49 protein-coding genes and 1 pseudogene (2 of these 50 running past the window's edge) are annotated in these 56591 nt (G+C 68.2%); 22 read left to right on the top strand and 28 right to left on the bottom strand.

Annotated elements, in window-relative coordinates; genetic code table 11:
* The 3 genes and pseudogenes from ODI_RS09215 to ODI_RS09205 form a co-directional block, all read left to right on the top strand.
* A protein-coding gene (locus ODI_RS09215; protein ID WP_098020882.1) for an ATP-binding cassette domain-containing protein crosses the window boundary here: on the top strand, positions 1-1925 show its 3' portion. It extends 10 nt beyond the left edge of the window; the window shows 1925 of its 1935 coding nt (coding positions 11-1935); the start codon falls outside the window, past its left edge; it ends in the stop codon at positions 1923-1925.
* 122 nt (positions 1926-2047) lie between these two features.
* Positions 2048-2340: pseudogene (locus ODI_RS09210) on the top strand (type II toxin-antitoxin system MqsR family toxin).
* Between the two features lie 2 nt (positions 2341-2342).
* Complete coding sequence (locus tag ODI_RS09205) at positions 2343-2744, top strand: type II toxin-antitoxin system MqsA family antitoxin (RefSeq protein ID WP_067752954.1); 402 nt, start codon at positions 2343-2345, stop codon at positions 2742-2744.
* Positions 2745-2757: 13 nt separating this feature from the next.
* Here ODI_RS09205 and ODI_RS09200 read toward each other — a convergent pair whose 3' ends face one another.
* Positions 2758-3822, bottom strand: coding sequence for a YeiH family protein (locus ODI_RS09200; protein ID WP_408635942.1), 1065 nt, complete (start codon positions 3820-3822; stop codon positions 2758-2760).
* 200 nt (positions 3823-4022) lie between these two features.
* On the opposite strand from ODI_RS09200, the gene ODI_RS09195 reads away from it, so the two are divergent.
* The gene (locus ODI_RS09195) at positions 4023-4940 is read left to right on the top strand and encodes a LysR family transcriptional regulator (RefSeq protein ID WP_067752952.1); all 918 of its coding nucleotides are present in this window, start codon (positions 4023-4025) and stop codon (positions 4938-4940) included.
* A 65-nt stretch (positions 4941-5005) separates the two neighbouring features.
* Here ODI_RS09195 and ODI_RS09190 read toward each other — a convergent pair whose 3' ends face one another.
* Positions 5006-7279, bottom strand: coding sequence for a UvrD-helicase domain-containing protein (locus ODI_RS09190; RefSeq protein ID WP_067752950.1), 2274 nt, complete (start codon positions 7277-7279; stop codon positions 5006-5008).
* Positions 7276-8499 (bottom strand): DesA family fatty acid desaturase, encoded by a 1224-nt coding sequence (locus ODI_RS09185; RefSeq protein ID WP_067753004.1) that lies wholly within the window; start codon positions 8497-8499, stop codon positions 7276-7278. Before ODI_RS09185 ends, ODI_RS09190 begins: the two co-directional genes overlap by 4 nt.
* Before the next feature lie 414 nt (positions 8500-8913).
* Between ODI_RS09185 and ODI_RS09180 the strand changes: the two genes are divergently transcribed.
* Positions 8914-9324, top strand: coding sequence for a hypothetical protein (locus ODI_RS09180; protein WP_067752947.1), 411 nt, complete (start codon positions 8914-8916; stop codon positions 9322-9324).
* A gap of 16 nt (positions 9325-9340) precedes the next feature.
* On the opposite strand, the gene ODI_RS09175 is transcribed toward ODI_RS09180, so the two are convergent.
* Both ODI_RS09175 and purN read right to left on the bottom strand, forming a co-directional pair.
* Positions 9341-10780, bottom strand: coding sequence for an RsmB/NOP family class I SAM-dependent RNA methyltransferase (locus ODI_RS09175; RefSeq protein WP_067753001.1), 1440 nt, complete (start codon positions 10778-10780; stop codon positions 9341-9343).
* Between the two features lie 710 nt (positions 10781-11490).
* Positions 11491-12153, bottom strand: coding sequence for a phosphoribosylglycinamide formyltransferase (gene purN / locus ODI_RS09170; RefSeq protein ID WP_067752945.1), 663 nt, complete (start codon positions 12151-12153; stop codon positions 11491-11493).
* A 73-nt stretch (positions 12154-12226) separates the two neighbouring features.
* On the opposite strand from purN, the gene ODI_RS09165 reads away from it, so the two are divergent.
* The 3 genes from ODI_RS09165 to lspA are packed head-to-tail and all read left to right on the top strand — an operon-like array spanning position 12227 to position 16621.
* Positions 12227-13183: a bifunctional riboflavin kinase/FAD synthetase gene (locus tag ODI_RS09165; RefSeq protein WP_408635918.1), complete on the top strand. Its 957-nt coding sequence runs from the start codon at positions 12227-12229 to the stop codon at positions 13181-13183.
* Positions 13173-16034: an isoleucine--tRNA ligase gene (ileS, locus tag ODI_RS09160; RefSeq protein WP_231968224.1), complete on the top strand. Its 2862-nt coding sequence runs from the start codon at positions 13173-13175 to the stop codon at positions 16032-16034. The genes ODI_RS09165 and ileS overlap by 11 nt, the downstream gene beginning before the upstream one ends.
* Before the next feature lie 56 nt (positions 16035-16090).
* The gene (gene lspA, locus ODI_RS09155; RefSeq protein ID WP_067752935.1) at positions 16091-16621 is read left to right on the top strand and encodes a signal peptidase II; all 531 of its coding nucleotides are present in this window, start codon (positions 16091-16093) and stop codon (positions 16619-16621) included.
* A 176-nt stretch (positions 16622-16797) separates the two neighbouring features.
* Here lspA and ODI_RS09150 read toward each other — a convergent pair whose 3' ends face one another.
* Positions 16798-17511, bottom strand: a complete 714-nt coding sequence (locus ODI_RS09150; RefSeq protein WP_231968223.1) for a GntR family transcriptional regulator — start codon at positions 17509-17511, stop codon at positions 16798-16800.
* A gap of 145 nt (positions 17512-17656) precedes the next feature.
* On the opposite strand from ODI_RS09150, the gene ODI_RS09145 reads away from it, so the two are divergent.
* The 5 genes from ODI_RS09145 to ODI_RS09125 are packed head-to-tail and all read left to right on the top strand — an operon-like array spanning position 17657 to position 22827.
* Positions 17657-18634, top strand: a complete 978-nt coding sequence (locus ODI_RS09145; RefSeq protein WP_067752932.1) for a Bug family tripartite tricarboxylate transporter substrate binding protein — start codon at positions 17657-17659, stop codon at positions 18632-18634.
* A 7-nt stretch (positions 18635-18641) separates the two neighbouring features.
* Positions 18642-19784 carry a mandelate racemase/muconate lactonizing enzyme family protein gene (locus ODI_RS09140; RefSeq protein ID WP_067752929.1) on the top strand — a complete coding sequence of 381 codons (1143 nt, stop codon included), beginning with the start codon at positions 18642-18644 and terminating at the stop codon, positions 19782-19784.
* A 2-nt stretch (positions 19785-19786) separates the two neighbouring features.
* Entirely contained in the window at positions 19787-20686 is a 900-nt protein-coding gene (locus ODI_RS09135) for a fumarylacetoacetate hydrolase family protein (RefSeq protein WP_067752926.1), read from the top strand.
* A gap of 21 nt (positions 20687-20707) precedes the next feature.
* A complete protein-coding gene (locus tag ODI_RS09130) occupies positions 20708-21664 on the top strand; it encodes a hydroxyacid dehydrogenase (RefSeq protein ID WP_067752924.1) in 957 nt (318 codons plus the stop codon).
* A gap of 20 nt (positions 21665-21684) precedes the next feature.
* On the top strand, positions 21685-22827 hold the full coding sequence (locus ODI_RS09125; RefSeq protein ID WP_067752921.1) for a mandelate racemase/muconate lactonizing enzyme family protein: 1143 nt from the start codon (positions 21685-21687) through the stop codon (positions 22825-22827).
* A 94-nt stretch (positions 22828-22921) separates the two neighbouring features.
* On the opposite strand, the gene ODI_RS09120 is transcribed toward ODI_RS09125, so the two are convergent.
* The 5 genes from ODI_RS09120 to ODI_RS09100 form a co-directional block, all read right to left on the bottom strand.
* The gene (locus tag ODI_RS09120) at positions 22922-23911 is read right to left on the bottom strand and encodes a Bug family tripartite tricarboxylate transporter substrate binding protein (RefSeq protein ID WP_067752918.1); all 990 of its coding nucleotides are present in this window, start codon (positions 23909-23911) and stop codon (positions 22922-22924) included.
* Between the two features lie 120 nt (positions 23912-24031).
* Positions 24032-24715: an AroM family protein gene (locus tag ODI_RS09115; protein WP_067752915.1), complete on the bottom strand. Its 684-nt coding sequence runs from the start codon at positions 24713-24715 to the stop codon at positions 24032-24034.
* Positions 24712-25644, bottom strand: a complete 933-nt coding sequence (locus tag ODI_RS09110) for a DUF1177 domain-containing protein (protein WP_067752913.1) — start codon at positions 25642-25644, stop codon at positions 24712-24714. Before ODI_RS09110 ends, ODI_RS09115 begins: the two co-directional genes overlap by 4 nt.
* On the bottom strand, positions 25641-26345 hold the full coding sequence (pepE, locus tag ODI_RS09105; RefSeq protein WP_067752910.1) for a dipeptidase PepE: 705 nt from the start codon (positions 26343-26345) through the stop codon (positions 25641-25643). The genes ODI_RS09110 and pepE overlap by 4 nt, the downstream gene beginning before the upstream one ends.
* 26 nt (positions 26346-26371) lie before the next feature.
* The gene (locus tag ODI_RS09100; protein WP_067752907.1) at positions 26372-27166 is read right to left on the bottom strand and encodes an IclR family transcriptional regulator; all 795 of its coding nucleotides are present in this window, start codon (positions 27164-27166) and stop codon (positions 26372-26374) included.
* A gap of 240 nt (positions 27167-27406) precedes the next feature.
* Between ODI_RS09100 and coaBC the strand changes: the two genes are divergently transcribed.
* On the top strand, positions 27407-28624 hold the full coding sequence (gene coaBC, locus ODI_RS09095) for a bifunctional phosphopantothenoylcysteine decarboxylase/phosphopantothenate--cysteine ligase CoaBC (RefSeq protein WP_067752903.1): 1218 nt from the start codon (positions 27407-27409) through the stop codon (positions 28622-28624).
* A 46-nt stretch (positions 28625-28670) separates the two neighbouring features.
* On the opposite strand, the gene ODI_RS09090 is transcribed toward coaBC, so the two are convergent.
* Entirely contained in the window at positions 28671-29741 is a 1071-nt protein-coding gene (locus tag ODI_RS09090) for a metal-dependent hydrolase (RefSeq protein WP_067752900.1), read from the bottom strand.
* Between the two features lie 143 nt (positions 29742-29884).
* On the opposite strand from ODI_RS09090, the gene ODI_RS09085 reads away from it, so the two are divergent.
* From ODI_RS09085 to dut, 3 genes are all read left to right on the top strand, one after another.
* Entirely contained in the window at positions 29885-30514 is a 630-nt protein-coding gene (locus ODI_RS09085; RefSeq protein ID WP_067752897.1) for a DedA family protein, read from the top strand.
* Between the two features lie 24 nt (positions 30515-30538).
* On the top strand, positions 30539-31135 hold the full coding sequence (locus ODI_RS09080; RefSeq protein WP_067752894.1) for a hypothetical protein: 597 nt from the start codon (positions 30539-30541) through the stop codon (positions 31133-31135).
* Between the two features lie 66 nt (positions 31136-31201).
* Positions 31202-31651 carry a dUTP diphosphatase gene (gene dut, locus ODI_RS09075; protein ID WP_067752891.1) on the top strand — a complete coding sequence of 150 codons (450 nt, stop codon included), beginning with the start codon at positions 31202-31204 and terminating at the stop codon, positions 31649-31651.
* A gap of 52 nt (positions 31652-31703) precedes the next feature.
* Here dut and ODI_RS09070 read toward each other — a convergent pair whose 3' ends face one another.
* The 7 genes from ODI_RS09070 to ODI_RS09040 all read right to left on the bottom strand — a co-directional run bounded on the left by ODI_RS09070 (position 31704) and on the right by ODI_RS09040 (position 37739).
* Complete coding sequence (locus ODI_RS09070) at positions 31704-32555, bottom strand: siderophore-interacting protein (protein WP_067752888.1); 852 nt, start codon at positions 32553-32555, stop codon at positions 31704-31706.
* A gap of 42 nt (positions 32556-32597) precedes the next feature.
* Positions 32598-33176 carry a PadR family transcriptional regulator gene (locus tag ODI_RS09065; protein WP_067752885.1) on the bottom strand — a complete coding sequence of 193 codons (579 nt, stop codon included), beginning with the start codon at positions 33174-33176 and terminating at the stop codon, positions 32598-32600.
* Positions 33177-33284: 108 nt separating this feature from the next.
* Complete coding sequence (locus ODI_RS09060) at positions 33285-34049, bottom strand: amino acid ABC transporter ATP-binding protein (protein ID WP_067752882.1); 765 nt, start codon at positions 34047-34049, stop codon at positions 33285-33287.
* A 101-nt stretch (positions 34050-34150) separates the two neighbouring features.
* Positions 34151-34825 carry an ectoine/hydroxyectoine ABC transporter permease subunit EhuD gene (ehuD, locus tag ODI_RS09055; RefSeq protein WP_067752879.1) on the bottom strand — a complete coding sequence of 225 codons (675 nt, stop codon included), beginning with the start codon at positions 34823-34825 and terminating at the stop codon, positions 34151-34153.
* On the bottom strand, positions 34822-35469 hold the full coding sequence (gene ehuC, locus ODI_RS09050; RefSeq protein ID WP_067752875.1) for an ectoine/hydroxyectoine ABC transporter permease subunit EhuC: 648 nt from the start codon (positions 35467-35469) through the stop codon (positions 34822-34824). Before ehuC ends, ehuD begins: the two co-directional genes overlap by 4 nt.
* A gap of 15 nt (positions 35470-35484) precedes the next feature.
* On the bottom strand, positions 35485-36366 hold the full coding sequence (ehuB, locus tag ODI_RS09045) for an ectoine/hydroxyectoine ABC transporter substrate-binding protein EhuB (RefSeq protein ID WP_067752872.1): 882 nt from the start codon (positions 36364-36366) through the stop codon (positions 35485-35487).
* 212 nt (positions 36367-36578) lie between these two features.
* Positions 36579-37739 (bottom strand): ABC transporter substrate-binding protein, encoded by a 1161-nt coding sequence (locus ODI_RS09040; protein WP_067752869.1) that lies wholly within the window; start codon positions 37737-37739, stop codon positions 36579-36581.
* Between the two features lie 243 nt (positions 37740-37982).
* Here ODI_RS09040 and ODI_RS09035 point away from each other — a divergent pair, with 243 nt between their 5' ends.
* Entirely contained in the window at positions 37983-38408 is a 426-nt protein-coding gene (locus ODI_RS09035; RefSeq protein ID WP_067752866.1) for an OsmC family protein, read from the top strand.
* 85 nt (positions 38409-38493) lie between these two features.
* On the opposite strand, the gene ODI_RS09030 is transcribed toward ODI_RS09035, so the two are convergent.
* Entirely contained in the window at positions 38494-40533 is a 2040-nt protein-coding gene (locus tag ODI_RS09030; RefSeq protein ID WP_067752863.1) for a DUF4139 domain-containing protein, read from the bottom strand.
* Between the two features lie 340 nt (positions 40534-40873).
* Here ODI_RS09030 and ODI_RS09025 point away from each other — a divergent pair, with 340 nt between their 5' ends.
* The 3 genes from ODI_RS09025 to ODI_RS09015 are packed head-to-tail and all read left to right on the top strand — an operon-like array spanning position 40874 to position 44187.
* The gene (locus tag ODI_RS09025) at positions 40874-41206 is read left to right on the top strand and encodes a DUF485 domain-containing protein (protein ID WP_067752860.1); all 333 of its coding nucleotides are present in this window, start codon (positions 40874-40876) and stop codon (positions 41204-41206) included.
* Between the two features lie 13 nt (positions 41207-41219).
* A complete protein-coding gene (locus ODI_RS09020) occupies positions 41220-43106 on the top strand; it encodes a solute symporter family protein (protein WP_067752857.1) in 1887 nt (628 codons plus the stop codon).
* Positions 43107-43134: 28 nt separating this feature from the next.
* Positions 43135-44187, top strand: a complete 1053-nt coding sequence (locus tag ODI_RS09015) for a carbon-nitrogen hydrolase family protein (protein WP_067752854.1) — start codon at positions 43135-43137, stop codon at positions 44185-44187.
* Here ODI_RS09015 and ODI_RS09010 read toward each other — a convergent pair.
* Positions 44174-45088: a LysR family transcriptional regulator gene (locus ODI_RS09010; protein WP_067752852.1), complete on the bottom strand. Its 915-nt coding sequence runs from the start codon at positions 45086-45088 to the stop codon at positions 44174-44176. The two genes, ODI_RS09015 and ODI_RS09010, sit on opposite strands and share 14 nt — an antisense overlap.
* A gap of 121 nt (positions 45089-45209) precedes the next feature.
* The gene (locus ODI_RS09005) at positions 45210-46745 is read right to left on the bottom strand and encodes an acetyl-CoA hydrolase/transferase family protein (RefSeq protein ID WP_067752850.1); all 1536 of its coding nucleotides are present in this window, start codon (positions 46743-46745) and stop codon (positions 45210-45212) included.
* A gap of 147 nt (positions 46746-46892) precedes the next feature.
* On the opposite strand from ODI_RS09005, the gene ODI_RS09000 reads away from it, so the two are divergent.
* A complete protein-coding gene (locus ODI_RS09000) occupies positions 46893-47840 on the top strand; it encodes a LysR family transcriptional regulator (protein ID WP_067752995.1) in 948 nt (315 codons plus the stop codon).
* A gap of 79 nt (positions 47841-47919) precedes the next feature.
* Here the strand turns inward: ODI_RS09000 and ODI_RS08995 are convergent, their stop codons facing one another.
* The 6 genes from ODI_RS08995 to putA form a co-directional block, all read right to left on the bottom strand.
* Complete coding sequence (locus tag ODI_RS08995; protein WP_067752847.1) at positions 47920-48675, bottom strand: ABC transporter ATP-binding protein; 756 nt, start codon at positions 48673-48675, stop codon at positions 47920-47922.
* Complete coding sequence (locus ODI_RS08990) at positions 48672-49475, bottom strand: ABC transporter ATP-binding protein (protein WP_067752844.1); 804 nt, start codon at positions 49473-49475, stop codon at positions 48672-48674. The genes ODI_RS08995 and ODI_RS08990 overlap by 4 nt, the downstream gene beginning before the upstream one ends.
* Positions 49472-50551 carry an ABC transporter permease subunit gene (locus tag ODI_RS08985; protein WP_067752992.1) on the bottom strand — a complete coding sequence of 360 codons (1080 nt, stop codon included), beginning with the start codon at positions 50549-50551 and terminating at the stop codon, positions 49472-49474. Before ODI_RS08985 ends, ODI_RS08990 begins: the two co-directional genes overlap by 4 nt.
* Positions 50551-51480, bottom strand: a complete 930-nt coding sequence (locus ODI_RS08980; RefSeq protein WP_067752841.1) for a branched-chain amino acid ABC transporter permease — start codon at positions 51478-51480, stop codon at positions 50551-50553. The genes ODI_RS08985 and ODI_RS08980 overlap by 1 nt, the downstream gene beginning before the upstream one ends.
* A gap of 161 nt (positions 51481-51641) precedes the next feature.
* Positions 51642-52793 carry a branched-chain amino acid ABC transporter substrate-binding protein gene (locus ODI_RS08975; protein WP_067752839.1) on the bottom strand — a complete coding sequence of 384 codons (1152 nt, stop codon included), beginning with the start codon at positions 52791-52793 and terminating at the stop codon, positions 51642-51644.
* Between the two features lie 165 nt (positions 52794-52958).
* Positions 52959-56591: the 3' portion of a trifunctional transcriptional regulator/proline dehydrogenase/L-glutamate gamma-semialdehyde dehydrogenase gene (putA, locus tag ODI_RS08970; RefSeq protein WP_067752836.1), read on the bottom strand. Its footprint extends 183 nt past the window's final position; only the last 3633 of its 3816 coding nucleotides appear in the window; its start codon lies off the right edge, out of view — the gene reads right to left on this strand; the stop codon is at positions 52959-52961.

Genomic DNA, 56591 nt, shown 5'->3' with positions numbered 1-56591 from the left:
CTTCTGGCCTGACCCTGCGGCGCGGCACGAAAGTGCTGCTGGACGCCGCGGACTTCGTGATCAATCCCGGCGAACGCGTCGGCATCGTCGGCAAGAACGGCGCGGGCAAGTCCACGCTGTTCGCCCTGCTCAAGCACGAAATGGACCAGGACGCCGGCACGCTGGACGTCCCGGCCTCCTGGCGCATCGCCAGCGTGCAGCAGGAATACGCCGCCACCGACCAGCCCGCCCGCGAGTTCGTCATCGACGGCGACACCCGCCTGCGCAGCCTGCAGGCCGAGCGCGACGCGCTGGGCGAGGACGGCGACGGCACGCGCATCGGCGAGCTGGAAGCCCTGCTGACCGAGGCCGGCGCCTGGAGCGCGGCGTCGCGCGCCGAACAACTGCTGGCCGGCCTGGGTTTCAAGCCACACGAATGGATGGCGCCCGTCACGAGCTTTTCCGGCGGCTGGCGCATGCGCATTGCCCTGGCGCGCGCGCTGATGGCGCCCTCGGAACTGCTGCTGCTGGACGAGCCGACCAACCACCTGGACCTGGACGCCATGCTCTGGCTGGAACGCTGGCTGGGCGCCTATGAAGGCACGGTGCTGCTGATCTCGCACGACACCGAGTTCCTGGACGCGGTGGCGCGCCACATCCTGCATTTCGACCAGGCCAAGCTGGTGCGCTATCGCGGCGGCTACGAAGACTTCATCACGCAGCGCGCCGAGCGCCTGCGCCAGTCGCGTGCCGCCTGGGATCGCCAGACCCGCGAAACCGCAAGGCTGCAAGGCTTCATCGACCGCTTCAAGGCCAAGGCCTCGAAGGCCAAGCAGGCCCAAAGCCGCGTCAAGGCATTGGCCCGCATGGAAAACCTGGCGCCGCTGCACGCGGAGGCCGGCATCGACATCCGCATTCCCTCGCCCGACAGCATGCCCGATCCGCTGCTGGTGCTGGAAGGCATGCAGGCCGGCTACACCCGTGCGGATGGCGAGCAGACCGCCATCCTGCGCGACGTGAAGCTGATGGTGCGCGGCGGCAGCCGCATCGGCATCCTGGGCGCCAATGGCGCCGGCAAGTCCACGCTGGTGAAGGTGCTGGCCGGCGAGATGGCGCCCCAGGCCGGCACGCGCCAAGCTTCCCGCGGACTGGAAATCGGCTATTTCGCCCAGCAGCAGCTGGACGTGCTGGACCTGCAGGCCACGCCGCTGGCGCACCTCATGCGCCTGGCGCCCGAGGCCCGCGAGCAGGACCTGCGCAACTACCTGGGCGGCTTCGGTTTCTCGGGCAATACCGTGCTGGACCCGGTGGGCCCCATGTCTGGCGGTGAAAAGGCGCGCCTGGCGCTGTCGCTCATCGTCTGGCAGAAACCCAACCTGCTGTTGCTGGACGAACCCAGCAACCACTTGGACGTGGAGACGCGCGAAGCGCTGGCGACGGCGCTGGCCGAGTTCGGCGGCAGCATGCTGATGGTGTCGCACGACCGGCACTTGCTGCGCACCACGGTGGATTCGTTCTGGATCGTGGCCGACGGCACGGTGCGCGAGTTCGACGGCGACCTGGAGGACTATCGCGACTGGCTGGCCCAGCGCACGGCGCAGGACCGCCGTGAACAGGCCGCCGAGAACCGCGCGCAGGCCGACGGACAGGGCGTCGACCGCAAGGCCCAGAAACGCCAGGAAGCGGAAGAACGCCAGCGCCTGTCGGTGCTGCGCAAGCCGCTGGAGAAACAGCTGGCCAAGGTCGAGGCGGAGATGGAAACCTGCCGCCAGCGCGTGCAGGAACTGGACGCCCGCATTGCCGACCCGGAGCTGTATACGGATGCGCGGCGCGACGAGCGCCAGAAGGTGATGGCCGAGCACGGCGAGTCGGCCAAGCGGCTGGGCGAGCTGGAGGAAAGCTGGCTGGGGCTGCAGGAGCAGATCGAGGCGTTGTCGGCGTCGTAGCGTCTGATCTCGGGAATCCCTGATAGGCCGAGACAAAGGCCGTTGCCATGATCATGGCAACGGCCTTTTTATTACCCAGCCATTAACCAACTTGCCAAATTAAACCTATCAGGTTAATTTGTATGGAAAAGGGCACTCCGCATTGCAAGTTATCGGCAATCAGGGCGATGGTCGAAAGGGGACATGTCCGCACAACGGCTTCCGCACTGGCCGGCGCTGCTGCGCTGGGCCTGGATTTCCGCGGAATGATCAATGTGGTCACCGCACTGACGCCCCAGGACTTCCACAAGAGCATGACCACACACGCCGACCAGCGCATCTGGCAAGACGTGTACCGATGACAGCTATGGGTAAGGTCTATCTGAAACTCACGGTCATTGATGACGTGCTCATCGTGTCCTTCAAGGAACTGTGACCATGCAATGCCCTCTCTGCGCACAGGCGGAACTGAACCATGACACCCGCGATCTTCCCTATACCTACAAGGGGGAAACGATCGCGATTCCGGCCGTGACGGGCGACTACTGCCCCGCTTGCGGGCAAAGCCTGCTCGGCACCGTCGAATCAGCACGTGTCAGTGCGGCGATGCTCGCGTTCAATCGGCAGGTCAACGCGGGCATCGTCGACCCGGGTTTCATCGTCAGCGTCAGAAAGAAGTTGGGCCTGGATCAGCGGGAAGCCGCCGAGATTTTTGGAGGCGGCGTCAATGCGTTCTCTCGCTACGAGAACGGCAAGACCAGACCGCCATTGGCCTTGGTCAAACTGCTGAAGGTGCTGGATCGCCACCCCGATTTGTTGAGCGAAGTGCGCGAGGCCTGATCTGCCCGGCGGATCAACCCAGCAAGGCGTGCACCGCCACGCCCATCAACGCACCGCCCGCCACCAGCCAGACCAGCAAGCCCGCCGCCAACGCCAGCGGCCTGGCACCCGCGCGGCGGATGGCGCCCACCCGCGTGCATGCGCCCAGCGCGGCCATGGCCATGGCCAGCACGAACATCCCCAGCGCCGCGCCCGCCGCACGCAGCGGTTCCGGCATCACGCCCAGGGAATTGACGCCCGCCATTGCCACGAAGGCCACGGCAAACCAGGGCACGGCCACCTTGCGGGCAGCGCCGGCATCCGGCGCATCCTTGCGCGCCAGCCACGCCGACAACAGGATCAGGAACGGCGCCAGCATCATGACGCGCACCATCTTCACGATGACGGCGCTGTCAGCTGCCTGCGGACCGGCGGCGCTGCCGGCCACGACCACTTGCGCCACTTCGTGGAGGGTGGCGCCCACGAAGAGGCCGTAGCCGCGCGCATCGACCAGGCCCGGCCAGGCCTGCTGCAGCCAGGCAAAGGCCACGGGATAGAGGAACATCGACAGCGTGCCGAAGGCGACGACCGTCGCAATGGCCACCGCGACCTGGTCGGCGCGGCCTTTCACCACGGGCTGCGTGGCGAGCACGGCCGCGGCCCCACAGATGGCGCTGCCCGCGCCGATCAGCATCGCGGTGCCGCGCTCCAGCTTGAAGAGCCGCAAGCCGGCCCAACAGGCCAGGCCGAAAGTGCTGGCCACGACCAGCGCGTCGAGCACGAGGCCGGCGGCGCCCACGGCGGCAATGTCCTGGAAGGTCAGCCGCAAGCCGTACAGGATGATGCCCAGGCGCAGCAGTTTCTGGCGCGTGAGATCCAGGCCAGGTGCTGCGCGTGCGTCCAGGCGGGCCGGCAGCAGTGCCCCGGCCGCCATGCCGAACAGGATGGCCAGCGTGAGCGCGCCCAGGCCACGCGATTGCAAGGCAGGCAGGCTGCCCAGGCTGGTGGCGGCCAGCGCGATGAGGGTGGCCAGCAGCACCCCGGGCGCGTGCCCGCCAATCCAGCCGCCCGGCCAGGCGCCCGCAACCTGGCGCGACAGGCTGGCGGCGGCGAAGGGCGAGGAATGGGCGGAGGTGGGAGGCACGACGAGGACGCTGGCGAGAGGATTCAAGACCCGACGCACGTCCAGGAAGCACACGCGCCGTTCGATATGACCCACACTTTGCCTTTCGCTCGCTTATCTGCAAAACAGGTTATATCGTTATGGCTTAACGAAATAAGCGATAAGCTGTCTGCCTCATGCACCTGACCCTGCGCCAACTCGAGATCTTCGTCGCCATTGCCGAGACCGGCAGCACCTCGGCCGCCAGCCAGCGCATCGCGCTGTCGCAGTCCGCGGTCAGCGGCGCCTTGCGCGAACTCGAGCATCTGCTGGATACCCAATTGTTCGACCGGCTGGGCAAGCGCCTGTCGCTGAACGACACCGGCCGCGCGCTGCTGCCGCGGGCGCTGGTGGCGCTGGAGGCGGCGCGCGACATCACGCGCAGTTTTGAAGCGGGCGCGGCGGCAGGCGGCGCGGCCGGCGAGCAGCCCGTGCATCTGTGCCTGGGCGCCAGCACCACCATCGGCAACTACCTGGCGCCGGCGATCATGGCGGACTTCCTGTCACGCCGGCCGCAAGCCACGCTGGACCTGTTCATCGGCAACACGCGGGAAGTGGCAGCGGCCGTGGCCCGCCTGGAAATCGACCTGGGACTCATCGAGGGCCCGTGCCACGACCCCACGCTGCGGGTCACGCCCTGGCAGGAAGACGAGCTGGTGGTCGTGTGCGCGCCGGGCCACCCCCTGGCCGCCCTGCCCCCCGCCGCGCGCACGCCGCAGGCGCTACGCGCGGCGCGCTGGCTGCTGCGGGAGGCCGGTTCGGGAACGGGTGAGGCAGCAGAGCGCATCCTGCTGCCGCAACTGGATCATTTCGAACGGCCCTTGCGGCTGGGCAGCACCGAGGCCATCAAGCAGGCGGCGGCCCAGGGCCTGGGACTGGCCTGCCTGTCGCGTTGCGCGGTGGAGGACCTGCTGGCGCTGGGGCGATTGACCGTGCTGGACACCCGCCTGGGCACGCTGTCGCGGCGCCTGTATCTGGTGCAGCATCCCGCACGCCGGCTGTCGCCGGGCATGCAGGCCTTCCTGGCCTGCTGCGGCGTCACGACGGAAACCTGAGCCTCGATGCAAAACCGGCGCCCTCAGGCGCCGGTTTCGCTGGTGCCGCACTTGCCGCGTGTGCGTCAGCTGACGATCTCGAGCTTCGCGATACCCAGGGCCAGCGTCTTCATGCCGGCGTCGCGGAACTGGATCTGCGCCTGGGCGTCCTGCGCCGAGCCCGACAGCCCCAGCACGGTGCCTTCGCCAAAGCGCGCATGCCGCACGCCCGTGCCGATGCGGAAGTGCTGGTCGCCCACGGTGACGCCCGTGGTGACGCCACGCGATTCGCGGGGTGCGATGCGGCCGGTGGCGGCGCGGCCGAACGCATCGCCCTGGCGGGAGCCGCCCCAGGCATTGTCCTGCATGCGCGGCGCGGCCACCTTGGGGCTCAGCCACTTCAGATGCTGCTCGGGAATTTCCTGCAGGAAGCGCGAGCGCATGGCGTAGCGCGTCTGGCCATGCAGCATGCGGCTCTGCGCCAGCGTGATGGTCAGGCGCTCGCGCGCCCGCGTGATGGCGACATACATGAGGCGCCGCTCTTCTTCCAGGCCCGAGGCATCCAGGATGCTGTTCTCGTGCGGGAAGAGGCCCTCTTCCATGCCGGTGATGAAGACCGAGTCGAACTCCAGGCCCTTGGCCGCGTGCACGGTCATGAGCTGGATGGCGTCCTCGCCCGCCTGCGCCTGGTTGTCGCCGGACTCCAGCGAGGCATGGGACAGGAAGGCGGACAGCGGCGACAGGCCGGCGGCGAGATTGGGCGCGGCATCGATATCGGCCGACACGCTGTCATCGACGGGCCGCGGCAGGCCCGAAGGCAGGCCGTGGCTGCTGTCCTCGCCCGAGAACACCGCGGCGGCCGTGACCAGTTCGCCCAGGTTCTCGATGCGCTCGGCACCTTCGCGCTCACCGCGATAGTGCTGCAGCAGGCCGCTGTGCTCGATGACATGCTCTACCGCTTCCGGCAGCGGAAGCTGGCGCGTGTCCTCGGCCAGCTGGGCGATGAGCCTGACGAACTGGATCAGGTTCGAGCCGCCCTTGCCGGGCACGCGCGCCACGGTGGCGTTCAGGCTGGCGCCGTCGGCGCGGGCCATGTCGACCAGCGTTTCCATGGTGCGCGCACCGATGCCGCGCGCGGGGAAGTTCACCACGCGCAGGAAGGAGGTGTCGTCGTCCGGATTGGCGATGAGGCGCAGGTAGGCCAGCGCATGCTTGATTTCCTGGCGCTCGAAGAAGCGCAGGCCGCCATAGACCTTGTAGGGAATGCCGGCGGTGAACAACGTGTGCTCGATGACCCGCGACTGCGCATTGCTGCGGTACAGGATGGCGATTTCGCGGCGCTCGCGGCCTTCGTTGATCTGGGCGCGGATCTCGTCGACCACCCACTGGGCTTCCATGCCGTCAGTGGGCTGCTCGATGACGCGCACCGGTTCGCCCGCGCCTTGGGACGTCCAGAGGTTCTTGCCCAGGCGGCCGCTGTTGTGCTCGATCAGCGCATTGGCGGCGTCCAGGATGTGGCCATAGGAACGGTAGTTCTGCTCCAGGCGGATGACCGTGCCACGCGCGTAGTCGCGCTCGAAATCGGCCATGTTGCCGACGTTCGCGCCACGGAAGGCATAGATGGACTGGTCGTCGTCGCCCACGGCGAAGAGGCTGGCGCCACCGCCCGCCAGCAGCGTCAGCCAGCGGTATTGCAGCGTGTTGGTGTCCTGGAACTCGTCGACCAGGATGTGCCGGAAGCGGCGCTGGTAGTGCTCGCGGATGGGCGCGTTGCGAGACAGCAGTTCATAGGCGCGCAGCAGCAACTCGGGGAAGTCGGCCACCCCTTCGCGCTGGCATTGCGCTTCGTACAATTCATAGATCTCGATCATGCGCCGCGTATGGTTGTCATACGCTTCCATCGCCCCCGGGCGCTCGCCCGACTCCTTGGCGTGGTTGATGAAGCGCTGCACGTCGCGCGGCGGATACTTCTCGTCGTCGATGTTCGCGCCCTTGATGAGGCGCTTGATGGCAGCGAGCTGATCGGTGGTGTCGAGGATCTGGAAGGACTGCGGCAGGCCCGCGTCGCGGTGATGCGCGCGCAGCAGCCGGTTGCACAGGCTGTGGAAGGTGCCGATCCACAGGCCGCGCGTGTCGATGGGCAGCAACGACGACACGCGCGTCACCATTTCACGCGCTGCCTTGTTCGTGAACGTGACGGCCAGCAGCCCAAATGGACTGGCCTGGCCGGTTTGAATCAGCCAGGCCATGCGGGTGGTGAGCACCCGGGTCTTTCCGCTGCCCGCCCCGGCGAGCACGAGGGCGTGTTGCGGTTTGAGTGTGACGGCGGCGCGTTGTTCCGGGTTGAGCTGCTCGATCATGCCGCGTAGCGGCGCAGTCGCAGGGCGAACTGCTCGAGGCCATCGATGCCGCTTTGCTGCGCGCGCTGGCACCAGGCCTGCAGGTCATGCAACAGCTGCTCGCTGCTGGCGCTGGAGCTTTCCCAGAGACGGCCCAGCTCGGCGCGCATCTGCACCAGCGTGGCCAGCGCGGGGCTGCGCGTGACGGCCTGGTCGATCTCGGCGCGCTGTTGCGGCTGCAGGCTGTCTTCCGAGATACGGACCCAGTTGCGGGCGCGCTTGAGCACCGACAGCGACTCGCCGTGCTTGGCGGAGGAATCGCCTTGCAGGCGGGCGATTTCCTGCGTGCAGGCACGCTTCATGAGATCGGCATAGCGCGCCATGATTTCATAGCGGTGCGTGATGACGCCCTGCAGCGTGCCCAGGTCGACGGCGGGCTTGCTGCCGGCGGCTTCCAGCTTGAGCTTGGGCGCGACCTTCTTGATCTTGGCCAGGCCGAAGAAACGCAGGATGGAGATGTACATCCAGCCGATGTCGAACTCGTACCACTTGCTCGAGAACTTGGCCGAGGTGCCATGGGCGTGGTGGTTGTTGTGCAGTTCCTCGCCGCCGATGATGATGCCCCAGGGCACGAGATTCGTGCTGGTGTCCGGGCTGGCGAAGTTGCGGTAGCCGACGAAGTGGCCGATGCCGTTGACGACGCCGGCGGCCCAGAAGGGAATCCAGGCCATCTGCACGGCCCAGACCGTCAGGCCCAGGGCGCCGAACAGGGCGACGTCGATGGCCAGCATGATCAGGATGCCGCCCATGCTGTGGCGCGTGTAGACGTTGCGCTCCATCCAGTCATCGGGCGTGCCGTGGCCGAACTTGGCCATGGTTTCAGCGTTGTTCGACTCTTCGCGATAGAGCTCGGCGCCGCGGAACAGCACCTTCCAGATACCGAAGATCATGGGCGAATGGGGATCGCCTTCGCGTTCGCACTTGGCGTGGTGCTTGCGGTGGATGGCCACCCACTCCTTGGTGACCATGCCGGTGGTCAGCCACAGCCAGAAACGGAAGAAATGCGACACCGCGGGGTGCAGGTCGAGGCCCCGGTGCGCCTGGCTGCGGTGCAGGAAGACGGTGACCGAAACGATGGTGATGTGGGTCAGCACCAGGGTGATGAGCACGACTTGCCACCAGGATGCCTGGAGCAGGCCGCCCTTGATGAAATCGAGCGCGTAGGAAAACACGGAATCCATGAATGTCATGAGGTCTCGCTGGTAGATTGGCGGGCAGTGTAGCCCACCTGACAATCCTGTGACAGGTCGTACACGAAAAAGTTTTTGCGCAAAATCAAAGCCTAACTGTTTGTTCTGGCAGGGATTTCAGCGTGCGACCATCAGGAATGTCGGTGCCCGGAATCTGCCGGGCCAGCCGGCCAGGAGAACGCCCGCGTCGCGGGTGGCTGGCCTTGCGGCATATTGGCCGGGGAGAATTCACCCGGTCCGCCGTCTTGATACCTGCTATTTTCCTACGAAATGCCTTCCGTGTCGCCCTTTCCCCCTACTGTCGGGTCTGATTTGTCCATCCCTTACGCCGCCGCCCCGGGACGCCGCCTCGCGACGTCCCCTTTTCACCACAATCGCGTCCTGTGCGGAAGGAATCGCCTGCGCATGGTGGCCCTGTCGGGCTGCCTGATGGCAGGCCTGCTGCCGGAACTGGCAGGCGCGGCGCCCGACACGCCCGGCATGGAAGGCCCGCGCCGGCATTTCGGCCAGGCCGACAGCACCGCGCCCGTCAGCCTGGCGCGTTACGCGGAAGTCCGCGCGCAGACTTGCCAACCCCTGATGGCGCCGGTCGTGACGCTGGAGGAGCGCCCGGCGGGCGGACGCCTGTGGGTGGCCCAGGGCACCACCGTGCTGCAGGTGCGGGGGTGCCCGCCGCTGAAGACGCCGATGAGCGAGGTGATGTACGACGCCGGCGCCGCGGCCGGCTTCCAGGACGTGGGTTGGCGGGTGCAGTGGCAGTGGCCCGCGCCGCGCGTGGAAACGGTGCGCGGGCGGGTGACGGCCACCGGCCGTTAGTGGGTTAGCTCAGGCGTCAGGCGTCGCGGGGCGGCGCATCCGGCTGTTCGCCGGCATCCGCCACCGGCGCGGCCTCATCCGGCGCCTCGCCGGGTTCGGCGTCCGCCGTCTCCCCACCCGGGGCTTGCTCGTCCAAGGTCTCGCTGGCTGCCGCGCTGGCAGCCTCGATCACCGCCTCGGCCTGCGCGGCCGCCGCCACGCCGGCAGCCGCCTCGGCCCCGCCCTTGCCGGATGCCGGCTTCACACGCTCCAGCACGGCGGCGAAGAAGCCATCCGTGCCATGCACGTCGGGACGCAGCTTCAGGAACGGTCCATCCAGCGTGAGATCGGGCGCGCGCGCGGCCAGGATCTCGCCGGCATCGCGCTGCACGAACTCGGGATGGCGGGCCAGGAAGGCGCGCACCTGTTCCTCGTTTTCCTCGGGCAGCAGGCTGCACGTGGCGTAGATCAGGCGTCCGCCCGGCGCCACGCAACGCGCGGCGCTTTCCAGGATGCGCTTCTGCAGCGCGCACAGCTCATGCAGGGCCTGCACGCTCTGGCGCCACTTCAGGTCGGGATTGCGGCGCAGCGTGCCCATGCCGCTGCACGGCGCGTCGACCAGCACGCGCTGGGCCTTGCCGGCCAGGCGCTTGACGCGCACGTCGTTCTCGCCGTCGATGGCCACGGGCACCACGTTGGACAGGCCGCTGCGGGCCAGCCGCGGCTTGCCGCGGGCCAGGCGCGCGGCCGACACGTCGAAGGCATAGAGCCGGCCGGTGGAGCGCATCAGCGCGCCCAGCAGCAGCGTCTTGCCGCCCGCGCCGGCGCAGAAATCGATGACCATTTCGCCGCGCTTGGGCGCGACCAGCGCGGCCAGCAGCTGGCTGCCTTCGTCCTGGACCTCGATGAGGCCATGCTCGAACTGCGGCCAGCGATTCAGCGGCGGGCGGCCCGACATGCGGATGCCCCAGGGCGAATACGGCGTGGGACGCGGATTGTGCTGCGGCATGCCCTTGACCAGCGCGGCCAGCATCTCGTCGCGCTCGGCCTTCATGGGATTGACCCGCAGGTCCAGATCGGCCTGCTGGTTCAGCGACTCGCGCAGGGGCTGGGCGTCGGGCAGCAGCGCCAGGCGCTCATCCAGCCAGTCGGGCAGGCTGTCGCGCACGGCGGGCGGCAGCGTATCGAGGTCGATGCTGGTGACGCGCGCCAGCCACTCCTGCTCGGGCGGCGTGAGCACGGCCTTGACCGCCTCGGCGTTGCCCGTATTGTAGAGACCCAGGATGGCCAGGCGGCGCACGGCGTGGCCCACGCCGCTTTCGCCGAACTGGCGGTAACGGCGCAGGTTGCGCAGGATGTCGTAGACCGCCTCGGCCAGCTCGGCGCGGTCACGCACGCCCAGCTTGGGATGCGCGCGCAGCCAGTGCGACAGCGAGGCGTCGGCCGGGTATTCCCAGGTCAGCACCGTTTCCAGCACGTCGCGCAACTGCTCCAGACGCCAGGCGGCGGGGGCCAGGCGCGGACGCTGCGGCGCGGCAGGCTTGGCGTCCTGGGGCGCGGCGGCGCGACTCGCGAAGTCGCGCTGCTCGGCGGCGTCGACGTTGCGCGGCGCGGTCCAGGCGCCGCGCGCGGGCGGCATGGCCGCGCGCGGCGACTGGGGAGGACCGCCACGGCTGGCGCCGCCGCGGTCGTTGCGGTTACGGTCATTGCCGCCGTGGCTGTTGCCACCACGGTCATTGCGGTCGCCACCGTAGCGCTCATCGCGACCACGATCGTTGCCCCGTTCCGGGCGGCCACGCGAGGCGTCCTGGCCACCACGCGGCTCCCAGTTGCCACGGCTGTCGCCGGACGCACGGTTGTCACGCGGGGGGCGGTTGTCGTACGAAGGACGGCCATCGCGTGGCGGACGGCTGTCGCCAGCGGGACGGCCATCGCGCGGCTGACGGTTTTCCCATTCGCCGCGCGCCGGCCGCTCCTGGCGGTTCTCGCGCACGGGACGGTCGCCACGCGCCTGCGCGGGCGGCGGCAGGCCGGCGCTGCGCCGGGGGGCCGGGGCGGCGGCGTCATCACGCGGCGCCGGACGGGATGGCGCGCGCGGCGAAGACTCGCGCCCGGAGGTGTCGCGGGCGGCCTTGAAGGCGGACAGACTGCCGCCGCGGCGCGGGGCGTCAGAGGGTTTACGGGTGCTCATTCAGATTCTCCTTGCTGCCACACAACCAGCCGCCGGGCCACGCCCTCGACTTCCACGCGTCCTTCCTCGCCCAGGCGGGCGCGGCCTTCGACCAGCCAGCGCACGGCCAGCGGAAAGACCTCATGTTCCACTTCCAGCACCCGGTCCGCCAGCGTTTCCGCCGTGTCACCGGCCAGCACCGGCACGACGCCCTGCGCGATGACAGGGCCATGATCCAGCACCGGCGTGACGAAATGCACCGTGCAGCCATGCGCCTGCACGCCCGTGGCCAGCGCCTGGGCGTGCGTGTGCAATCCCGGGAAGGCGGGCAGCAGCGACGGGTGGATGTTCACCAGCCGGCCTGCGTAGCGCCGCACGAAACCGGGCGTCAGCACGCGCATGAAGCCCGCCAGGATGACCACGTCGGGCGCATGGCGGTCGATTTCCTCGGCCAGCGCGGTATCGAAAGCCTCGCGGGTGGGGTAGTCACGGTGCGGCACGGCCGCCGTGGCGATGCCCTGCCCGCTTGCCCAGGCCAAGCCAGGCGCGTCGGCGCGGTTGGAAATGACGGCGGCGATGCCGGCGGGCCAATCCTGTTCGCGACAGGCCTGGACCAGGGTCTGCATGTTGCTGCCCCGCCCGGAGATCAGGATGACGATCCGGCGGTGCCGCGCTTGCATGGGGGGGGATGAGGACAAAATGGCAATCTCGTTGCGGGCAACCCGAAATTGTAAACTGTCGCCCGTGAAACCCATGCCGCGACTCCACCGTTCCCTGCCCCCGCCCGGCGCACGCCGGCCCTGCGCGCTCACCATCGGCAATTTCGACGGCGTGCACCGGGGCCACCAGGCCATCCTGGCCCATGTCCGCGAGGCCGCCCTGGCGCGCGATCTCGCGCCCTCGGTCATGACCTTCGCGCCGCATCCGCGCGAGTATTTCGCGCTGCTGGCGCACCGGCCCGAGCTTGCGCCCACCCGCATCAGCGGCCTGCGCGACAAGATGGCGGCGTTGGCCGCCAGCGGCATCGAGCAGGTGATCCTGCAGCGCTTCGACGCCCGGCTGGCCGAGATGTCGGCGCAGGACTTCATCGCGCGCCTGCTGGTGCAGGGCCTGGACGTGCGCTGGCTGCTGGTGGGCGAGGATTTCCGCTACGGCCACCGCCGCAGCGGCGACATCGCGCTGCTGCGCGACGCGGGCGCCCGCCATGGCTTCGAGGTGGCCACGCTGGCGGACGTGACCGACGCCGACGGCCACCGCGTGTCCAGCTCCGAGGTCCGCAACGCCCTGGCGGTGGGCGACCTGGAACGCGCGGCGCGCCTGCTGGGCCGCCCCTACCAGATCAGCGGCCACGTCACCCACGGCCGCAAGCTGGGCCGCGAGCTGGGCTATCCCACCCTGAACCTGCGCGTGACGCCGCGTTGCGCCGCGCGCTCCGGCATCTACGTGGTGCGCGTGCACGGCCTGGGCGAGCACGCGCTGCCCGCCGTGGCCAGCCTGGGCGTGCGTCCGACCGTCGAGGACGACGGCCGCGTGCTGCTGGAAGTGCATGTGCTCGATGCCCGCATGGATGCTTACGGTAAACTCGTGCGCATCGAATTCCTGCAGCACCTGCGGGACGAAGAAAAATTCCCCGACCTCCACGCGCTGACCGAGGCCATCGAACTCGATGCCCGGAACGCACGCGCTTATTTCGCCGTTCATGGACTATAAAGACACCCTCAATCTTCCCGACACCGCCTTCCCGATGCGGGGCGACCTGGCCCGCCGCGAGCCGGCCTGGATTGCAGAATGGGAAGCCAAGCGCGTCTACCAGGCCATCCGCGAAATCGGTCGCGGACGCCCGCGCTTCGTGCTGCACGACGGCCCGCCCTATGCCAATGGGCAGATCCACATGGGTCACGCCGTCAACAAGATCCTGAAGGACATCATCGTCAAGTCGCGCCAGCTGGGCGGCATGGATGCCGTCTACGTGCCCGGCTGGGACTGCCACGGCCTGCCCATCGAGAACCAGATCGAGAAGACCCACGGGCGCAACCTGGGCCGTGACGAGGTGCAGGCCAAGAGCCGCGCCTACGCCACCGAGCAGATCGCCCTGCAGATGAAGGACTTCAAGCGCCTGGGCGTGCTGGCGGACTGGGACCGCCCCTACCTGACGATGAACCCGCGCAACGAGGCCGACGAGATCCGGGCGCTCAAGCGCATCATGCAGCGCGGTTTCGTCTATCGCGGCCTGAAGCCCGTGTACTGGTGCTTCGACTGCCGCAGCTCGCTGGCCGAGTTCGAGATCGAATACGCCGACAAGAAGTCGCAGACGCTGGACGTCGCCTTCGAATGCGCCGAGCCGGAAAAGCTGGCCGCGGCCTTCGGCCTGGCGTCGCTGCCCCAACCCGCCTACGCCGTCATCTGGACGACCACGGCCTGGACGATTCCCGCCAACCAGGCGCTGAACCTGAATCCCGAGCTGAACTACGCGCTGGTGCAGACCGAGCGCGGCGTGCTGCTGCTGGCCGAGGCCCTGGTGGAAAAGGCCCTGGCCCGCTACCAGCTGGAAGGCACCGTGCTGGCCACCGTGGCGGGCGCGGCACTGGACCGCATCACCTTCAAGCATCCGCTGTACGACGTGGATGCGGGCTACCAGCGCGTGAGCCCCATCTTCCTGGCCGACTATGCCACCGCCGATGACGGCACGGGTATCGTGCATTCGGCCCCCGCCTATGGCGTGGACGACTTCCAGTCGTGCATGAGCAATGGCTTCTCGCACGACGACATCCTGAACCCGGTGCAGACCAACGGCGTCTATGCCGACACGCTGCCGCTCTTCGGCGGCCAGTTCATCTTCAAGGCCGCGCCTGTCGTCATCGACACGCTGCGCGACGCCGGCCGCCTGCTGGCCACGGAAACCATCACCCACAGCTATCCGCACTGCTGGCGCCACAAGTCGCCGGTCATCTACCGCGCCGCCGCGCAGTGGTTCGTGCGCATGGACGAGGGCGAAGGCGTCTTCACGTCCGACAAGGCGCCGCGCACGCTGCGCGAAATGGCGCTGGACGCCATCGAGCAGACCAGTTTCTATCCCAAGAACGGCAAGGCGCGCCTGCACGACATGATCGCCAACCGGCCCGACTGGTGTATTTCGCGCCAGCGGTCCTGGGGCGTGCCCCTGCCTTTCTTCCTGCACAACGCCACGGGCGAGCTGCATCCGCGCACCATGGAGATCATGGAGCAGGCGGCGCTGCTGGTGGAGGAAGGCGGCATCGAGGCCTGGAGCAAGGCCACGCCGGAATCGCTGATCGGCGCCGAGGATGCCCAGCAATACACCAAGAGCAACGACATCCTGGACGTGTGGTTCGACTCGGGCACGACGCACTTCCACGTGCTGCGCGGCTCGCACCTGGACGACGAACTGGCCGAAGGCGGCGAGCGCGACCTGGGCCACCACACGCACGGCATCGAGGCCGACCTGTACCTGGAAGGCCATGACCAGCATCGCGGCTGGTTCCACTCGTCGCTGCTGACCGCCTGCGCCATGTATGGCCGCGCGCCTTACCGCAGCCTGCTGACCCATGGCTTCACCGTGGACAGCCAGGGCCGCAAGATGAGCAAGTCGCTGGGCAACGGCGTGGACCCGCAGAAGACCAGCGAGAAGCTGGGCGCGGAAATCATCCGCCTGTGGGTGGCCGCCAGCGACTACTCCGGCGACATCGCCGGCGACGACAAGATCCTGGCGCGCGTGGTCGACGCCTATCGCCGCATCCGCAACACGCTGCGCTTCCTGCTGGCCAACACCAGCGATTTCGATCCTGCCGTCCATGCCGTGCCCGCCGACCAGCTGCTGGAAATCGACCGCTGGGCGCTGGCGCGCCTGGCGCAGTTCCAGGCCGAGACGCTGGCGCACTACGACGTCTACGAATTCCACCCGGTCATCGCCAAGCTGCAGGTGTTCTGCTCGGAAGACCTGGGCGCGTTCTACCTGGACATCCTGAAGGACCGCCTCTACACCACCGGCGCCGACAGCGTGTCGCGCCGTTCGGCGCAGACGGCGCTGTGGCACGTGGTGCAGACGATGCTCAAGCTCATCGCCCCCGTGCTCTCGTTCACGGCCGAGGAAGCCTGGGCGCTGGTCAAGCCGGACGCGCTCACGATCTTCACCGAGCAATATCACCAGGTGCCGGTCGAGGCCGATGCCACGGCGCTGCTGGACAAGTGGGCGCGCGTGCGCACGCTGCGCGCCGAGGTCACCCGCCAGCTGGAAGACGTCCGCACGCAGGGCAGCATCGGCGCGTCGCTGCAGGCGGAAGTGGACATCCACGCCAGCGGCGACGACCTGGCCGTGCTGCAAAGCCTGGGCGACGACCTGCGCTTCGTGCTGATCGTCTCGCGCGCGACCGTGCATGCGGGCGAAGGCGAGCTGCGCGTGGCCATCGCGCCCTCGGCGCACGCCAAGTGCGAGCGCTGCTGGCACTACCGTGCCGACGTGGGCGCCGACAGCAAGTACCTGGGCCTGTGCGGCCGTTGCGTCAGCAACCTGTTCGGCGCGGGCGAACCGCGCAGCGCGGCATGAGCGCGCCGGGCCGCCCAAAGGGCGAAGACCGGAGTGCGCAGCACGCAGGTAACCCGATGAGCGGCCCCGCTCCCACCGGCCAGGCAGACGGCGCCCCGGCGCGCCGGCCTGCCCTCTGGCCGTGGCTGGCGCTGGCGCTGGCCATCATCCTCGTCGACCAGTGGACCAAGGTCTACTTCGACAGCGCGCTGCAGTATGGCGAACGGATCAACCTGCTGCCGATCTTCGACTTCACGCTGCTCTACAACCGGGGCGCGGCCTTCAGCTTCCTCAGCACGGCGGGCGGCTGGCAGCGCTGGCTGTTCACGGCGCTGGGCGTGGGCGCGGCGGTCTTCATCCTGTGGCTGCTGCATCGCAACCGCGGCCAGTTCCGCTTCTGCCTGGCGCTCTCCATGATCCTGGGCGGCGCGCTGGGCAACGTGATCGACCGCACGCAGCACGGCCACGTCATCGACTTCCTGCTGTTCTACTGGCGCGACTGGTACTACCCGGCCTTCAACGTGGCCGACATCGGCATCGTGTGCGGCGCCATCCTGCTGGTGCTGGACGAGATCCTGCGGGCACGCTCGGCGCAGAAGAAAGGCTGACCCGGACGCCGGGACGGCCAAGGCAAAAATGAAGCCACCCGCGGGTGGCTTCATTTTTGCCTGGCTCGACTAAACGGCGCCGAGCAGCCTGCGGGTGAGCAGGCCCCCCAGGTCACGACGAACCTCGCAGATGAGGTGGACGTAGGCCAAGCGATGCTGAACCACGCGCCCCATGCCTAGACCCGCGCCCCCGCCTCCTGCTCCGCCGTCTGCAGCAGCAGGTGGATATAGGTCCCCGCCTCGGTGATGTCGCGGCGGATGGCGGCGGCCACGCCTTCGCCATCCCGATTGGCCAGGGCGCGCAGCGCCACCTCGTGGTGGTCGGCGCGCTTCAGGTAGGGCACGTATTCCGGCAGCACGGCCGTCAGCATGGGGCCGCAACGCAGCCACAGGTTCTCGATGATGTCGTGGATCACCGGCAGGTCTGCCAGCGCATAGATGCCGAAGTGGAACTGCCGGTGCAGGTCCAGGTAGCCCTGGCGCCGTTCCGCGCCGCTTTCCTGCTCGATCATGGTCCGCATGCCTTCCAGGCAGCCGCTCAGCCGCGCCACGTCGTCATCGGTGGCGTGCAGCGCGGCTTCCAGCGCGGCACGCGATTCGATGTCGGCGCGAATGATCGTGAGCTGGCGGAACTGCTCGGCGCCCAGCTGGGGCACGGTTGCGCCGCCGCCCTGCCCGCCCGAGCCACGTTCGAGCACGCGCTCGGCAATCAGATGGTTCACCGCGTCGCGCACGGGCGTCAGGCTGATGCCCAGTTCCGCGGCGATCTCGCGCAGCAGGATGCGCTCGCCGGGCGCGAAACGTCCCGCCAGCAAGGCATTGCGTAGCTCCGCATAGGCGCGGTCCCAAAGCGTCTGGCGGTCTATCGGTTTGAGCCGGCTGTCTGACACTGGACTGTCTCCCTGGCGCGCATGGCCAATTTTTCCTGAAGGGGATTTGACCACGTTTTTCTATTGTTGTTCGTTATAACAATGCTTATACTGACCCCAGAACACCACAAGCCAGGCATCTGGCATTCCCACAGAGGAGACAAACATGTCCTTGATAAAAAAGGCAATTCTTGGCGCTTGCCTGATCGGCGCCCCGGCGCTGGGCTGGACCGCCGACAGCAACTTCCCCAACCGCGAAATCCGTTACATCGTGCCCTGGAACGCGGGCGGCTCGAACGACATCGCCGCGCGCGCGCTGCAGCAGATCCTGTCCGAGAGCGGCATCAACATGGTGGTCGAGAACGCGCCGGGCGCCACCGGCGCGATCGGGCTGACCAAGGTCGCCAACGCCCCCGCCGACGGCTACGTGCTGGGCATGGGCACCAGCTCGACGCTGGCGCAGATCGCGCAGAAGATGACGCCCTTGCGCAACGAGCAGTTCACCCACATCGCCCGCGTCTCCATCGACCCGCTGATGCTGCTGGTGCCCAAGGACGGCCCGGCCGACGTGGACGCCTTCCTGGCCCACATGAAGGCCAATCCGGGCAAGGTGTCGATCGGCACGCCCGGCACCAACAACCTGAACCACATCTTCGCCGAGATGACCGCGCGCGCCGCGGGCGTGGGCTACGTGAACGTGCCCTATCCCGGCGGTTCGCGCGTGATCGCCGACCTGTCGGGCAAGCAGATCGAGGCCGCCGTGCTCAAGCCCTCGGAAAGCCGCGGCCAGATCGACGCGGGCTATGTGAAGCCGCTGGCGGTGTTCGACACGCAGCGCCTGAAGGTGCTGCCCGACGTGCCGACCTTCAAGGAGGCCGGGCATGACGCCTTCCCCTATGGCCCGCTGGTGCAGATGGCCTATGTCGTCGCGCCCGCAGGCATTCCCGAGCCGGTGCGCCAGCGCCTCATCGAGGCCTTCCGCAAGGCCATCCAGAGTCCCAAGTTCCTCGCCTTCGCCGACCAGAACGGCTTCGTGGTGGACGACCTGACCGGCGACGCGCTGGAGAAGGAAATCCAAGCCGTGCAGGGCGCCCTGAACGAAGTGGGCAGCAAGGTCTTCAAGCAATCTTCCAAACCCCAGTGAGGCATCCGTGAGCATCATCAAGAAAGTGACCTGCCATGTCGTCAGCGCGCCGGTCGAGCGTCCCTTCACGTCGTCGCGCGGCTGGCTCTACAAAACCCGCGGCTCGTGCATCGTCGAGATCGAGACCCAGGACGGCGTCGTGGGCTGGGGCGAATGCTACGGCCCCTCGCAAGTCGCCCGCGCCTTCATCGAGAGCCAGTACGCGCCGCGCCTCATCGGCCGCGACGCCTTCGACGTGGAGGTGATCTGGGAGGACCTGTACAACCGCATCAAGGACTATGGCAGCAAGGGCATGTCGATCTCGGCCCTGAGCGGCATCGACATCGCGCTGTGGGACATCATCGGCAAGGTGTGCGGCAAGCCGGTCCACAAGCTGATCGGCGGCGCCTATCGCACCGAGGTGCAGGCCTACGCCACGGGCCTGTACTTCATCGACATGGACCGTCTCATCGAGGAGGCCGTGGAGGAGGCGCAGGGCTATGCCGCCGAGGGCTTCACCGCCGTGAAGATGAAGATCGGCCTGGGCTCGCCCAAGCTGGACATCGAACGCGTGGCCGCGGTGCGCCGCGCCGTCGGCGACGATGTGCGCCTGATGGTGGACGCCAACCACTGCTTCACGGTGCCGCAGGCCATCCGCCTGGGCCGCGAGCTGGAACAGCTGAACGTGGAATGGTTCGAGGAGCCGATTTCCCCCGAGGACGTGGACGGCTACGTGGAAGTGACGCGGGCGCTGGACATGGCCGTGGCCGGCGGCGAAAACGAGTTCACCCGCTGGGGCTTCCGGGACCTGGTCTCGCGCAAGGCCATGGACATCATCCAGCCCGACGTGTGCGCGGCGGGCGGCATCAGCGAATGCCGCAAGATCGCCACGCTGGCCGCCGCGCACGGCGTGGAATGCGTGCCGCATGCCTGGGGCTCGGCGATCGGCCTGGCCGCCACGCTGCACTTCCTGGCCGCCCTGCCCGACCAGCCGCCCAGCTACCGGCCCATGCCGCCGCTGCTGGAATTCGAGCAATGCGAGAACCCCTTCCGCGACTTCCTGTCGGCCGAGCCCATCGTGCAGACTGGCGGCGTCGTGCGGATTCCGACCGGCGCGGGCCTGGGCATCGAGGTCCGGCGCGAGGTGCTGGACAAGTACCGGGTGGCCTGAGCATGCGCTTCGTCTCCTTTCATCGCGAGGACGGCGTCATCGTCCCGGGCTGGCTGCAAGGCGATCCCGACGGCGGCCAGGCGCGCGTGCTGGACGGCGCGCATCCCGCGTGCGTGGCCGTGCTGGACGGGCTGCGGCCCGACATGCTGGCCTGGGTCGAGCGGGGCCTGGCGGAAGTGGGCCAGCGCCTGCAGTCACTGGCGCCCCCGCCCGAGGCCTGGCGGCCGCTGGCCGGGCTGCGGCTGGCCGCGCCCCTGCCCCGCCCGGGCAAGATCGTGGGCGCGGCCTTCAACTACACCGATGCCCTGGCCGAGCGGAACATGACGCCGCCGGGCGAGCCGGCGGTGTTCGTGAAATCGGGCCGCACGGTGATCGGACCGGGCGAGGCCATCGTGCTGGCGCCCGGCGTCGAGCAGGTCACCTATGAGGCCGAGCTTGCCGCCGTCATCGGCAAGCCGGCCTTGCGGGTGTCCCGCGAAGACGCGTTGTCGCATGTGTGCGCCTATGCCGTGTTCAACGACGTGAGCGCCACCGCGCTGGTGAAGGCCGACGGCGGCTTCGTACGCGGCAAGAACCAGCCCACCTCGGGCCCGCTCGGACCGTGGCTGACCACCCCTGACGCGGCCGGCGACCCCATGGCGCTGGACATCGGCCTGGACGTGGACGGCGACGTGCTGCAACGCTCGTCGACCTCGCGCATGTTGTTCGGCCTGGCCGAGCTCATCGCCCATATCTCGGCCCGCATGCCCCTGGACCCGGGCGACGTGATCGCCACCGGCACGCCTGCCGGCGTCGCCGGCGCGCACACGCCGCCGCGCTGGCTGGCGCCCGGCACGACCGTGACGCTGCGCATCGCGGGCCTGGGCGGTTTTTCCAATCCTGTCATTGCCGCCGCCGGATAGGCGGCGATTCACGAGCCCACCATGAGCGATCAACCCGCCATCCTGCTGACCAACCCCATCCACCCGGACGCCCGCGCCCTGCTCTCGCCGCACGCCCGGCTGGTGCTGGCGCCCGACACCGCGCCGGACACCCTCAAGCGCCTGGCCGCGCAAGCCGAGGGCATCATCGTGCGCGCCATGCTGCCGCCTGACATCTTCGAGAACGCGCCGCGCCTGCGCGGCGTGGTGCGCCACGGCGTGGGCCTGGACATGATTCCCGTGGAGGCCGCCACCGCGCGGCGCATTCCGGTGGCCAACGTTCCCGGCTCGAACACCACGGCCGTGGTCGAGTACGCGCTGTCGGCCATCCTGACGCTGCGCCGCCGGGTGGCGCGCATGGACGACCTGATGCGCCGCGAGGGCTGGGCCGTCGCGCGTCCGCTGGCCGACGACACGCAGGAAATCGAAGGCAGCACCTGCGGCATCATCGGCCTGGGCGCCATCGGCAGCCAGCTGGCGCGCAAGGCCCAGGCGCTGGGCCTGCGCGTGCTGGGCGTCACGCCGCACCCGGACACCCTGCCCGAGGGCGTCGAAGCCGCATCCCTGGAAGACCTTCTGGCGCGCGCCGACATCGTCGTGCTGTGCTGCCCGCTGACCGAGGCCACGCGCGGCATGATCGATGCGCGGGCGATTGCGCGCATGCGGCCCGGCGCCCTGCTCATCAACGTGGCGCGCGGCCCCATCGTCGACGCGCAGGCGCTGGGCGATGCGCTGCGCGCGGGCTGCCTGGGCGGCGCGGCGCTGGACGTGCACGCGGTCCAGCCGCTGGCGCTGGACCACCCCTTGCGCGACTGCCCGAACCTGCTGCTGACGCCGCACGTGGCGGGCATCACCGCCACCAGCATGCGCAACATGAGCATGGGCGCGGCCGAGCAGATGCTGGCCATCCTGCGCGGCGAGCGGCCCCGCCACCTCGTCAATCCCGCCATCCACGGCTGACCCCACATCGAAGAGGCAACATGAAGATCGCAGACATCCGCGCCGTGCCCATTTCCTTTCCCGTCCCGCCCGAGAAGTCCGTGCGCCTGGGCATCGGCCGCAGCGTCAAGCGCGACGCCGTGCTGGTGCGCGTGGAAACCGACCAGGGCCACGTCGGCTGGGGCGAGGCGCACCACGGCCGCTGCCCCGGCGCCATCGCCCGGCTGATCGATACGACCTTGCGCGAACTGGTGGTGGGCATGGACGCGCTGGACGTCGCAGGCGTCTGGCAACGTGTCTATCGCATGCAACTGGCCAGCCACGGCATGGGCGCGGCCGCCGCGCTGGCGCTGAGCGGCCTGGACCTGGCGCTGTGGGACCTGCGCGCGCAGGAAACAGGCTGGCCGCTGTACCGCCTGCTGGGCGGTTCGGCCAAACCCATCAAGGCCTATGCAGGCGGCATCGCGCTGGGCTGGCAGGAACCCGCCGCGCTGGTGGAAGAGGCGCACGGCCTGGTGGCGCAGGGCTACCGCGCGCTGAAGCTGCGCGTGGGCGACACGGCCCGCCGCGACGTGGCGCGCGTGCGCGCCGTGCGCGAGGCGCTGGGCGACGAGATCGAACTGCTGGTCGATGCCAACACCGGCTATACGCTGGACGACGTGCGCCGCGTGATGCCGGCCTACGACGAGCTGGATATCGGCTGGCTGGAGGAACCCTTCCCCGCCTGGGACCGCGAGGCCTACCTCTGCGCGGCCGCGCTGGGCCGCACGCCCCTGGCCGCGGGCGAGAACCACTACACGCGCTATGAATTCGGCCCGCTGCTGCAGGACGGCGCCGTGCGCTTCGTGCAGCCCGACCTGTCCAAGACGGGCGGCGTGACCGAAGCCATGCGCATCGCCGCCATGGCCAGCGCACGGAAGCTCACGGTGAATCCGCACACCTCGGCCACCGCCATCAACATGGCGACATCCATCCATTTCCTGTGTGCGGTGGACAACCCCGGCTACTTCGAAGGCGACGTCACGGGGCTCAACCCCTTCCGCGACGAGATGGCCGACCAGTTGCCCTATGAACTGGACGCGCAGGGCTGCGTCGCGCCCCGCGAAGGTGCCGGCCTGGGCTTGAAGCTGGACCTGGATTTCATCAAGGCGCATCCGCTGATCGAGGGGCCTTGCTACGTCTGACCGCAGGCCGCCTCCAGACGCGGCGCGATGAAAAAAATCGGCCCCGGCAAGCCATTGCCGGGGCCGATGCGCACGTCGGGCAGCGAGTGGCCGATTACTGCGACAGGTTGATGTTCGCGGCCTTGGCGATATCGGCCCACTGCGCGCGGTCCTTCTCCAGGAAGGCTTCGAACGCGGTGGAAGTCACGCCCTTGACCGGCTCGGACCCCAGACCGGCCATCTTCTGCGCCGTTTCCGGCTGGGCCAGCACGGCCTGCAGCGCCTGCTCGTAGGCGGCCAGGATCTCGGCGGGCAGACCGGCAGGCGCGAACACGCCCTGCCAGGTCGGCATGTCGAAGCCCTTCAGGCCCTGCTCGTCGACCGTCGGCACGTTGGGCAGCTGCGGCGAACGGACCAGCGACGTCACGGCCAGGCCCTTGACCTTGCCGTCCTTGACCAGCGGCGCGGCGGTGGAGATGTTGTCCACGGTCATGACGATGTGGCCGCCCAGCAGGTCGGTGATGACGGGCGCGGCGCCACGGTAGGCGGCGTGCTCGACCTTCACGCCCAGGCGGTGCAGCAGCGTTTCGGCGATCAGGTGGTTCGAGATGCCGACGCCGGCGGTGCCATAGGTGGCGGTCGGCGTCTTCTGGAAATAGGCCTTCAGTTCTTCCAGGTTGTTGGCCGGCACGTCGGCGTTCACCAGCACCACGTTGGGCTGGGTCGCGGCCAGGGTGATGGGCGTGAAGTCGGCGGGCTTGTAGCGCGTGCCCTGGGCGTTGATGGCGTAGGTGATGGCCATGGCGCCGGCTGCGCCGATGCCGATGGTGTAGCCGTCGGCGGCCGAGGTGGCCAGGCGTTGCGCCATGATGTTGCCGCCGGCGCCGGCCAGGTTCTCCACCACCACGGGCGCGCCCAGTTGCTTGGAGAGCGGCTCGGCCAGCAGGCGGCCCAGGGTGTCGGCGGAACCGCCGGGGGCGAAACCCACCAGCAGGCGCACGGGCTTGGTCGGCTTCCAGGCCTCGGCGGCAGCGGCCGGGGTGGCGGCGAAAACGGCGGCCAGGCTCATGGCGAGAACGGCGCGGCGGGTGACTTGCGTGAACATGAAAAGAACTCCTACTGACTGATCAGATCTGAATGACGGAATGGGGCAACGGCGATGTCTCCCGATCCTTCCCCTTGCTTGTGCAGCCTTGTTGTTATGCGAGCAAACGGTTCGAGCGTTTCATTCCAGCAATTGCGCCAGCGACTGCGCGACGAGCCGGTTCGACAGCAATACCGGGCGGCCGCTGGCCTGCGCCACGGCTTCGCGCATCCACGAGGCGTAGCCCATGCAGTGCATGACGATGAGATCGCAGTCGGCCAGCTCGCGGCCGGCGTCGGCAAAGCGTGCCAGCGCACGCGCGCGATCGGGCTCATAGGGCGAGGCATGCGCCAGGCGGCTGGCGCAGGGCAGCTCGCACACCATGTGAAAACCTTCCAGCTGGCTGGCCAGCGGCACCATCAGGCCGACTTTCCGGCAATGGCGCGCAATGCCCGCCAGCGCGTGGTCCACCACCTGCTGCGGCTCCAGCACCAGCGTGCGCAACGTGGCGATGGCCGTGCCGGTGCACAGCGGCACCAGCACGTCGTAGCCCAGCGCGTCGGCGTCGACCATCACGCGTTCCAGCCGCTCCTCGGCCAGCACGCTGTCGAGCTCGACCTGGCTGCCGTCGCGCATGCGCGTGGCGAAGCGATAGGCGCCCGAGCGCGGCGCCATCGCCGCGATGGCGGCGGCGTCCAGGTCATCCAGCGCGCCGAACTCGTCGATGCGCACATGCGCGCCCAGCACCTCGGCCATTTCCGGCACCACGTCGATGCGAGGCGACTGCCCGATGGTGAAGAACGCGACGCGGCGCGGGGCGCTCATCGCGCCTCCGCGACGGGCTCGTTGCCCAACGTCTGCAGATGCGCCATCGAGCCATAGCGCGCCAGCAATGCCTGCTGCTCGGCCTCGTCGACGAACGTCAGGATGCCCTGGCCGTACAGCTTGGCGGCCTCGATGCAGAAGCGCATCGCGACGTCGGCGTCATAGGCGTTCGTGACGCCCGTCGCGCAACCCGGCACCGTGGTCTGGGCGGTCAGCGCCACGCCCACCACCGGGGCATCGGTGACGATGGCGGGCTGCATCAGCGAGTTCACGTGATACAGGCCGTTTTCATAAGGCGTGATGTCCTGCATGGTGAGCGGCAGCGTCACCGGCAGCTCGCCGCTGACCCAGCCCAGCACGTCCAGCAGCGTCTCGGGCAGGCGCAGCAGCCAGCCCTGGCAGGCCACGGGCGTGAGCGCCACGCCGCGATGGTTCACCAGGCGGTTGCCGCGCGTGGTGTCCACCGACAGGATGGCCTGCATGGCCGGGTCCACTTCGTAGGACATCATCTCGCGCATGGGGAACGGCGAGCGCATCATCGGCACGGGATGGTGCGGCCGGGTGCCGGCGCGCGGGCAGATGTGGGTGCGGATGCGCACGGTGCCGGGCAGCACGTCGCCATGATTGGCCATGGCCATCAGCTTGAAGGCGGCGGCCAGCGCCACCACCGCGCCATCCGAATCGGACACGAGACCGGTGACCGCCGGACGCGCGCCGATGCCGCCCAGGCGGCCGACGATGCCCAGTTGCGGCGCCTCGGGATCACTCCCGGGAATGACGATGGAAAGGAAATCCGTGCTCAGGCCGTCGCGGGCCAGCGTGCGCACTTCCACTTCGCAGTTGCCCGCCGCGCGCAGCGCCTGGGCCACCTGCTCGCCCGTGACGTGGGCGGAGGACAGCATTTCAATGACGTCGATGACCTGCTTCATGCCTGGACCTCCAGCGTGTCGGCGGTGAGTTCACGCAGCGGCGCATCGCCCTGCAACAACACGGCGGGCTGGCCGCCCAGCACCGCAACGCGCGTATCCAGCACGTGCAGGCCCGTGCCTTCCGGCAGGCCCACGACCGGGGTGACCGGATCGACGCGGCAGAACTCCGCCAGCCGCTGGCGGCGCGTCTCGCCGCGATGGCCGGGCGGATGCGCCTCGGTGTAGTGCGCGTTGATCTGGAAAGGCACGAGGTTCAGCGCGTCCAGGCCGCCCGGGTCGACGATGGGCATGTCGTTGGTGGTGCGGATGGTGGGACATGCCAGGTTGGCGCCCGCGCTCCAGCCCAGGTAGCGCGCCTGGCCGCTGCGCACGCGGCGGGCGATCTGGGTCAGCAAGCCCAGTTGGCGCACCTGCGCGAGCAGCTGGAACGTGTTGCCGCCCCCGACGATGAAGAGCGCGGCGCGCGCCACCGCGGCGGCGGCATCGGCCTCGCGATGCAGCGACTGCACGGCGATGCCGGCGGGCGCGAGCGCCCCCGCCACCAGGTCGGCATAGTCGTCCCAGCTGCGGGTGACACCCGCGTAGGGCAGGAAAAGCGCGGGCCCCTCGGGCAGGCCGGCGACCAGGTCGCTGATCCAGGGCAGCGCGTGCGTGAGGTAGCCCGCGTCGCTGCTGGAGTTACTCAAAAGAAGAAGATTCATGGAGACAGACAGGAACGATCAAAAAGTCAGGAAACATCGGTGGCGGCCGGCAATGCGCCCGCCCAGTAGGGGTCGCCCAGCCGCGCGCCCAGCGCGCCGACTTCGCGCAGCAACAGCGCGCGCAAGGTCTGCACCTGGTCGTCGGAAATCTCGAAGGACACGAAGGACACGCACAGGCCGCGCAACTCACCGCTGGCGGGATCCCTCACCGCCGCCGCCACTGCGCCGATGCCGGGCATGGCCTCGTCGATGGCCACGGCGCAACGCGCCTCGCGGGCGCGCGCCACGCGCTGGCGCAGCGCCGCCACGCTGGCCGGAGGGTCGCGCCCTTCCCGGCCCGGCGGCAGCGCGCCGTCGTCGCCATACAGGGCGGCAAGCTGCGCATCGTCCAGCCGGGCCAGCATCGCGCGGCCCATGGCGGTGCCGGCCGCCGCGCGGCGCGAGCCCGGCGAAGACAGCACCTGCACCGGATGCGAGCCGTTCAGGCGCTGCAGCACCACGGTTTCCGGGCCATTCAAGGTGGATAGGTAAGCGGTCATGCCGCTGCGCTCGGACAGTCGCGTCAGCACCTCGCGGCAGGCATCGTCCAGCGGCGTGGACGCCTGGTCGGCCTGCACGGCCAGGGCCAGCAGATTGCCAGGCCGATAGCGGCGCGACGCCGGATCCTGGTCCAGCAGGCCGTACAGCTGCATCTGGTTCAGCAGCCGCGAGGCAGAACTCTTGGGCAGGGCCAGGCGCGCAGCGATCTCGCTGAAGGTCTGGGGCCCCACGCCTTGCGCGTACAGCGACAGCACTTTCTGCACACCATCGAGGATGCTCATGGGGGTTGGCCGGAGAGGAAAGAGAAGAGGAAAAAGCGCCGGCCCCTGGACGGGACCGCCTGACGCGGGTCTTGCCACTGAGTGAGTTCCTAAAAATGGAACTCATGTTCCTTAATCTGGAACAAATGTTAGCCAGAGCAGGTGGCAGCCGTCAAGGCGCCCCGACAAACCCGCCGGGTTCACGGACGGGACGGGGCTCGATCTGTCGCATAATGCTGCGATCCATCGAAGGGAAAACGCATGCAAGACTTCGCGCACAAACGCATCGTGCTGGGCCTGACCGGCGGCGTGGCCTGCTACAAGAGCGCCGACCTCGTGCGCAGGCTGATCGAGCAAGGCGCCACGGTCGACGTCGTCATGACCGAGGCCGCCACCCGCTTCATCACGCCCGTGACGCTGCAGGCACTGTCGGGACGGCCGGTCTACACCGATGCCTGGGATGCGCGCGTGCCCAACAACATGCCGCACATCGCGCTGACGCGTGGCGCCGACGCCATCCTGGTCGCGCCGGCCTCGGCCGACTTCCTGTCCAAGCTCGTGCACGGCGCGGCCGACGACCTGCTCTCCACGCTGTGCCTGGCGCGCGCCTGTCCCCTGCTGGTGGCGCCTGCCATGAACATCGAGATGTGGAGCAATCCCGCCACGCGCCGCAACGTCGCGCAATTGCGCGAAGACGGCGTGACGGTGCTGGGCCCGGACGTGGGCGACCAGGCCTGCGGCGAAACCGGCGAGGGCCGCATGCTGGAACCCCTGGCCCTGCGCGAGGAACTGGCCGCCTTCTTCCAGCCCAAGCTGCTGGCGGGCAAGCGCGTGCTGCTCACCGCGGGTCCCACGGCCGAACCCATCGATCCGGTGCGCGTGATCACCAACCGCTCGTCGGGCAAGACCGGCTATGCGCTGGCCCGCGCCGCCGCCGAGGCCGGCGCGCATGTCACGCTGGTGTCGGGGCCGACCGCGCTGACCGCGCCGCGCGGCGTGCGTCGCGTCGGCGTGCAAACCGCGCGGCAGATGCACGAGGCCGTGCTGGCCGTGGCCCCGCTGGCCGATGTCTTCATCGCCGTGGCGGCAGTGGCCGACTGGCGCGTCGTGAACGCCAGCACGCAGAAGATCAAGAAACAGGGCGGCAATGCAAGCGGCCTGCCCACGCTGAGTTTCGAAGCCAACCCGGACATCCTGGCCGACGTGGCGGCCCTGCCCGACGGTCCGTGGTGCGTGGGTTTCGCGGCGGAAACCGAAAACCTGGCCGAACACGCCGAGGCCAAGCGCCGCAGCAAGGGCATCGACCTGCTGGTGGGCAACCTGGCGCAGGATGTGATGGACGCCGACACCACCGCGCTGCAGCTCTTCGACGCACAGGGCGTGCATCCGATGCCGGCAGCCGACAAGCTGACGGCAGCCCGCCGCCTGGTGGCGGAGATTGCCGCGCGCCTGCCGCCGCGCGGGCCGCTCACGGCCTGAGCCGCGCCAGGCCCGGACCGGGGCGCCTGCTCGCCCCCGGTCCGGTTCACTTCAGCAGGGTCTCCACCGGCGCGGGCACCTGCCCTTCACCATTGCGCAAGGACCACTCCGCCAATGGCAGCGGCGGCTGCGCCTGGACGATGCGCCTGCCCACCTGGCGCAGTTCGTCCACGCCCCCGCGCGAGCTGGCCCAGCGTTCCGGCAGCACCGGACGCCACAGGTCGCCCTGACGGCGCGCCATCACGAAGCGGAAGGTGTAATAGCCGGTCATGCCCATGCGCAGGTCGGTGACGACGAGTTCATCGCCGATGGCATCGTGGCGCAGCCATCCGCCGGTGAACCAGGCCAGGCGGATGTACTGCGGGCTGTTGAGCAAGGGCGGCACCAGCTCGGGGTGCAGCGGCTGGCGCACCAGCTCCGGCTCCTTGCGGTCGAACCAGCTCGTGACGGCCTCGTAGTAGCCATCGCCATCGCGCACCACCACGCGCCACAGCAAGGTATTGAAGGGCATGGGCGCCGAGAACATCGTCTGGGCCCGGACACCGCGCGCGGCCAGCGCTTCCTGCACGCGGGTCTCGGCCATGTTCTTGCCCGCCAGGCTTGCCGCCAGGTAGACCACGCACCAGCCCAGGCACCAGGCCTGTGCCCGCCAGACGCGGGACCCCGCTCCCCAGACCAGGCCGGCGAGCACCGCCACGGTCAATGGCACGGTAAAGAGCGGATCGATGATGAACACGCTGGACCAGCTGGCGGGTATCGGATGGAAAGGCCAGAAGAGCTGCGTGCCGTAGCTGGTGAAGGCATCCAGCAGGGGATGCGTGATGAGCACCAGCCACAAGGCCAGGAACAGGCGCCAGGCGCTGTAGCCCGTATCGGGCCAGCGCTTGCGGATGCCCGCCGTCATGAGCGCGGCAAGGCCCGTCAGAACGAACACGGAATGCGAGAAGCCGCGATGGAAGGTCATGGCGCTGACCGGATCGGCGTAGGAAATCACCACGTCCAGGTCGGGCAAGGTGCCCAGGGCGGCGCCATACAGCAGGGCGCGGCGTCCCTGGAAGCGGCCGAGCAACGCGCCTTGTATGCCAGCGCCGAGCACGGCCTGAGTCAGAGAATCCATCAGTGGTAGCGGTATGAGGGGGGGGGAGAAGGTTGCGCAAGGCCGCGAGGAACGGCGCGAAAGGCAGCGACATCACGCAAGGAACAATTTCAGGTCGCGTTAAGATACCGCAACATCACAGAGGTTCCACAGGTTCACCATCCATGGATCAATACATTGCCCTGGCGGAGCAGTTCATCCGCGACAACCAGGATTGGGCCGGCCCCATCATCGCCCTCATCACGCTGGGCGAATCGCTGCTCGTGGTCGGCCTGCTGATCCCCGCCACGGCGCTGCTCATCATGACCGGCGGCCTGCTGGGCACCGGCACCTTGCCGCTCACCCCCATCCTGCTGTGGGCCATGCTGGGCGCGGTCATCGGCGACGCCATTTCCTATTACCTGGGCCGCTGGATCGGCCCGGCGCTGGTCCATCGCTGGCCCCTGCGCCAGCAGCGCAGCACCGTGGCCCGCGCGCGGCTGTTCTTCTACCGCTACGGCTTCATGTCCATCCTGATCGGGCGTTTCCTGGGCCCCATCCGCAGCACCATTCCCACGGTGGCCGGCATGATGCGCATGAACCACCTCAGTTTCCAGGCCGCCAACGTGCTCTCGGCCATCCTGTGGGTGCCCCTCATGTTCGCGCCCGGCTACCTGGCCGCGCGCAGCGTGGGCGCCATCGAAAGCGGTTCGCAGGCAACCCTGATCGTCGGCACCATACTGTCGGTCAGCGTGGCGGCCTACGTCATGTACAAGATGGCTCGCAAACGCCGCCAGGCGCCCCGCAAGCCCTGACCCTGCAAGCCCTGGAGCACGCGCATGGCCTTCGAAGGCGAACCCCGCAACGGCGACTACGCCGCCTATATCGACAAGCTGGTCAACAGCGGCAGCCGTGCCCCCGGCCAGGTGCTGAGAGAGCTGGACAGCATCGCCGGCAAGGCGCGCCACGACACCCGTGGCCACACCCGCGCCCGGTCCCGCTGGGAAGATGACGACGTGCTGGATGCCAGCCCCTGGCCCGCCCTGCCGCCCGCCAACCCCGCGCCCGCGCCTGTTCCCGCCGCGCAGCCGCCGCGCGAAGCCGTGCAACCCGTCACGTGGGAGACCCCTGCGCCCGGCGCGACCACGCCGGCGCCCGCTGCCGAAGCGCCGGACACCCTGGCCTCGCGCAACCGGGCGCAGCGCCGCTCGCTGGGCGGCCTGCTGGTCGGCGGCATCCTGGCCTTGTTCGGCCTGAACAAGGTGATCGTCGCCATGGCCAACGATGGCGACGGGCTGGTGGGCGGCATCTTCCTGCTGGTCTTTGCGTGGACCTTCCTGCGCATGGGCAGCAAGGACAAGGCCGGCGCCAGGAAGCCCCTGATGAAGCTGCCGCCGCTCTCCACCATTGCGCGCAAGGACGCCCCGCCGCGCTGATCCCGCCCTCCTGCTCCCGGGCTTCGGACCGGGACGCTTTCCTTGTCCTTTTCCTTGCTTTCAACCATGACGACCGTCGCCCTCAAAGTCCTCGATGAACGCATGCGCGCGCACCTGCCCGCCTACGCCACGCCCGGCTCGGCCGGGCTGGACCTGCGCGCCTGCCTGGACGCCCCGCTGGTGCTGGCGCCCGGCGCCACGCACCTGGTGCCCACCGGCCTGGCCATCCACATCGGCGACCCCGGCCTCGCCGCGCTCATCCTGCCGCGCTCGGGCCTGGGCCACAAGCACGGCATCGTGCTGGGCAACCTGGTCGGCCTCATCGATTCCGATTACCAGGGCCAGTTGATGGTCTCCACCTGGAATCGCGGCGACACCTCCTTCACGCTGGAACCCATGGAGCGCCTGGCGCAACTGGTCATCGTGCCGATCGTGCAGGCCCGCTTCGAGGAAGTGCAGGATTTCTCGGCCAGCGAACGCGGCGCAGGCGGTTTCGGCAGCACAGGCCGGGGCTGACCGGACGGATGCGACGGGGGGGGGCTTGCACGCCCCCCTTTTTTCCGTGTCCTCAGTCGTCGTGCGATTCGTGGGTCGCCACGGCGCCCTGCTTCCAGTAGCCCGCGGCCTTGACCCACTGGCGCGGCATGTTCAGCGTCTCGACCAGATACTGGCGTAGCGCCTTGGCCGTCGCGGACTCCGCCGCCACCCATGCATAAACGCCCTCGGCCGGCAGCGCCAGGCTGCCCACGGCCACGCGCAGCGCATCCACCTCGCCGCCCGCGGGCAGCGCGCGGCGATGCACCCAGTGGACCGCCACGTGCGCCTGCGACGGGAAAGCGATGTGATCCTCGGCATCGTCCACCAGGATGACGGCATGCGCGTGCGCATGCGCCGGCAGCTCTTCCAGCCGCCGTGCAATCGCCGGCAAGGCGGTCTCGTCGCCCACCAGCAGATAGGCATCGAACTCGCCCTGCAGCACGAATGAGCCACGCGGCCCGCCCACGCCCAGCACCTGCCCGGGCGCGGCCTGGGCGGCCCAGGTGGCGGCCGGGCCTTCGCCGTGCAGCACGAATTCCAGGTCCAGTTCGCGGCGCTCGGCATCGAAGCGGCGCGGGGTGTAGTCGCGTGCGGCCGGACGCGGCTGGCCGGCAGGGAACTCCGGCCCTTGCGCCGTCATCACGGGCAGGACGGGCGTGCGCTGTCCTTCGGCCGGAAAGAACACCTTCACGTGATCGTCGTGCGCCAGGCTGGTGAAGCCGTCCAGGTCCGGGCCAGTCAGCGTGACGCGCAGCAGACGCGGGGTGACCTGGGTCACGCGCGAGACCTCCAGCAGGCGGAAGCGCAGGTCATGGCGCACGCGCTGCGTGGCGCGCGGCACGGAAGAAGCGGAAGAAGCAAGTGTCGTATCGGGGGTCTGCATGAATTCGTATTCCTGTGTGGCTGCGGCGCGCGCGGGGCGCGCTCAGGTTTCGCCGGGAGTGTCGCCGAGGATCTCCACCGTCGCGCGTCGCAGGATGGCCGCGATGCGCACGGCCTCCTGCGGCGTACAGGACGCCGCGCGCGCGTGGACCGCGCGCTTCAGGCCATAGCGGGCCAGCATCAGGTCTTCGTGCGTGCCAGGCGCGAAGACCTCCGCACCGTCGCCGCCCTCGAACACGCGGCGCACCTGCGCCATCCGCGTCCCGGTCCGGCGCAGCACGTCCAGGATGGTGTGGGCACGCTCGCGCACTTCGGACAATCGCTGGGTGCCTGCCGGGGTCAACCGATAGCGCTTGCGCCCCGCGGTGGCCTGGGCCGATGCCAATCCCGCCGCGGTCAGGCTGGCCAGCGCGGGATACACCATGCCGGGGCTGGGCTCATAGAAGCCCTCCGAATGCTCGGCCAGCTGCTTGATGAGCTGGTAGCCATGCGAGGGCGCCTGGGCCAGCAGCGCCAGCAGCACCACTTGCAGATCCTCGGCGCCCAGCTTGCGCCCCCGCAGGAACAGGCTGGCGTCCTGGGCATCGGGCGGCAAAGGCGATTGGGTGGAAAGGTCGGACATGGAAGGGTCGGAGATATATCGAGAAACCATATCTTAAGATATATCCACCACCATTCCCTGCATGCCCCTGCCCCCGGCGCGGGCTTTCCCGCCCGGCGGCCACCGGCCTCACTCCGCTTCGATCACCGCCTGCAGGAACTGTTGGGTGCGCGGCTCCTTGGGGTTGGAGAACAGTTCCTCGGAGGGGGCATCCTCCACCACGTTGCCTTCGTCGAAGAACAGCGTGCGGTCGCAACTGCGTTCGGCGAACTTCATCTGGTGGGTAACGAGGATCATCGTCATCTCGCGCTTGTCGGCCAGGTCCTTCACGATCTGCAGGATCCCGCCCACCAGTTCCGGATCCAGCGCCGAGGTCACCTCGTCGAACAGCATGATCTCGGGCCGCATGGCCAGCGCCCGCGCGATGCCCACGCGCTGCTTCTGGCCGCCCGACAACTGCGCGGGATGGACGTCCTGCTTGTCGGCCAGGCCGACCAGGTCCAGGTAATGCCGGCCCCGCTCGACCGCCTCGTCGCGCGACAGGCCGCCCACGTGGATGGGCGCCTCGATCACGTTGCCCAGCGCCGTCATGTGCGGGAACAGGTTGAAGTGCTGGAACACCATGCCGATCTTGCCGCGCACCTTGCGCACGTGCGCGGAACTGGCGGGACTGCCATCCGGCTGCGTCCACATCGACTCGCCGTCGATCTCGATGGTGCCGCTGGTGGGCCGGTCCAGTGTCATCAGGAGGCGCAGCAGCGTCGACTTGCCCGAGCCCGAGGGCCCGATGATCGAGACCGTCTGCCCCGCCGGGATCTCCAGGTCGATGCCGCGCAGCACATCCACCTCGCCATAGCGCTTGCAGAGCTTGTTCAATCGAATGCTGGAACTCATGGTCTTTCCTCCGTGGGGCGCAACGAACGCGCCTTGGCGATGCTTGGAGCGGCCCGCCCGCTCAGGCGGGCCGCGATGTCTTGCAGGATGCGGCGCTTGGCTCAGCGGCGGCCACGGCGCTGCAGCCAGCCTTCCAGCTGGCGCACGCCAAAGGCGGCCACGAGGCTCAGGACCAGGAACATCACGCCCACGAGCGTCAGCGGCTCGGTATAGCGGAAGGTGGCCGAGCCGATGATCTTGCTCTGCTGCAGCACCTCGACCACGGTGATGGCCGAGAGCAGCGGCGTGTCCTTGAACATGGCGATCAGGTAGTTGCCCAGCGCCGGCACCACCGGCGGGATGGCCTGCGGCAGCACGATGCCCGTGGCCGTGCGCCAGGACGACAGGTTCAGCGCCCGCGCCGCTTCCAGCTGGCCGCGCGGCACGCCCTCGATGCCGGCCCGGTAGACCTCGGCGCAATACGCCGCATAGTGGATGCCCAGCGCCAGCACGCCCGTGGTCAGCGGCGACAGCTGCAGGCCCAGCCCCGGCAGCACGTAGAACAGGAAATAGATCTGCACCAGCAGCGGCGTGCTGCGCACGAACTCGATGACGAAGGCCACCGGGTAGGACAGCACGGCCCACGGCGCGCGCCGCCCCATCGCCAGCAACAGGCCCAGCGTGACGGCCAGCGCCATGCCCAGCACCGTGGCCTGGATGGTGATGACGAGCGCCTGGCCCAGGTCGGGCAGCAGCGAGAACGCGTAGCCCCAATCGAAAATGACGTCCTGGTTCATCGGCCCACCTTGAAGCGTCGTTCCAGCATGCGCATGCCGGCAGTGATGACGAGCGCCGCGGCGAAATACAGCAGCAGCATGAGGCCGAAGACCTCCACTGTCTTGAGCGTTTCACTGCGCAGCAACTGGCCGCGGAAGGTCAGGTCGGTGATCGTGATGAGGGACACCAGCGCGGTGTTCTTCAGCAGTTCGATCATCAGGTTGGTGGCGGGCGGGAGCATGGCCGGAATGGCCTGCGGCAGCACGATGCGGCGAATGATCTTGGCGCGCGTCATGTTCAGCGCCACTGCCGCCTCGCGCTGGCCTGCCGGCACGGCCATGACCGCGCCGCGCACCACCTCGGCGCCATAGGCGCCTGCGTTCAGGGCCAGCACCACGATCCCCACCAGCAAGGCAGGCAACTGGATGCCGAAGAGCGGCAGCACGAAGAAGAACCAGAAGAGCTGCACCAGCGCGGACGTGCCGCGGAACACCTCGACATAGACCGAGGCCGGCCAGCGCAGGAAGCGCTGGCTGGACAGGCGCCCGAGCCCGGACAGGATAGCCAGCGGAATCGCCAGCAGGGCCGCGCCGACAGTGATCTGGACCGTGACCCAGAGCCCCTGCAAGAGCGGCGGAAGTAATGTCTGCAAACCGTCATCCATGAGGGTGTCCCTTCGTCACTGGCCGCACAGCTTGGCCGCGGTCACGTCGCCCGGCAACTCATCACGGGTGAAGCCGAAAGGCTCGACCAGCTTGGCATGCTCGGGGGTCCCGATGAACGAGGCCAGTTCCTTGTTGAAGGCCTCGGTGAATTCGGTGTCGGCGTTGCGGAACGCAAAGGCGCCATAGCCGCGCAGGTCCACGCCGTCGATGTTGGGCTCGGTGAAGGGCTCGGCCTTCTCCAGCGCCTGGTCGGTGACCTTGTTCATCAGGTCGTTGACGGTCAGCGCCGTGGCGGCATAGACATCCGCGCGCCCGCCCTCCACGCCCGACAGGGCGCTCACGGGATCGGGGAATATGATCACCTGGCCGCCATCGATGCCGACCTTCTGGGCGTACTCGGACTGGATGGCGCCCACCACCACGCCCATCTTCACGTCGGCGTTGTTCTTGATGTCGTCATAGCTGTGCAAGCCCTTGGGGTTGCCCTTCTTGACCAGGAAGCCCTCGCCCACGCCATACGACGGGTTCGAGAAACTGGCCTGCTTGCAGCGCTCGGGCGTGATGTACATGCCGGCGGCAATGATGTCGAAGCGCCCGGCCTGCAGGCCCGGGATCAGCGAGCCGAACTCGGTCAGCACGCCCTCGACCTCCTTCACCCCCATGCGCCCGAGGATCACGCGGGCGATCTCCACGGCCTCGCCGGTCACCTTGCCGCTGGCGCTGTCCATGTAGGCGAACGGCGCCTCGTTGGCGTAGCCGATGCGGATCTTGCCCGAGGCCTTGGCGGCCTCCAGGGTGTTCTGCCTTGCCGCGGCGCGGTTGTCAGTGCTGTCCGAGCAGGCTGCCAAAAGGCTGATGCCACACGCCAGGACTGCCCATTTCAGGGCTTGCTTCATGCTGTTTTCCCCTTTTTCCGGTTCTCACCCGGGAAAAATGGTACGGCACAAAATCATTCTTGTTCAAATCAATTTGTCACAAATGAATTGAAGCCCCCTGTGGGCTCGCTGCCCTGCACAATGAAAAACGGGCCTGGCGGCCCGTCACATCAGTTACACAATCCCGCCCGCCAACCGCCCAGTATCCGGGGCGGACGCGGCGTGACGCGCGATTACTGCCCTGCGTAGCGGAATTTCCCGTCACGGATGACGCCCATCACGCGGGCGCGCGCATCGAAGCCCTGATGGTCTTGCGGTGACAGGTTCAGCACGCCATTGGGCACGGCCAGGTCGCGCGTGGCTTCCAGCGCATCGCGCAAGGCCGCCCGGAAGGCGGGCGTGCCAGGTTGCGCCCCGCCTGCCAGCGCGCGGCGCGCGGCATCGTCCAGCAGCACCCAGGCGCCCCAGGCGTCGCCCGCGAACTGCGTCAGCGTGTCGGCGCCATAGCGGGCCTCGTATTTCTCGGTGAAGTCCAGCGCCACCTTGCGCACCGGATTGTCGGCCGGCAGGCCGCGCGCCACCACGCCCGGCCCCGTGGGAAACAGCGTGCCCTCCACGTCCTTGCCGCCCAGCTGCAGGAACTCCAGCGTGCCGATGCCGTGGGTCTGGTAAATGACGCCCTTGTAGCCGCGCGACGCCAAGGTCTTCTGCGGCAGCGCGGCCGGCGTGCCCGAACCCGCCACCAGCACGGCATCAGGCTTGGCAGCCATGAGTTTCAGCGCCTGCCCGGTCACCGACGCATCGGTGCGCTGGAAGCGTTCCTGCGCGACGATGGCCGGATTGCCGACCGCGGCATCGTTGAAAGCCTTCCACCAGCTGTCACCGTAGGAATCGCCAAACCCGATGAAGCCCACCGTCTTCACGCCATGCGCCCGCATGTGCTCGACCAGCGCGCCCGCCATCAGCGAATCGTTCTGCGGCATCTTGAACACCCAGCGGCGGCGCGGATCGCTCATGGGTTCGACGATGGAGGCCGAGGCCGCCAGCGCGACCAGCGGCGTGCCCGTTTCGTTCGCCACGTCCAGCCCGGCCAGCGCGGAGGCCGTGATGTTCGGCCCGACCAGCGCGTCCACCTTGTCCTCGGCCGTCAGCTTGCGCAAGTTGCGCACCGCCTGGCTGACGTCGGTGCCGTCATCCAGCACCACGTAGCGGGCGGGCTGCCCGCCCAGCGTGGCGGGCCACAGGCGCACCGCATTCTGCGACTGGATGCCGATGGCCGCCGCCGGCCCGGTCGAGGCCAGCGTCACGCCGATGGTGATCTCGGCATGGGCTGCCGTGGACGCCATGGCGGCGAGCGCGAAAAAGGCAAGGAAGCGGCGGGAAGACAGGCGCATGGCGGAAACCTTGGGGTCGGAAGACACAGGGGGATGCAATCCGCCATTTTGCCCCAAGCGGCCCGGGGACCATGCACGAGGCGATGGGCGGGTTCGATGCACCGCAGTGGGACACCGCAGTGGGACACCGCAGTGATACACGTTTGGTAGCGAACCGAAGCGCCCCGAGCACGCTGGCGCGCCCATGCCCCAGTTACCATGGGCCCTGGCTCGTCCCATGCAACCTGAACAGGAGATTCCGTCATGAAGAAAACCGCAAGCGCCGTCTGGCAAGGCGACCTCAAGACTGGCAAGGGCACCATCTCGACCGAGAGCGGCGCGCTGAAGGATCAGCCCTATGGCTTCAACACCCGTTTCGAAGGCGCCCCGGGCACGAACCCGGAAGAACTGATCGGCGCCGCGCACGCCGGCTGCTTCTCGATGGCCCTCTCGAACATCCTGGGACAGAAAGGCGCCAAGGCCGAGCGCATCGACACCCGCGCCGAAGTGACGCTGGACAAGGTGGAAGGCGGCTTCGCCATCTCGGCCGTGCACTTGATTTTGCGCGCCAAGGTGCCGGGCCTCTCGGCCGCCGATTTCGATGCGGCCGCCAACGAGGCCAAGACCGGCTGCCCCGTGTCCAAGGTGCTCAACGCCAAGATCACGCTGGACGCCAAGCTCGAGTCGTAAGGGCGCTGGCGCAATACTTCCGTCCGCGGCCGCAGGCCGCGGACGGCACCCTGATCAAGGCACGCCTGTTTGCCTGGCGGGCCTCTCAGGCCTTCAGCGCCTCGACCAACGACCGCTTGGCCTGCTCCACCGCATCATTCGCCTTGGCCTGCGCCTGCTGCAGTGCGGCGATGCGGTCTTCCTCTTGCGCCAGCATGCGCGCATAGCGCTGCCCGAGTTCGCTGTCGGCGGCCACGGCGCCCAGGTTTTCACGCACGCGTGACTGGTTCGCTTCCGCCTGCTCTACCGCCTGCACGGCTTGCGCCAGGCGCTGTTCGGCCTGCGCAACCGTTGCGCGGCGCTCCGCCAGCGTCTTCAGGCGCGCGGCGGCAGCCGCATCCAGCGCCCTGCCCGACCACGACAGCAGGGTCGGCGCATCCAGGTCCAGCAAGGCGTAACGCTGCGACACCGGCCTTTCGGCGACCGTATCGATCTTGCCGTTCTCGCCCGCCTTCAAGCTCAGTTTCAGGCGATGGTGCGTGGCCGTCTGTCCCACCAGCGACGGAGAGGCGAAGGTCCAGCCCGAGACGCGCGGATGCTCGATCAGCACGGTGCGCGGCGCATCCGCCGCGCCCTGCACGGTATAGGTGGTGCTTTCCCGGCTCAGGCGCCGCACCTGCAGCAGCCCATCGGCCAGGGTCACTTCGGTAATGGGTTCGCCCCGCTCGCGGTTCGTGGTGATGGTCACCTTGCGGTCCTCGGCGAAACTCGCCAGGCGCGACTCGCCCGCAGGCAGGCCCGACAGCTGCGCATCGCCGACATGGCCGTCGCGTGCGTCGTACACCGTCAGCAGGCCCGCAGGCAGGCTGCCCTGCGAGGTATTGTCCAGGGAGATCGCGGCCACGGGATGACGGCTGGCGCGGCCGGCGCGATAGACGGACAGGCGTTCCGCCGGCAGGGCCACGTCCAGGAAAGGCACCGACAGGGTCTTGCCCGCGGGCAGGTCCACCGGCAGCGGCAGGCGGTAGCTTGCCGAGATCTCGCCCTCTTGCGCAGCCGCCGTCGCCGCGGCCCGGGCGACCGGCGCGGGCGCGGGGCGGCCCATGCCACCCTGGGCGCGCGCCATGGCCGCCGGCGCCGGTGCGGGCGGCGGCGCGGCCTCCGCCATCGCCTGGCTCCCAGGCCCCGCCGCGTCGGCCATCATCTCGGCATAGTCATCGGTGGGCGGCGCCTCGGCAGCGCCGGCGGCAACCGGCACGTCCTGGCGCGCATGCCAATAGCGCTGGTGCAGACGCTGCGCCAGCAATACAGGCGCACCCGCGGCCAGCGTCAACGTCACGCCCTGCCAATCCTCGGCCGTGGCGTTCTCGACCACGGCCCAGGCCTGCAAGCGCGCCTTGCCCGGCTCGTGGCCCGACACCAGCCGATAGGACGCCTTCCAGACCGGCGCGGCCACGACATAGCTGATGCCGACGTCGCGCTTGCCCTCGCCCGCCAGCGCGATCGAGATCGTCCGCACGCCATCGGCACGGGCCTGTCCGCTGATGCGCGCGGCGTCGGCGATGCGCTTGCGCAGGGTGTCGTCCTGGATGTCGAGCGTCGCGTCCGGCCCCAGGCGCAAGGACTGGACCTGGCCGCTCTCGCTCATCATCGAGAGGATATGTTCGACACGCGGTTCGGCGGCCGTGCCGCCATCGGCCTGCGCCACGCCCAGGATGCGACCCTGCACCGTGCGGCCGCCCGAACTGGCGCTGGCCGGCACCCCCTGCAAGGCGGCCGCGAGGCCGGCGATCGACGCCATGTCCTGCTGGGAAAACGGCAAGCGGCCGAAGGTTTCATCCACGGGCGACAGGCCATCGAGCGTCATGCCCCCGACCGTGCCCTTGGGATCGCGCACGACCAGGCTCTTGAGCACGTCGTCCACCTGCGCCAGCGGCACCTCGATGCGCAGGCTGCCGGGCGCGCTCCATTCGACGCGGCGCTGCACTTCCGCCACCCCGCCCGAGGACAGCGTGATGGCATGGATGCGGGCCTCGGGCTGATCCTGGGCCGTGGCGGGCACGGTCCAGATCATGGCCCCTGGCAAGGCTGCCAGCGCCAGGGCGCGGCACAGCGGCCGCAAGGAGGGACGGAGAATGGTGGACATGGACCGCGGCTCCCGGCCAGCGCGGAAGGGCCGGCCCAGCGCGCCGATTGTAGTGCGCAGGATTGCCGCGCACGCTGACTGGAACATTCAGTACCAAAAAACACCCCCACGCCGCGCCTGCGGCTGAAGACGTCAGCAGTACTCGGCGCCACAGGCCCTGAAGCACCAGGCCAGGGCAACCGCGCCTTGCATCGCCTGGTTTTGGTGCTGCATCGCTGCAAGACCTCTTGCCATATTCGCGCTTCACCCGTGGCGATGCCTTGCTTAGACTGCGCTCAACCCACGGGCATCAAGCACCGTCGGGAAAAACAAAGAAAACTGATCAAGAGGAAAATTCATCATGGGCACCAGCGCTGTCCCGTGGGATGCTATCCATGCACGCCCCGACTTTGACCGACTCGTAAGAGAACGACGCGCCATCATGCTGCGCTTGCTTGCCGTAAGCATGAGCGCCTTTCTTTCCATTCCCCTTATCTCGCACTCTCTCCCTCACTGGTTCCACACGCAGGTCATCGGGGAAATCAACCTCGGCCTGCTGTTCCTCGTTGGCCAATATGCCATTGGCGGCGCGGTGGCTTGGCGCTATTGCGTGCAGTTGCGCCGCCTGGACGCGCAAGCCGCCGAACTCGCCCGGCTTGCGCTCGACAGCACTCCCTCCCACACCGCGCACTGACAAGGAAAGGATCATGAAACAACGTCTTGGCAAGACGGGCGCGGGCTTGGCGCTCGGGTTGGCGGCCTCGCAGGCTGCTCAGGCGCAGACAACGACCCTGGTATCGGACAACAACCGGCTCATGACCTTCGGCATCTTCGCCGCCCTGGTGTCGTTGACCATCTTCATTACCTACCTGGCGGCCAGGCGAAATCGCGGCGTCGGAGATTTCTATACCGCCGGGGGCGGCATCGCCCCCCGCATGAACGGACTGGCCATCGCGGGCGACTATCTGTCGGCCGCGGCATTCCTTGGCGTTTCCGGCCTGATCGCGCTGTACGGCCTGGACGGCATCATCTACCTGGTCGGGTTCTTCGTATCCTTCATCCCGGTGCTGATCCTGGTCGCCGAACCGTGCCGCAACCTGGGCAAATACACGCTGGGAGATGTCCTCGCCTTCAGGAACAGTTTCCGCGCCACAAAGTCCGTCGTCGCGATATCCAGCATTCTGGTTGCCCTCTTCTATATGGTTCCGCAGATCGTGGGAGGCGCGGTCATCATCCGCGCAATGATCGGCGTGCCCTACGAGACCTCGGTGATCGCGGTCGGCGTCCTGATGCTGATGTACGTCATGTTCGGGGGAATGCGTGCCACCACCGCGGTGCAGATCCTCAAGGCAGCACTGCTGATCGGGTTCTGCTTTGCGCTCGTGTTGCTGTCATGGATCCCCTACGGCTTTGACATCAGCCATTTCTTCCGTGACGTCGCCGCCAGCCAAGGCATTCAGCGACATGTGCTCGACACGCTGATGGGCGCCAATTCGGCACTGAGCCCGCAAGAGGCCGGGCAGCGCTTCCTGCAGCCCGGCCTCTACCTGAAGAATCCGCTGGAACAGATATCGCTCAGCCTGGCATTGGTGCTGGGTACCGCCGCGATGCCGCATATTCTCATGCGCTTCTTTACCGTGGCGGATGCCAAGAGCGCCCGCAAATCCGCCTTGTACGCCATGTTCGCCATCGGCCTGTGCCATCTGCTGATCATCGTCATCGGATTCTCGGCCGCGTTGAACACTGGACCGCTGGCCATCCTTGGCCTGGACAAGGGGGGCAACCTCGCGGCGCCGATGTTGGCGCAATTCCTGGGCGGAGGTCCTGAAAGCCTGCTCGGCAACCTCATGCTTGCGCTGGTCGCGGCGGTGTCCTTCGCGACGATCGTCGCCGTGGTCGCAGGCCTGACGCTGGCGGCTGCCTCCTCGCTTGCGCACGATGTCTATGTCGGCGCCATCCGCGGAGGGCAGGCCAGCGAGCGCGAGCAGGCCAATGCGGCGAGGATCGCCACATTGGCCATGGCCATCGTCTCGATCCTCGCCGGCATTGCGGCAAAGGGCCAGAATGTCGCGCAACTGGTGGGCCTGGGCTATGCCGTGGCAGCGTCGGCCAACCTGCCCGCCTTGGTCATGACGCTTTACTGGCGTCGTTGCAGCACCGCCGGCGTCGTGGCCGGGGTGGTGGGAGGAACGCTGCTATCCATCGGACTGGTGCTCGCCTCGCCAAACATGACCTACCCATTGCAGCAAAAGGCCCAAGCCGTCGCCGAGCAAACCAAACTCGAACGCAGTCTCCAACGTGCCGAGCGTGGCGAGTTGACCGCCACGCAGGAAAAGGTCGCGGCATGGCGACGGGATGCCGACGCGGCACGACAACGCGCCGCCGCGATTCCACCCGATGCGACAAGCATCCTGGGCCTGAGCGAGCCGCTCATCGACTTGCGCAACCCAGGCCTGATCTCCATTCCCGTTGGATTCCTGCTGGTGCTGCTCTTTTCCTTACTGTTCCCCAGCAAGCATTCGACCGCGCGCTGGAGCGAGTTCGCCGTCCGCCGCGAGACGGGTATCGGCCTTGCCCGCCCCTCGGCCCATTGACCAGCCCCCTGATTGCCAAGGAATCCTCATGTCACTGCCAAAAGTAAAAGTCGCTGCCGCCCACGCCGAGCCTGTCTATATGGACAAGGCCGCCACGGTGCAGAAGGCACTCTCCCTCATCAGCGAGGCCGCAAGCAACGGCGCCGAGCTTGTCGTCTTTCCCGAATCATTCATACCGGGCTTTCCAATCTGGGCTGCGCTGTGGGCGCCCCTCTACAATCACGACTGGTTCAAGCGGATGGCCGCGAACAGCATACTGATCGACGGACCGGAGATGGCCGCCATCCAGGCGGCAGCCAAACGTCATGGCGTTTTCGTTTCCCTGGGGTTCAGCGAAGCGGCCGCCTACAGCCTGGGCTGCCTATGGAACAGCAACGTGTTGATCGGCGACGATGGCCTGATACTCAACCATCACCGCAAGCTCGTTCCGACCTTCTATGAAAAGATGGTATGGGCGCCTGGCGACGGCCATGGGCTGCGCGTGTCGGATACCCGCATCGGCAAGATCGGCGCCTTGATTTGCGGCGAAAACACGAATCCACTGGCTCGCTACTCCCTGGCGGCACAGGGCGAGCAGATCCACATCTCGGCCTGGCCAGCCATCTGGCCCACGCGCAAACCTGGCGCCCAGAATTTCGACAACGTGGCGGCCAACCGCATCCGCGCGGGCGGCCATTCATTCGAGGCAAAGGCTTTCGGTGTCCTCAACGCTGGCTTCCTGAGCAAGGCGACCCTCGACTGCCTGCTGGAAGGCGGTGACGAGGAGGCACGCGAAGTACTGGAACGGACGCCGCGCGCGGCAACGCAGTTTCTGGACCCGACAGGTGCCGTCATCGGCGATACCTTGCAGAACGACGAGGGCCTGGCCTATGCGCACTTCGACCTGGACGACTGCATCGAGCCCAAGCAATTCCACGACATCGTTGGCTATTACAACCGCTATGACGTCTTTGACCTGTCGATCGACCGGCGCCGGATTCAGCCCGCGTCATTCACGGACGACAGGCTGACCTCTGTCTCACGCCATCAACGACAGGACACGACGCTGACGCCCCAGGAGACCGTGCCTACGTTGGCTTGATCCCCGGCGCGCAAGGGTAGTCGCGCCGCAATATCTCGCGCAGGAATCCCGTCACGGCCTTGACGCGACGGGAGTACTGCTGGTCTCGGTGCACGGTCAGCCAGATGATCCGCGGCACGCGGACTTCCTGCGCAAGAATCGGCGTCAGGCCGAATCGCTCGGCTCGGGCGAAGGTCGGCAGCATCACCAGGCCGGTCCCGGCGGCGGCCGCGAACATTTGGGCAAGCATGCTGGTCGAGTGAAACACGACCTTGGGATCTTCCACCCCCTCGCTCAACCAGCGCACGGTGTCCAGCTGCACCAGATCGTCCACGTAGGACACGAAGACGTGCCGGGAAAGATCGGCACGGGAAGCCGGACGACCGTGCGTAGCCAGATACGCCTCGGAACCATACAGGTGAAGCTGGAACTCACCGACGGGGGCCGCCTCGAGGCCTCTTCCCTCTGATGGAAAAAAACTGAGAAAGACATCCGCCTGCCGCCGATTGACGTGCACGAGCTCCGCCGACGTCAGCAGTTCCACCTCCAGCGCGGGATGGCGCCTGCGCAGCTCGGCGAACGCGCCGGACAGATAGAGCGTGGCGATGCCCTCCATGGTTGCCACGCGCACCCTCCCCGCCACGTCCTGCTGGGTGCCGCTCAATGCCTCGGCGAAACCCAGCGCCCCTTTTTCCATTGCCTGGACGTGCTCCAACAGTTCACGCCCGCGTGGTGTCAGGTGGAAACCCTGGTGATCCCGCGTGAAGACCAGCTCGCCGATTGCCTGTTCGAGATGGGAGATGTGCCGGCTGGCGGTGGACTCATTCACGCCAAGCCGACGCGCTGCGGCACTCAAGGTGCTCGCCTGGCCCACTGCAAGAAAAATCCTCAGATCGTTCCAGTTCAAGCGGTTCAGGTTCATGGCGGATCGGCACGGATGATCAGGAACCCAAGGATGCCCGAATATCCCACCAGCGTCGACAGGACGGCCCAATCTTCACGAACCCCGGCTCACCATCGATGGCGAGCCGCCCTCGCGGCCTTCAGCCCGCCAACACAACCTCGGCTTCACGCGCCCGCGCCGGCGCGCGCCGCATCGTCTGCGTGCGGGCATAGCGCGTGTGCCAGGAGTAGGCCTCGTCCAGCAGGTGCGGCGTCTGGCCGCCCGCGCGGCGACAGGCGCGCTGGAAGTAATCCTTCAGGTCGGCGCGGTAATCCGGATGCGCGCAGTGCTCGATCACGCGCAAGGCGCGCTCGCGCGGCGCCAGGCCACGCAGGTCGGCCAGGCCCATTTCGGTCACCAGCACGTCCACGTCATGCTCGGTGTGGTCCACGTGCGGCACCATCGGCACCACGCTGGAGATGTCGCCATCGCGGGCCACCGACTTGCTGACGAAGATGGACAGGTGCGCGTTGCGCGCGAAATCGCCCGACCCGCCGATGCCGTTCATCATGTGCGTGCCGTTCACGTGCGTGGAGTTCACGTTGCCATAGATGTCGAACTCCAGCGCGGTGTTCAGGGCAATGATGCCGAAGCGCCGCACGATCTCGGGCAGGTTGCTGATCTCCTGCGGACGCAGCACCAGCCGTGAGCGGTAGAAGTCCAGGTTCTCGATGACGCGCCGGTAGACCGGCTCGGACAAGGTCATGGAGGCGGCCGACGCGAAGGCCAGCTTGCCGCTGTCCAGCAAGGCGATGGCGCTGTCCTGCAGGACCTCCGAATACATCGTCAGGCCCTGCAGGTCCGAGTCCTCGAAACCCTGCAGCACCGCGTTCGCGATGGTGCCGATGCCTGCCTGCAGGGGGTGCAGCGTGGCGGGCATGCGCCCGGCGTGGACCTCGTCCATCAGGAAACGATTGATGTGCCCGGCGATGGCGCGCGTCTCGTCGTCGGGCGGCAGCACGTTCGAGGGGCTGTCGGGCTTGTCGGTGAAGACGATGGCGGCGATGCGCGACGGATCCACCGCGATGAATGGCTGGCCGATGCGTTGCGCCGGCGAGGTCAGCGGCACGGGCTGGCGCGCGGGACGGTCTTGCGGCACGTAGATGTCGTGCAGGCCTTCCAGCGCCTCGGGCATGCTCAGGTTGATCTCGACGATCACCTGGCGCGCCTGCTGCGCGAACTGCGCGGAATTGCCCACCGACGTCGTGGGCACGATGCCGCCGGTCTCGGTGATGGCGACGGCCTCGATCACCGCCACGTCGATGGGCGCCAGATGGTGGCTGCGCAACTGCTCCACGGTTTCGGAAAGATGCTGGTCGATGAACATGACCTCGCCCGCATTGATCTTGCGGCGCAGGCTGCGGTCCACCTGGAACGGCAGGCGGCGCGCCAGCACGCCGGCCTCGGCCAGCAGCCTGTCGGTGTCGTGGCCCAGCGAGGCGCCGGTGATCAGCGTGATGTGCAAGGGATCGTGCGCGGCGCGCGCGGCCAGGGCCTCGGGCACGGCCTTGCAATCACCCGCGCGGGTGAAGCCGCTCATGCCGACCGTCATGCCGTCGCGGATGAAGCCGGCGGCCTGGGCCGCGCTCATGACCTTGCCATGCAAGGCGCGATGGCGGATGCGGGTAAGGGACATCCCAGTCTCCTGTTTCTGTTTCTGATGGGGATGAGCCGAAGTATAGGAATCCTGGAACCATCGTTTTATGACTTAAAATCATTGATTCCAGTCGTATTTTTCATGCCATTGCCCGCGCCCGGCTTGCGCCTCGGCGCCCTCTTCCCCATGGATCTCCGCGCCCTGCGCTATTTCGTCGAGACCGTCCGCCAGGCCAGCTTCACACGCGCGGCCGACGCGATGTTCCTCACGCAGTCCACCATCAGCAAGATGATCCGCCAGCTCGAGGACGAGGTCGGCGCGCCGCTGCTCATCCGCGATGGCCGGCGCATCGTGCCCACCGACACCGGCAGGATCGTCTATGAGCGCGGCCTCCAGGCGCTGGCGCTGATACGGCAGTTGTCGGTGGAAGTGCAGGACGTGGCCGAATTGAAGCGCGGCGAATTGCGCCTGGGCCTGCCGCCCACGGTGAACCTGCTGTTCACCGACGCGGTGAAGGCCTATGCCCAGGCCTATCCCGGCGTGCGCCTGCAACTGCACGAAGATGCCGCCCCCGAGATCGCCCGCCGCCTGGATGCGGGCGAGCTGGACGTGGGCGCCATCGTGCTGCCGGTGGACGACGGCCTGGACCTGCTGACGCGCCCGGTCGCGCGGCATCCCGTCTGCGCGATCGGCGCGCGGCACTGGCCCTGGGCCGAGCGCAAGACGCTGCCGCTGGCCGCGCTGCGCGACACGCCGCTGCTGTTGCTCTCCGATGATTTCGCGCTCACGCGCCTGTTGCGCCAGGCTTTCGCGCGCGCCGGCATCACGCCGCGCGTCGCGACGCAAAGCACGCACTGGGAGTTCCTGGTGGACATGGCCTCGGCCGGCCTGGGCGTGGCGCTGCTGCCCGCGCCGCTATTGCGCAGGCTGCAGACCGACGACCTGGCCGTGGCGCGCCTGGCCCAACCCGCGCTGCATTGGCAGATCGCGCACGTCTGGCCGCGCGAACGCTATCTTTCGCACGCCGCGCGCGCCTGGCTGCTGACCTGCGATGCCGTCATGGGCGCCGCCGGCACGGCGCGCGGCAGCGTGGCCGCCAAAGCCCCCCGGCCCAAAGTCCGGGGGGGTGGATAGCCGGGGTGCCGCGCAGCCGGCCTTGCCGGTCCGCCAGCACCGCCCCCCCAGGGAAGGCGCGCGAGCGCCTTGGGGGCAGCTAGATCTCGCCGAGGTAGGCTTCCCGCACTTTCGGGTCGTGCAGCAACTGCTGCGCCGGCCCCTGCAGGATCAGCTCGCCCGATTCCATCACATAGCCGCGATGGCTGTTTTCCAGGGCCAGCTTCGCATTCTGCTCGATCAGCAGGATGGTCACGCCCTCGGACGCGATGGTGCGCACGACCTCGAACACCTTCTCGACCATCAGCGGCGCCAAGCCCATCGACGGCTCGTCCAGCAACAGCAGCCGGGGACGCGCGATCATGGCGCGGCCCATGGCCACCATCTGCTGCTCGCCGCCCGACAAGGTGCCGGCGGACTGCTTGCGGCGCTCGGCCAGGCGCGGGAACAGCGAGAACACGCGCTCGGTATCCCGGCGGATCTGGGCCGGGTCACGGCGCGTATACGCGCCCATGGCCAGGTTTTCCTCGATGGTCAGCTGGCCGAAGATGCCCCGGCCTTCCGGCACCATGACCAGGCCCTTGCGCACCAGCTCGAACGAGGCCGTCCCGGTGATGGCCTGGCCGGCATAGTGCACCTCGCCGCCCGCGACGGGCACCAGCCCGCAGATGGCGCGCAGCGTGGTGCTCTTGCCGGCGCCGTTGGCGCCGATCAGGCAGACCAGCTCGCCTTCGCCGACGGTGAGATCCACGCCGCGCACGGCGCGGATGCCGCCATAGGCGACCTGCAGGCCACGCAGGGCCAGCAGGGGTTGGGCAGTGGATGCAGGGGGTTGCTTCTGGCTCTGCACGCTCATGCCTCGCCTCCTGGAACAGTCTGGGCGTCGTGGGCCGCGCCCGCGCCCAGGTAGGCCTCGATCACCTTGGGATTGCGCTGGACCTCGGCCGGGCGTCCCTCGGCCAGCACCTTGCCGTATTCGAGCACCAGCACGCGATCGCACAGGCCCATCACCAGCTTCATGTCGTGCTCGATGAGCAGCACCGTGATGCCGTCGGCGCGGATCTTCTCGATCAGCTGGCGCAACACCACCGTTTCGGACGCGTTCATGCCGGCAGCGGGTTCGTCCAGCGCCAGCAGCTTGGGCTCGGTCGCCAGGGCGCGGGCGATTTCCAGGCGGCGCTGGTCGCCATAGGGCAAGGACCGGGCGACGTCGTTGGCGCGATGGCCGATGCCGACGTAATCCAGCAACTCATGCGCGCGCGCCTCGATGGCGGTCTCCTCGCGGCGCGTGGCGCCGGTGCGCAGCACCGCGCCCAGCACGCCGCCGCGGGTGCGGATGTGACGGCCGATCATCACGTTCTCGATGGCGCTCAGGTTGCCGAAGAGACGGATGTTCTGGAAGGTCCGGGCCAGGCCCAGCGCCGCGATCTCATGGGGCTTGCGGCCCGTCAGCGCCTGCCCGCCGAAAGTGCAGGTGCCGCTTTCCGGGATATACAGGCTCGTCAGCACGTTGAACAAGGTGGTCTTGCCCGCGCCGTTCGGACCGATCAGGCCATAGATCTCGCCCTGCCTGATCTGGAAGCTGACGTCAGACAGGGCTTGCAGCCCGCCGAAGCGCTTGGACAGGCCCTGGGCCTGCAGCAAACTATCGCTCATGCCTGGCCTCCCTTGCTCGACAGTTCACGCTTGCGCACGGCCGAGGGCCACAGGCCCGCGGGACGGAACAGCATCACCAGCACCATCGCCAGGCCGAACATCAGCATGCGGATGCCCTCCGGATCCAGGACGACGGCGCCGAAGATCGCGTGCTGCAGCGGCTCGACCACCGCGCGCAGGAACTCCGGCAGGCCGGCCAGGATGATGGCGCCCAGGATCACGCCCGGGATGTGGCCCATGCCGCCCAGCACCACCATGCACAGGATGGAGATGGATTCGGTCAGGCTGAAGCTTTCGGGGCTGACGAAGCCCTGCATGGCCGAGAACATCGCGCCCGCCACGCCGCCGAACGAGGCGCCCATGGCGAAGGCCAGCAGCTTCACGTTGCGGGTGTTGATGCCCATCGCCTTGGCCGCGATCTCGTCTTCACGGATGGCTTCCCAGGCGCGGCCGATGCGCGAGTTCTGCAGGCGCACGCAGATCAGCAGGATGATGAGCGTGAAGGCCAGCAGCAGGTAGTAATACTTCTCGGGCCCGGTGAAGCGCATCCCCATGATGGTTTCCGCCCGGCCGAAGGTGAAGTCGCCCACGGTGAAGGCATCGATGCGGTTGATGCCCTGCGGACCGTTGGTGATGTTCACCGGCGCGTTCAGGTTGGTCAGGAAGATGCGGATGATCTCGCCGAACCCCAGCGTGACGATGGCCAGGTAGTCCCCTCTCAGTTTGAGCGTGGGCGCGCCCAGCAGCACGCCGAACAGGCCCGCCAGCGCGATCGCGATCGGCAGGATGGCCCAGAACGGCAGGTGCAGGCCGAAATGCGGCGACGCCAGCAATGCCCAGGTGTATGCGCCCACCGCGTAGAACGCGATGTAGCCCAGGTCCAGCAGGCCGGCGAAGCCCACCACGATGTTCAGGCCCAGGGCCAGCATCACGTAGAGCAGCGCGAAGTTCAGGATCCGTACCCAGCTCTGGCCGGCGGCGCCGACGATGAAGGGCAGGACGGCGAGCAGCACGCCGATCAGCGCGATGGCCACGAAGGCGCGCGCCGAGGTCGGACGCTTGAGCGTATGGGTCATCATGCGCGGTCTCCTACGCGTTCGCCCATGAGGCCGGAGGGTCGGAAGATCAGCACCAGCACCAGCACCACGAAGGCGAAGACGTCCTGGTAGTGGCTGCCGAGGAAGCCGCCTGTCAGGTCACCGATATAGCCCGAGCCCAGTGCTTCGATCACGCCCAGCAGCAGGCCGCCCAGCATGGCCCCGCCCAGGTTGCCGATGCCGCCCAGCACCGCTGCGGTGAAGGCTTTCAGGCCCAGCATGAAGCCCATCGTGTACTGCGACACGCCGTAGTAGGTCGTGACCATCGTGCCGGCGACGGCGGCCAGCGCCGAGCCGATCAGGAAGGCCGCGGCGATGACCGTGTTGATGTTGACGCCCATCAAGCCGGCCACCTCGCGGTTCTGCGCGGTGGCGCGCATGGCGGTGCCCAGGCGGGTACGATGGACGACGAAATGCAGGCCGGCCATCAGGGCGCCGGCGGCGACCATGATGAACACCTGCAGGCCGCTGATGCGCGCGCCCATCACGGTGTAGACCTCGGGCTGGATGATCTGCGGGAAGCTCAGGTAGTTGCGGCCCCAGATCATCATCGCCAGGTTCTGCAGGATGATGGACACGCCGATCGCCGTGATCAGCGCCGCCAGCCGCGGCGCCCGGCGCAAGGGCCGGTAGGCGATGCGCTCGGCGGTCCAGCCCACGGCCATGCAGGTGGGAATGGCGATGGCCATGCCCGCGGCCAGCACCAGCCAGGCCGACATGTCGGGGTGCGAGGCCACGAGCGACCCGGCCACGATGGTCACGATCATCGCGCCGATCATCACCACGTCGCCATGGGCGAAGTTGATGAGGCCGATGATGCCGTAGACCATGGTGTAGCCCAGGGCCACCAGGGCATAGACGCTGCCCAGCGTCAGCCCGTTGATTATCTGTTGCAGGAATATTTCCATGCTGCGCCTTTACTGCCTGCACGGTGACAGGCGGGACAGGTGATCGTTGAAGACCAGAAGGGAAAGGCAGGCCGCCGCCCGGACGGGCGCGGCTGCATGCTTGGCCGGGGACGCCGTGGCGCCACCCGGCCGACTCACTCGGGAAGATTGCGTGGCAGGCCTCAGTTGGCCTGGCTGACCATCGTTTCGACCATTTCCCACTTGCCGCCCTTGACCTGGTAGATCGTGACGGAGATTTCCTTCAGATCGCCACGGGCGTCGTAGGCGATGTGCTCGCTGGTCGCGCCCTTGCGGCTCAGCTTGGCCAGCTCGGGCAGGTACTTGGCGGGATCGGCCGACTTGGCGTTCTGGATCGCGGTGATCATGTTCCAGGCGCCATCGTAGGCGTAGGGCGCGTACACGCCAGGCGCCTTCTTGAAGCGGGCCTGGTAGGCCGCCTCGAAGTCCTTGCCCGCAGCCATCTGCGCCAGCGGCACGCCGGCCAGCGACGCATAGGTGCCGTCGGCGGCATCGCCAGCCAGCTTGATGAAGGTGTCGCTGCGGGTCATTTCACCCGAAACCAGCGGCGCCTTGATGCCCAGCGTGACGATCTGGCGCTTCATCGGACCCGATTGCGCATCCAGGCCACCGAAGAAGATGGCGTCCGGCGCGGCGGCGCGGATGTTGGTCAGGATCGAGGTGAAGTCGTTGGCCTTGTCGGTCGTGTACTCGCGGCGCACGATCTGGCCGCCGGCGGCCTTCACGGCCTTCTCGACCTCGTCGGCCAGGCCCTGGCCGTAGGCGGTGCGGTCGTCGATCAGCGCGACCTTCCTGGCGCCCAGCTTCTCGACGATGAACTTCCCGACAGCCGACCCCTGCTGGGTGTCGCTGGTCATCATGCGGAAGGTCGTGTCGTATTTTTGCAGGGTGTATTCCGGCGAGGTCGCCATGGCGATCTGCGGCAGGGCTGCGTCGTTGTAGACGCGCGAGGCCGGGATCGTGGTGCCCGAGTTGAAGTGGCCGAGGATGCCGTTGACGTCTTCGTCGACGAGCTGCTGCGCGACCTGCACGGCCACGCGCGGGTCGGCCTGGTCGTCCTTCGACACCAGCACGAACGTCGCCTTGCCGCCGTCGATCTCGATGCCCTTCTTGTTGGCCTCTTCCAGCGCCAGCGTCAGGCCGTTCTGCATGTCTTCACCGTAGTGCGACTGCGGACCGGTCAGCGGCGCGGCGAAGCCGAAGCGCACATCTTTGGCATACGCCGAAGCGCCTGCCAGGCCAAGGGTCGCGACGCAGGCCGCGACGATGCTTTGCTTGATCTTGTTCGACTTCATGTTTCCCTCCTGGATTTGTAGAAAAAACTCCGGTCACCTCGGCCGGGCCCGATCTGTTTGATGGCGGGCTGGCCGGTGCGGCGGATTATAGAGATCGAATCAACGGAAAGCCCCGCATATCCACACGAGGCTTCCGGCCTGGCACCACAACAACGGAAACTGCGATCAACCGATGGTCATGAGGCTGGCGTTGCCGCCCGCCGCCGCCGTGTTCACGCTGACCGAGCGCTCGGCATACAGGCGCTCGACCGCGTAGCCCGCGCCGCCGGCCAAGGCGGCCGACGTGAGTCCCTGCACCGACACGATGGCGCCGGCGCGCGCCGCCACCCGGCGGTTCAGCGCAAGCAAGGCATCGCCATCGCCTTCGAACAGCACGGCCTGGAAATCGGCCTCGTCGACCTGTGTCTCGGCAACCGTATCGACGCGCGACCTGGCGTCAGCCGGCAGGCTGGCGATCAGGGCGCTTGCGGCATCGCCGTCGACGAAGCGCGCGCGGTTGCCGCTGGCCTGGACCGCGGCCCACTGGGCGCGGGCGCCCGCCTCGGTCGCGGCCACGCACAGCACCGTGCCGCGCGGCACCAGCGACCAGGTATTCAATTCGCCCGTCGGCCCCGGCAGGATCACCGACAGGGCAGGCCCCGCGCCCTTGATCACGGCAGGCAGGCCTTCCGGCTTGCGTGCCAGCAGGCGCAGCAGGTAGAGCGGGCCGCCGGCCTTCGGGCCCGTGCCCGACAGGCCCTCGCCGCCGAAAGGCTGCACACCCACCACGGCACCGATGATGTTGCGGTTCACATAGACGTTGCCCGCATGCACGCGCTGCGTCACCTGGGCGATGGTCTCGTCGATGCGGGTGTGCACGCCGAATGTCAGGCCGTAGCCGGTGCCGTTGATGTCGTCGATCAGGGCGCCCATGCCGGCGCGCGGGAAGCGCACCACGTGCAACACGGGACCGAAGACTTCGCGCTTGAGGGCGGACAGGTCTTTCAGCTCGATCAGGGTGGGCGCGACGAAAGTGCCGTGGCGGCAGCCTTCGGGCAGCGGCAATTGCTCCACCCGCTGGCCCGCGCTGCGCATGCCTTCGATATGGCTGTCGATGATCTGCTTGGCCTCCGCGTCGATCACCGGCCCCACGTCGGCGGACAGGCGGTCCGGGTTGCCCACGGCCAGTTCACGCAGCGCGCCGCGCAGCATGTCCAGCAGGCGGTCGGCGATGTCTTCCTGCAGGCACAGCACGCGCAGGGCCGAGCAGCGCTGGCCGGCCGAGTCGAAGGCCGAGGCCAGCACGTCGAAGACGACCTGCTCGGCCAGCGCCGAGGAGTCGACCACCATGGCGTTCTGGCCACCGGTTTCGGCGATCAGCGGGATCGGCTGGCCGGCATCGTCCAGGCGTTCGGCCAGCGTGCGGGCGATGAGCCGCGCCACGTCGGTCGAGCCGGTGAACATGACGCCGCGCACGCGGGCGTCCGAGGTCAGCGTGGCGCCCACGGTCTCGCCGCGGCCCGGCAGCAATTGCACCGCGCCGCGCGGCACGCCGGCGCCGTGCAGGATGGCCACGGCCTGGGCCGCGATGAGCGGGGTCTGCTCGGCGGGCTTGGCCAGCACGGTGTTGCCGGCAGCCAGCGCGGCGGCAACCTGCCCCACGAAGATCGCCAGCGGGAAGTTCCAGGGGCTGATGCAAACCACCGGCCCCAGCGGGCGATGCGTATCGTTGGAGAAATCGCGCTCGATCTGCAGGGCGTAATAGCGCAGGAAGTCGACGGCTTCGCGCACTTCGGCGATGGCGTTGGGCAGGGACTTGCCGGCCTCGCGCACGATCAGGCCGAGCAGCGGCTGCATCTGGTCTTCCAGGCCTTGCGCCGCGCGGCGCAGGCATTGGGCACGCTCGGACACGGGCGTGGCCTGCCAGATGGGCGCGGCACGCGTGGCGGCATGCAGCGCGGCTTCCACGTCGGCCGCATCGGCTTCCACCACCTGCCCCACCACGTCGCGGTGGTCGGCGGGATTGCGCACCGGCAGGTGGCGCTCGGCCGGATAGGTCTGGCTGTCCTGGTCCAGCAGCGGCAAGGCTTGCCAGGTCGTGGCGGCGCTGGCCAGCAGCGCGGCCGACAGCGAGGCCAGGCGGTGTTCGTTCGACAGGTCCAGGCCCTGCGAGTTGGCGCGTTTCTCGCCCGCGGCTTCATAGAGCTCGCGCGGCAGCGGGATCTTGTCGTGCGGCGCGCCCAGCGGCTGGATGCGCGAGGCGACCTCCACCGGATCGGCCACCAGGTCCTCGACCTTCACGTCCTGGTCGCCGATCAGGTTCACGAACGAGGTGTTGGCGCCGTTCTCCAGCAGGCGGCGCACCAGGTAGGCCAGCAGCGTTTCATGCGTGCCGACCGGCGCGTAGACGCGGCAGGGACGGTTCAGCCTGCCTTGCGCGAGCGCGCCGGTGACTTCCTCGTACAGCGGCTCGCCCATGCCGTGCAGGCACTGGAACTCGTACTGGCCGGGGTAGTAGTTCTGGCCGGCCATGTGATAGATGGCCGACAGCGTCTGCGCATTGTGCGTGGCGAACTGCGGGAAGATGGCTTCCGGCGCGGCCAGCAGCTTGCGCGCGCAGGCCAGGTAGGACACGTCGGTGTAGACCTTGCGGGTATAGACCGGATAGCCCTCGAGGCCGTCGAGCTGGGCGCGCTTGATCTCGCTGTCCCAGTAGGCGCCCTTCACCAGGCGCACCATGATGCGGTGGCGCGTGCGGCGGGCCAGGTCGATGACGAAATCGATGACGTAGGGCGCGCGCTTCTGGTAGGCCTGGATCACGAAACCGATGCCGTTCCAGCCTTCCAGCTGCGTGTCGGCGCACAGCGCTTCCAGCAGGTCCAGCGAGATTTCCAGGCGGTCGGCTTCCTCGGCATCGATGTTCAGGCCGATGTCGTAGCGGCGCGCCAGCAACGCCAGCTCGGTCACGCGCGGCAGCAGCTCGGCCATGACGCGGTCCTGCTGCGAACGTGAATAGCGCGGATGCAGGGCCGAGAGCTTGATGGAGATGCCCGGGCCTTCATAGATGCCGCGGCCGTTGGAGGCCTTGCCGATGGCATGGATGGCCTGCACGTAGGCGTCGTGATAGCGGTCGGCGTCCTCGGCCGTGGTGGCCGCCTCGCCCAGCATGTCGTAGGAATAGCGGAAGCCCTTGGCTTCGAACTTGCGGCTGTTGGCCAGCGCTTCCGAGATGGTCTCGCCGGTGACGAACTGCTCGCCCATCATGCGCATGGCCATGTCCACGCCCTTGCGGATGAGCGGCTCGCCGCCCTTGCCGATGATGCGGGTCAGCGCGCGCGACAGCGATTGCTCGCTGCTGGTGGAGACCAGCTTGCCCGTCAGCACCAGGCCCCAGGCCGCGGCATTGACGAACATCGAGGGCGACTGGCCGACGTGGGCATGCCAGTCGCCGCGGCTGATCTTGTCGCGGATCAGCGCGTCGCGCGTGGCGCGGTCGGGAATGCGCAGCAGCGCTTCGGCCAGGCACATCAGCGCCACGCCTTCCTGGCTGGACAGCGAGAATTCCTGGATCAGCCCTTCCACGCCGCCGCCGTGGCGCTTGGCGCGCAGGGCCTGCACCAGCTTGATGGCGGTGGCCTGCGCGCGCTCGGACTGGGCGGCGCGCGCCTGGCCGATCATGAGCGGCACGCACTCCTGTTCAGGACGGCGATAGGCCGAGGTGATGGCGGCCCGCAGCACCGATTGCGTGGCCACGCCCTGGGCGAATTCGATGAAGGGTTGGGGTTGCACGTCTTGCGCGGCGTCGGCGTCTTCGGGTTG

The sequence above is a fragment of the Orrella dioscoreae genome (assembly GCF_900089455.2).
Lineage (GTDB): Bacteria > Pseudomonadota > Gammaproteobacteria > Burkholderiales > Burkholderiaceae_B > Orrella > Orrella dioscoreae.
The sequence above is the reverse complement of the archived record's forward strand: the minus strand, read 5'-3'. Positions and strand labels throughout refer to the sequence as shown.

Coding starts and splice junctions, on each gene's coding strand:
- ODI_RS09205 (WP_067752954.1), top strand. CDS start 2,343: ATGCAATGCCCTCTCTGCGCACAGGCGGAACTGAACCATGACACCCGC.
- ODI_RS09195 (WP_067752952.1), top strand. CDS start 4,023: ATGCACCTGACCCTGCGCCAACTCGAGATCTTCGTCGCCATTGCCGAG.
- ODI_RS09190 (WP_067752950.1), bottom strand. CDS start 7,279: ATGATCGAGCAGCTCAACCCGGAACAACGCGCCGCCGTCACACTCAAA.
- ODI_RS09185 (WP_067753004.1), bottom strand. CDS start 8,499: ATGGATTCCGTGTTTTCCTACGCGCTCGATTTCATCAAGGGCGGCCTG.
- ODI_RS09180 (WP_067752947.1), top strand. CDS start 8,914: ATGGTGGCCCTGTCGGGCTGCCTGATGGCAGGCCTGCTGCCGGAACTG.
- purN (WP_067752945.1), bottom strand. CDS start 12,153: ATGCAAGCGCGGCACCGCCGGATCGTCATCCTGATCTCCGGGCGGGGC.
- ODI_RS09165 (WP_408635918.1), top strand. CDS start 12,227: ATGCCGCGACTCCACCGTTCCCTGCCCCCGCCCGGCGCACGCCGGCCC.
- ileS (WP_231968224.1), top strand. CDS start 13,173: ATGGACTATAAAGACACCCTCAATCTTCCCGACACCGCCTTCCCGATG.
- lspA (WP_067752935.1), top strand. CDS start 16,091: ATGAGCGGCCCCGCTCCCACCGGCCAGGCAGACGGCGCCCCGGCGCGC.
- ODI_RS09145 (WP_067752932.1), top strand. CDS start 17,657: ATGTCCTTGATAAAAAAGGCAATTCTTGGCGCTTGCCTGATCGGCGCC.
- ODI_RS09135 (WP_067752926.1), top strand. CDS start 19,787: ATGCGCTTCGTCTCCTTTCATCGCGAGGACGGCGTCATCGTCCCGGGC.
- ODI_RS09130 (WP_067752924.1), top strand. CDS start 20,708: ATGAGCGATCAACCCGCCATCCTGCTGACCAACCCCATCCACCCGGAC.
- ODI_RS09125 (WP_067752921.1), top strand. CDS start 21,685: ATGAAGATCGCAGACATCCGCGCCGTGCCCATTTCCTTTCCCGTCCCG.
- ODI_RS09120 (WP_067752918.1), bottom strand. CDS start 23,911: ATGTTCACGCAAGTCACCCGCCGCGCCGTTCTCGCCATGAGCCTGGCC.
- ODI_RS09115 (WP_067752915.1), bottom strand. CDS start 24,715: ATGAGCGCCCCGCGCCGCGTCGCGTTCTTCACCATCGGGCAGTCGCCT.
- ODI_RS09110 (WP_067752913.1), bottom strand. CDS start 25,644: ATGAAGCAGGTCATCGACGTCATTGAAATGCTGTCCTCCGCCCACGTC.
- pepE (WP_067752910.1), bottom strand. CDS start 26,345: ATGAATCTTCTTCTTTTGAGTAACTCCAGCAGCGACGCGGGCTACCTC.
- ODI_RS09100 (WP_067752907.1), bottom strand. CDS start 27,166: ATGAGCATCCTCGATGGTGTGCAGAAAGTGCTGTCGCTGTACGCGCAA.
- coaBC (WP_067752903.1), top strand. CDS start 27,407: ATGCAAGACTTCGCGCACAAACGCATCGTGCTGGGCCTGACCGGCGGC.
- ODI_RS09090 (WP_067752900.1), bottom strand. CDS start 29,741: ATGGATTCTCTGACTCAGGCCGTGCTCGGCGCTGGCATACAAGGCGCG.
- ODI_RS09085 (WP_067752897.1), top strand. CDS start 29,885: ATGGATCAATACATTGCCCTGGCGGAGCAGTTCATCCGCGACAACCAG.
- ODI_RS09080 (WP_067752894.1), top strand. CDS start 30,539: ATGGCCTTCGAAGGCGAACCCCGCAACGGCGACTACGCCGCCTATATC.
- dut (WP_067752891.1), top strand. CDS start 31,202: ATGACGACCGTCGCCCTCAAAGTCCTCGATGAACGCATGCGCGCGCAC.
- ODI_RS09070 (WP_067752888.1), bottom strand. CDS start 32,555: ATGCAGACCCCCGATACGACACTTGCTTCTTCCGCTTCTTCCGTGCCG.
- ODI_RS09065 (WP_067752885.1), bottom strand. CDS start 33,176: ATGTCCGACCTTTCCACCCAATCGCCTTTGCCGCCCGATGCCCAGGAC.
- ODI_RS09060 (WP_067752882.1), bottom strand. CDS start 34,049: ATGAGTTCCAGCATTCGATTGAACAAGCTCTGCAAGCGCTATGGCGAG.
- ehuD (WP_067752879.1), bottom strand. CDS start 34,825: ATGAACCAGGACGTCATTTTCGATTGGGGCTACGCGTTCTCGCTGCTG.
- ehuC (WP_067752875.1), bottom strand. CDS start 35,469: ATGGATGACGGTTTGCAGACATTACTTCCGCCGCTCTTGCAGGGGCTC.
- ehuB (WP_067752872.1), bottom strand. CDS start 36,366: ATGAAGCAAGCCCTGAAATGGGCAGTCCTGGCGTGTGGCATCAGCCTT.
- ODI_RS09040 (WP_067752869.1), bottom strand. CDS start 37,739: ATGCGCCTGTCTTCCCGCCGCTTCCTTGCCTTTTTCGCGCTCGCCGCC.
- ODI_RS09035 (WP_067752866.1), top strand. CDS start 37,983: ATGAAGAAAACCGCAAGCGCCGTCTGGCAAGGCGACCTCAAGACTGGC.
- ODI_RS09030 (WP_067752863.1), bottom strand. CDS start 40,533: ATGTCCACCATTCTCCGTCCCTCCTTGCGGCCGCTGTGCCGCGCCCTG.
- ODI_RS09025 (WP_067752860.1), top strand. CDS start 40,874: ATGGGCACCAGCGCTGTCCCGTGGGATGCTATCCATGCACGCCCCGAC.
- ODI_RS09020 (WP_067752857.1), top strand. CDS start 41,220: ATGAAACAACGTCTTGGCAAGACGGGCGCGGGCTTGGCGCTCGGGTTG.
- ODI_RS09015 (WP_067752854.1), top strand. CDS start 43,135: ATGTCACTGCCAAAAGTAAAAGTCGCTGCCGCCCACGCCGAGCCTGTC.
- ODI_RS09010 (WP_067752852.1), bottom strand. CDS start 45,088: ATGAACCTGAACCGCTTGAACTGGAACGATCTGAGGATTTTTCTTGCA.
- ODI_RS09005 (WP_067752850.1), bottom strand. CDS start 46,745: ATGTCCCTTACCCGCATCCGCCATCGCGCCTTGCATGGCAAGGTCATG.
- ODI_RS09000 (WP_067752995.1), top strand. CDS start 46,893: ATGGATCTCCGCGCCCTGCGCTATTTCGTCGAGACCGTCCGCCAGGCC.
- ODI_RS08995 (WP_067752847.1), bottom strand. CDS start 48,675: ATGAGCGTGCAGAGCCAGAAGCAACCCCCTGCATCCACTGCCCAACCC.
- ODI_RS08990 (WP_067752844.1), bottom strand. CDS start 49,475: ATGAGCGATAGTTTGCTGCAGGCCCAGGGCCTGTCCAAGCGCTTCGGC.
- ODI_RS08985 (WP_067752992.1), bottom strand. CDS start 50,551: ATGACCCATACGCTCAAGCGTCCGACCTCGGCGCGCGCCTTCGTGGCC.
- ODI_RS08980 (WP_067752841.1), bottom strand. CDS start 51,480: ATGGAAATATTCCTGCAACAGATAATCAACGGGCTGACGCTGGGCAGC.
- ODI_RS08975 (WP_067752839.1), bottom strand. CDS start 52,793: ATGAAGTCGAACAAGATCAAGCAAAGCATCGTCGCGGCCTGCGTCGCG.